The organism is Vibrio pomeroyi (assembly GCA_041879425.1).
Lineage (GTDB): Bacteria > Pseudomonadota > Gammaproteobacteria > Enterobacterales > Vibrionaceae > Vibrio > Vibrio pomeroyi_A.
This window is the reverse complement of the sequence record CP090854.1, coordinates 1,441,787-1,499,457: the sequence shown is the minus strand read 5'-3', so window position 1 is coordinate 1,499,457 and position 57,671 is coordinate 1,441,787. Positions and strand designations below refer to the sequence as shown.

Here is a 57,671-nt window from a genome sequence, read left to right as displayed (position 1 = left end):
CACAACGGATATTCCCATCTCAGTAACATTGTCAGCAATGTGGTCATTTACCTTTTGTGATTATGGGGTTACCCGAACGAAATTTATTGCTTAAACCTTTAAGCATTTAAGCTAAACGTGTGAGAGGGTTATCATGTTTTCTATGGGTAAAGAGAGAGCGAGTAAGGCAATATCGGCGTTATGGAAAGGTTACAAATAAAAAGAATACATAACTCGCTCAAGTAAAAAGCAGCAATAACATTGAACACACCAATTTAGTGAAACCCATACAAAACAAGCCAACCCCGTAAACGGAAGTTGGCTTGTATAACGTAACCTGAACTTTAAATTACAGGTTGTGGTTAAAACTCATATTGGAAATAAACGGTGTTGTAGTTACTGCCGCCTTTGATACGACCAAACTGAGAGGCGTTTTCAAAGATTGCTGAACGATGGTGTAAAGAATAACCAAACCACAAGTTGTTCAGGTCATTCTTGCCAATCAAGTCACCTACATTCACATCGAATGAGAAGTCTAGGTAGTTCAACAAGTGACTTGCGGTGTAGCCTTTACGGTCCATCTCAGAGCCTTCGATATAGGTAATCGAATCTATGTACGACATACCTTCTGCGACACCAAATCGCCACTGTGTCGGCCAGTTGAACGTGTAGTAAGCTTTGATTGCAATGATGTATTCCGTGCTGCTCGATTGAACGTCTGAACTCCAGTGATGCGCAATACCCGGCGTTAGGTAGATATCCAACGGGAAACCAAAGATCTCATCAGTTAAAGGGTGACCATAAAAGAACGATGTGAGTTGGTTGTTGTATTCGTCTTTCTCCGCGTTGAACTTCATGATATCGCCAATGTTCGATGGCGTTGCCCAACCGTGTGCAACACGCAGATAAGGTGCGTTACTTAGCTTAGGTTTAGGCGCTTTCTCTTTATCATTGAAGAAACCAAAACCAAGGTAGAGTTCACCTTGATAACGGTCTTCCACAATCGCAGAATCATAAGCATTGTCATCCAAGCGGGTTACGCTGGTCGAACCCAATAGATAAAGGTTTGAAAATACGTGATAACGCGCTTCTACGCCGACATTTAAGTCAACGCCTGCACCAATGGTTTCATTGGATGCGGAATAGTATTCACTGTTGAAATCGGCACTCTTATAACGCAACGTCGCGCTTGGAGAAAATTCCCAATCGCCAGTTTCATACTTGGCTTTGGCGCGCAGGTTACCGTGGAAGTTGTACTCACTGTCACTCATAAGTTCCGTCTCGAGAGCCCATTGCTCATCAAGTTGGTAAGTCAGTTGAGCACCGAAATCGGCTGTATCACCCTCAATGGCGTTTTGCTCTGAAGCTGGAATATCAATAAAACGCATACGAGAAATTGCGTTAAATGACCATTTTTCATCTTCGGTTTGATACAGGTAAGCACCCATTTCTGTGCCGTCGATAAACACGTAATCGTTCTTAAAGAATAACATCGGTACAAATGTGTTAACCGACTGGTCACCACCAGAGGTGTCGTAAGGAATGCTCGCGGTTCGGAACATTGCTGCAACACCCCACTCTTGCTCTTCCGCAGCCCACGCCACGCTGTTACCTAAAAAAGCGTTACTTAATAAAACCGCCCCATACGAGATGAGCTTCGGTGAAAATTTGTGCTTCATTCTTGTGCAATTACTCTTTGTAATAAATATTGTGTTACTGAATAGACATTTATTGACCATTCCAACCAACTAGTTTTAGGTTTGATTGGAATTGACCGTTACAATGAAGGATATTCTCGGTTAAATGAAAGTATTGTGAAAGTCTCAGAATTACAAAACATTATAGACCACTTACCCAATGATTCCGACCCAGATATCGTTATGGGTGAGGAATGGTTGCCAGAGCGACTGGTTAACACAAAGTTAGATGGTGAGTTGTTGTTTATGGAGTTCGATAATGCCCCTGAAGAGAACCAAGGGGATGACGAAGGCCGTGGCTTTGTAGAGCACGAAATTGCCATGATCCGAGAAAAGCTTGAACAAGTGTTAGACGACCCTTCCGATACTAAAACCAAAGCCGATGCCTTATTGGCGATATTTCTGATGGGTCATGAACTTTCTAGCTCCGAAGTTATCGAAGTCCTTGAGATGACGGAAGATGAGACGACAGAAGGTGAGATAACAGAGCAAGAGACAGCAGAACCTGCAACTCCGGAACTGGACACAGCGGCTGTTGAACCTCACGAGCCTGAAACACCGGAACTCGACACCTCTGCGCTCGAAACAAAAGAACTCAACAACACACCTCCAACGATTTAGGAACCGTATTGAAACGCTCGACGACATCAACTCTTCCCTTATTGCTCGCAGGCCCAATTCTACGAAAAACCACCGCAACTGAGGTGGTACTTTGGGTAGTCACCAGTGCACCACTTTCGGGTACCACTGAATTATTCAATGCAGAGCAAGAAACGCCTTTCTTTACGTCGCCACTGGATGAACAAGAATCGATTCAAGTGGGTACACACGCTTGGGTAACCTTGATTCATTTACAGGGAGAGTTTCCAACCAACGTTCCGTTGCAGTATCAAATAGAGACCGAGCAAGGTTCACTAACTGAACTGGCACCGCATTTGGTTTATAGAGAAAAACGAACCAACGACAATAACGCTCGAATCGAGTTTAAGATATCGACAACGGCTGACTACATCTTGCATGGCTCTTGTCGCAACCCTCATCACCCGAGCAAAGACAGCCTAGTTGCGGCAGATAACAAGATCGCCACCCAAGCTGTTGTTGAGCGACCGGATATGTTGATGATGAGCGGTGACCAAATCTACGCCGATCACGTTGCAGGCCCAACATTGGATGCGATTCAGCAAGTGATTCAACTGCTTGGGTTAGTCGGTGAAAGCTTACCGACTGACTCACTGGACAGCAAAATCAGCAGTAGTGAAGCCCTGTTTAGCAGCGAGTATCACCTCTACCAACGTGATCATTTACTGCCACACCACAACACGTCAGATTCGCTGCTCGATAAGTTATTCCCTAAACGTGGGATCCCTATCTTCAGCTCGACCGATTGTGAGAACCATTTGGTCACGTTGTCTGAATTCATCGCGATGTACTTGCTGGTTTGGTCTCCAACTTTGTGGCAATGCATCAACCGTGAGCGATTAATCGAAAACAACTTCATGCAAGGCGATCGACAATTGACGCCTGCCGAGCAGCAACAGTGGCGTGATGAAAGCATCATCATTGATGACTTCATCGCTGGCCTGCCACAAGTACAGCGTCTGTTCGCACATATCCCGACTTACATGATCTTCGATGACCACGATGTCACGGATGATTGGAACCTTACGGTTGGTTGGGAACACGCGGTCGATCAAAACCAGTTCGCGACACAAGTGATTGGTAACGGCCTTGCGGCTTATTGGATGTGCCAAGGTTGGGGTAACGCACCAGAGAACTTCAACCGCGATTTTATGGAGCAAACCAAACAACTTTTCTCGGAATTAGTGAACCAAAATGTTGACCTGGGAGACTCAAGCGAGCAAACGGTTGAACTGGCAGAAACTACTGAAACGGTCATTGGGCAGCTAGAACCTACACGACATACGCAATACATTGAGATGCTGGATCGTTTCGAAGAGTGGCACTACACCATCAACACGTCGCCAAAAGTGATTGTGTTGGATACACGCACTCGTCGTTGGCGTTCTGAGTCACGCATGAACAAACCATCGGGTTTGATGGACTGGGAAGCGCTGACCGAATTTCAACATCAGTTAATCAATCAAGAGAAAGTGGTGATTGTGTCCGCAGCACCGATGTTCGGGGTTAAGTTCATTGAAACGCTGCAGAAGATGATGACCACCCTAGGCAAACCGCTGGTGATTGATGCCGAGAACTGGATGGCGCACCCAGGCAGTGCTAACACCCTCATCAGTATCTTTACTCACACCAAAACGCCAACCAACTTCGTGGTGCTTTCGGGTGATGTGCATTACTCATTTGCCTACGATATTAAGCTTAGGTATCGCCGAAACAGTCCGAACATCTACCAAATTACTTGTAGTGGCATCAAGAACCAGTTCCCTGCCCCATTGCTAAAATTCTGCGATGTATGTGACCGATTATTGTATAGCCCGCGTTCAGTTCTTAACTATTTCACCAAGCGAAAGCGCCTAAAAATCGAAAAGCGTAGCCCAGACAATCAAACCTTTTATCGCCTTTCAAACCGCAGTGCGATTGGTGAATTGAGGTTAGACACCGATGGGAAACCGCAATCGATCACGACACTCAGTGGCGACGGAAAAGTCACCCGTTTTCCAGAGCCGGACTAAAGAGTGTTCCTTATTGCTCGCGTCTTCGTAATGTCAGTTTTAAGTAAAGATGCTTGCGATCACACTCTGTAGGCCCAATAGTAATAATATTCACCATAACTGGAATGCTCTTATGTTTAACTCACTGACCTCGTTATTTAAACAATTAGTTGAAGGCTCTGATTTAGGTAAAACACCCATTGCCTCACCTAACTTAGCTATCGCCAGCTTGTTATGTGAAGTCGCAGGTGCAGACCACGCGATCAACGAATCAGAGCAAGAAGCTAAGCTTCACTTGCTGCAACGTTTGTTGAACATAACCGAAGAAGAATCAAAAGACTTATTGGCGCAAGCTGAGCCTCAAGTTGAACAATCTGTTTCTCTGTACGATTTCACTTCTCAACTGCGAGAGCTGTCGCAACCAGTTCGCATAGACTTGATTAAAGCTATGTGGGAAGTCGCGCATGCCGATGGAGAGATTGATCCACTTGAAGACTCCGTTATCCGCAAAACTGCTGAACTGCTTTACGTTGACCACAAAGATTTCATCAAAAGCAAATTAAGCGTTTTAGGCGAAGATTAAACTCTGACTAAACGAACAAACGACAAAGCGAAAAGCGACGGCTCAATAGACCGTCGCTTTTTTTATATCAAACAAGACTGGATGAGTTCGCTTTAACTCAGAGAGCTTAAAAACGAGTATAAGTTAGCGAAGTGCTCGTCCATATAGAATCCCTTTCAGTTCCAGAATTTTCCCATCTTTGGTCACGTAAGCACCACGCTGATCCGACACCATTACGCTACGCCTGTTGTTGTGATGCTGAATGAAAAAATTCTTCACATTAAAGGTCTGCTGCCCGTGAGCTTGGTCTTGTTCAATTTGATAGAAATAGTAGTGATTGCCCCAACGTAAGAACACGCCAAAAAACTGCTTGGTTTGGACGACTTGACCGTTGATATCATAGCCAACATAACGCATCTTTGAACGGCCATTCTTCAGATCCAGCGTCAGCACTTCATAACCGACGTTTTCATAGATACCCTCAAACTGATAAGCCCCTCGGGTCATCACACCGGAAATGACACCAAACAGTAAAATAGCGGACAAGGTAACCACGATAGGTAGCCAAAACTTACGCTTCATCGACCGTTCCTTCTGTTGCTTGGTTTATTCCCCGTCTATTAATGGGTTCGATCTCGTAGAGCCCGGCTTGCGCATCGTTACAGTGCGTTAATTCAAAACTTGAGCTGATGTCTTTCCAGCCACTTTGGTTCAATATCACCACTTGTATGGCGCCGCAATCAATCCCCATACGATGCAGGTATATTGCTTCGACTCCCGGTTCAGCAATCGATGTTAAGTCTTCCACCAGCATCGAATCTAAGTTGACGCTATCGTGGTACACCACAATTCCATTGATGGACGTTCTTTCCATGAATAAACCGAGGTAAGAGAGCACGACGACTAACAAAGCACTCACCACAATACCTGCCGTTAGTGGCACTAGATGAGGTTTACCCTTGCGATTAAAATAACTAAGCGATGTGTGATGCTTAGAAGCAGACACCTTAATCACATCGTGATCAGTCATTGAGTCGCCAGTGGTTGGGGTCTCAACTGCATCGACTACGGTTTCTGTCGTATCCTCACTTGAGCTATCTATAAGCTCATCCGCATTAGCTACGTCGTTTTCAGGCGCGACAAAACAGTATCCCTCTTTCTGGACAGTAATCACCTTACAATCAGAGCCAACAGTTCGAAGCGCAGTACGAACATTCTTAACCGCTACATTGAGTGAGCTATTGGTTACCACCCTTCCCGGCCAACAATGTGTCAGAAGAAATTCTCGTCCTATGGTTTGCGCGCGGTTGTCCATCAAGTGCTTCAAAAGCAGACATTCTGATGGTGATAAAGTGATGTGCTGATTAACAGAAAGATTAAGCAATTGGCGGTTATCAAGGTCAATAACCAAGTTATATTCTTGTATTTTATTATTCATAAGGCGAGTTAAAAGTGTTAAATAACTCACCTTAGAATAGCATGAGAATTTACTTTATTTCAAAATCACAGCGCGAGTTTAAAACCTAATTCGCTGATATTTACAGTAGCGAACCCTAGCTTAACGGCATTAAGATCGTTAGCAATTTCGAGTGCGTGTTTTTCATTTCGAGCTAACACAGCAATAGAATATATTGGTCTGATCATAGCGGTTTGATTTGGTTGAGATTCAGCAATCGCTTGGTTCTTTAAATAAGCCGAAGTAATAACGCCTTGAGCACTCCAATCAACCACTTTTTGCAAATCCACACTGATTATTTTATCTGCAATTAATTGGTCTTCTGGCTCTTTCCAAGACAACTCAATCGCATAATTGGTAAACACGACTTCCGTATCCAACCACTTACTACCAATGTCTCTCACTTCTGTTATTTCAGCTAACTCTTTAAATTGCAAAGGAAGGTTACCAATAACACGTCTTACTTCTTCTTCACTGTCTGCTTCCATAACAAATTTAATGATTGGAAATGCTTGGTCGCCAATAAAGCTTTCAGAAACAAACATATCGTGAATTAACCCTGCATCAATCAAATTGGCGAACGCCTTTTTTTGATTAGGCATCGCATCAAATACCGCTTGGGCATCCTCTGTTTTCCACGCTACGGAAACGCCATAAGCCGCAGAATAACTGCTGACGGAGAATAAAAAGCTAAAAAGAACTAAAAACACTCGTGGTACATATTTCATTTGAACAGACTCTCAATTAATGGCGGATAACTTCGTAAAGATTAGGATCGGCAGTCACACCCTCAATATCGAGTGCTGGCAGCTCATTCCTCATCACAGAGATCGCATCTAAGAAGTGCTTTTGGCTCTCCCAATTAGCAACATTCACGTATCGATAGGTAGCATCTGTACTCAACGAACGATGCAACGTGGTTGAGATGTATCCCGGTTGCTCTACAAGTACATCTCTAGCGCTTTCCCAATACGCTAACGTTTCGGCGTCTTTACTCGCTTCAACTGAAAATGTGTTAATCAGTACTACAGGTTGTGCGAACAGTAACGGGCTCACACTCAACAAACTCAATGTAATGGTTCGCTTGATCAAACTCTTGATGCTTTTGTACTTCATGATCTTGTTCTCCATGTTCTTGCTCTCCATAAAAGCCTCCGTGGGTTAGAAGCAAACACGCTAACAGAGATATCGTCACCATCAAGAGCACTAAGAACGATTTAATATTAATTAAATGGCTATCCGATTATTAATATTAAACATTGGACAAACACATCCATAACAAAGCGATGAGAAATATAATAGATTTTTCACACGCTAATAATGGAACTCATGATGTTCAAAAAACTATCAAATAATAGAGAAAAAAATAACCTCACTAATAAAGTCGATTTTCTTCACTGGGGGATGTTTGGTGGGGTAATGCTAACGTTAACTCTCGGTTTTATATCAAGCCGAACTCTGCCTTTCTCTGACAAGTATCCAACGATTTTAATTCATCAGATACTCGGCTCAATTGTCCTTATTCTCATCAATATTTTGATTGCAAGAATGTTAGTTAAGCCAGAACCAGAGCAACGCAAGTTCACCTTGCCTAAAGTGGTTCAATTTGTTCAAGCAGTGACATTAACCTTTATCGCTATATCAGGTTTAAGCATGGCATTGATTAATACACCATTATTCAGCGTGTACTCATGGGCATTTAGCGATAGTGCAACCTCTAGAGAAGTATTTTCTCTGCTGTTTTTGATTCACGCTACTGCGATTAAAGTTTTTATATCGTTGGTAACATTACATATATTAGGGGCATTGAAGCATCACTTTTTTGATAAAGGCGATAAGCTCAAGGTGATGTTAGGGAAATAAATCCCTAAATACGCGAACGATGATGATTTATTTAGTTCTGACAACATTCGACCAGAAGGTTAAAAAAAAGCCACCTTGTTTAGGTGGCTTTTTATAATTCGGAGCAAATATTAATATTAGCTTATTGCTAAAGCATCGTCAGAGCAAGCTTCGCAAGGTTGTAAGCATCGACATAACCCGAGTGCTGACGACCTTCCCACTCAATGTTTTTGGCTTCTTGAGCGGCGCGATGACCAATGCGTTTGTCTTTCAAGCGATTCTGAACACGGTAAAGCGTTGCGATGTTTAAGAACTCGCTAAACGGAGGTTCAATGCCTTTGTCTATACACTCTTTGTGTAAGATCAGGTCATCACGACCCCAGGCTGCATAGATCTTGTTTGGACCGCCAAAATTCTTAATCATCGACTTGATGACAGACTCTAGCGGGCGACCCTGCTTTTCGATCTTGCGAGGTGTAATGCCCGTGAGTTCGGCGCAGAACAGAGAGACTTCGTCTTTCTCTGGCTTAACGTAATATTGTGCGCGCTTCACGATAGTACCGGATGCGAGATCAATCTCAGCAAGACCAACTTCAATGATCTCCCCTGTTGTCCCTACACCGTCTTCGCTCCAACAGCACATTTCCAAATCGAAACACACCACTCGATTGTGATTCATACGTCGCCTAATTCTCTCGTCAAAAATTTCGTGAAATTGTACATGAGCCCAATAAAGAACTCGACCCCAGTTGTATCAAGTGCTCATTTAGCCTGCAATTGTGACTCTATTTCGGCCATTTGACTTACTTTGGTAAAGCATACTGTCCGCTTTTTGCATGATCTCTTCGGAGTCCTCACCACTACGAATGGCAGCACCAATACTGAGGGTACAACTAAGTTGTCGACCTTTGTGTTCACAATGAGAGTGACTCACGGTATTCAAGATGCACTCTAAATAACGATTCAAAGCTTCATGATTCGAGATGCTAGAGATAATGCAGAACTCATCACCACCTAAACGGAACAGGTCGTCCCCTTGTTTCAGGTTCACAGAAATCAACTTGATGACATGAATAAGCAAAGCGTCACCTGCTGGGTGCCCAAATTCATCGTTAATGCCTTTGAACTTGTCGATATCAAACCCAATCAAACTAAAAGGTTGGTCTCGCTCAATCGCCTTATCCAGTTTCTTATTGAAAGCACGTCGGTTATAAATTTCAGTCAGGCTATCGTGGTCAGCTAAGAAGCGAAGCTCCTCTGTCCTTTTATCCAACATTGCATACAGGCGTTCTTTTTCTCTGATTTGCATGTTCACAATATACGCCAACAGCAAAGAGATGGTTGTGCCAACCAAAGCGATTCCGGTTAACACTAGGTAACCGTAGAAAGAGATGCATGAGTCTATCTTGTAGTCGATCTTCCAATCACGGTTAGTCAGTGCGATCGTTTTGGTAATGTGGTGCCCAGATACCGCTTCATAACCTTCGGTTTCAAATAAGATTGGCGAATCCTCCGCCTCGAATCCGGTATCGGTAACACGAATATACACATCCATATCACCTACCGCTGACGCCAAAAGGTTTTCAAAATAATAGGTGGTGCGAACCACGCCAATAACAACACCGAGTAAGTTGTCGCTTTCGCCTTCAAATACTGGGTGGTAAACCAACATGCCGCTCTTTGGGGTGTCTTGATCTAGCCCGTCTTGTATCAGACGCACCTTGTCTGAAATATTCGCTTCTCGGGTCTGTTTAATGTTTTCTAAAACGCGCTTGAATCGCTCACGAGAAGAGTAAAAGCCTAGAACCTTGTCGTTAGCGGCAGTATTGGGATACAAGTCAGTTGCGATAAAAGCCGGCTCACCATCTAAGATGTAGCCATAAGTTTTTGCTTCATGCTTCGGGATGGTAAACAGTTTATAGGATGGATACTTTTCTTTCATCTGAGCCGTGTGTTCAGCAATCTCATCTGGCTCCACTTTTTGCATCCACTGCAAACCGATTAGGCTCTTTGAATCATTAATGGTTTGCTGAGCAAAACGGTCGAATTTATCCCAGTTCTCAGGATCATTCGAATAGAAGAAATTGGCGCCGGAACCTATGTAAGCCACATCATTAGCGATAAACGCTTCCAAGCTCAATGTCTGGTGAGTAGCAAAGCTATTCAGATTCATATTCAGGGCGCGGTTTTGGTTCAGCGCGACTAATATAAAACACAACACAGTAATCAAAAAGCTGACCGAAAATACGACCAAAGGGAGGGTTCGTCTCTTCAACCCTGTTAGAGGGTCGGTAGTGTGCGGCATAGATGTTCCAATTAGGCGTTAATGAGCTAAAAGTATATAACGGAAGGGATTCATGCTCCATTTCTGTTTCGTCTTAAAACTGACATAAAACGGGCATTGTTTACCTCTCGCTTACATCAGCGGCCAATATTCAGGCAAATCTCGACTAAATTTCAAGCTAACACACCAAAAACACACTTGATTGAAAACATTAAATACCACTCTTAAGCCTTGAATATGCTAGTATCCATCCATATTTATAGCTAGAAAGTGACCATTTCGGCCTCGTGCCATTGCGTTCCTTTCCAACCTGTATATTCCTTTGAACCGACGAATATACCGTTAAATCAATTTTAAAGAGAAATCACTATGATCGTTGATTTGAACCTAATCCCACAAACGTTTGATATGCTTCACGCAGGCTTAACTGCATCAAGCGTTTTACTACTGCTTATTGCCGTTTCTCGTAAATCCAAAGTGGTTGAGAAAGTCGTAGAAAAACCAGTAGAGAAGATCGTTGAAGTTGAAAAGCCAGTTGAAAAAATTGTCGAAGTTGAAAAAGTTGTTGAAGTTGAAAAAGTGATCGAAAAAGTAGTCGAAGTTGAGTCTAAGCTGGCTACAGCACCAACAGATTCTGCAATGCAACTTCTGTCTATAATGCAACAAGAAGCTCGCTTGATCGACTTCCTAAAAGAAGACCTAACGTCATTCTCTGACGAAGAAGTTGGCGCAGCGGCTCGTGTTATTCACACTGGCGGCCAAAAAGTATTAGCAGACTATGTAACGCTTTCTCACATCCGCAGTGAAGATGAAGAAACGCGCATCACGGTTGCTGAAGGTTTCAACCCGCAAGAAATCCGCCTAACAGGCAATGTAACCGGTAATGCACCATTCAACGGCACACTAGTTCACAAAGGTTGGAAAGCAACTGATATGAACCTTCCTAAGCTTGCAGAGAACTACGATGCATCTGTGATTGCACCGGCAGAGGTGGAGCTATAATGGAACACCAAAGTCATTCAGCTCAAGAGCATTCACAAGAGCTATCATCTCAAGAGCAACATCAGGCACCTAAGTTCAGTGTTGGTATCGATTTAGGTACTACACACTGCGTTTTGTCTTTCATCGATACAACCAATGAAGACGCTCGCGTTGAGGTAATGCCAATCCCTCAACTGACTGCTCCAGGTACAGTAGAAACTCGCAGCCAACTTGGCTCGTTCCTATACCAGCCACACGAACACGAAATGAATGCGAGCTCTCGCGTTCTTCCTTGGTCTTCTGAGCCAAAAGCCCTAGTGGGTGCGATTGCTCGTAACCTTGGTTCAAAAACCCCTATCCGTTTGGTAGCAAGTGCAAAATCTTGGCTATGTCACGGTGGTGTTAACCGTCGTGATGCATTCCTTCCTGCAGGTAGCCCTGAAGAAGTGGAAAAGGTATCTCCGCTTAAGACTACTGAACTGTACCTTGAGCACCTTAAAGATGCTTGGAACCACGCAAACCCAGAACACAAACTGGCAGACCAAGACGTAACAATCACGGTTCCAGCTTCGTTTGATCCTGCTGCACGCGACCTAACAGCTGAGGCTGCACGTAATGTGGGTTTCACTCACTTAACGCTTTTAGAAGAGCCTCAAGCAGCTCTTTATAGCTGGATCGATAACAGCGATGATAAATGGCGTGACGAAGTTGACGTTGGCGACATCGTACTTGTTGTTGATATCGGTGGTGGTACTACCGACCTTTCGTTAGTTGAAGTCACTCAAGACGACGGCAACCTAAGCCTGAACCGTATCGCAGTAGGTGAACACATCCTACTGGGCGGCGACAACATGGACTTGGCTCTTGCTTACCGCTTGAAGATGAAACTGGCGCAAGACGGCAAAGAGCTGGCACCATGGCAAGTTCAAGCGATGACTCACGCTTGTCGCGATGCTAAAGAAGCGCTTCTTAACGATGCTGAACTGCAATCTGTGCCAATCGTGGTACCAAGCCGTGGTTCTAAACTGCTTGGCGCGACACTGAAGACAGAACTGACTCAGCAAGAAGTTCAACAAACATTGGTTGATGGCTTCTTCCCTAAAGTTGCTGTGACTGAGCACCCTGTACAAAAGACGCGTGGCGCACTGACTCAAATGGGTCTGCCTTACGCTCAAGACGCGGGTATCACTCGTCACATTGCTGCATTCCTTTCTAAGCAAGCGAACGCGCTTTCTGGAAATAGCGAAGCCGCTCAACAAGATTTCAATCCGTTTGCAAACATGCCAGGTATGCCTGGTGCTGAAGCGCCTGCTGCTGACTTCATCAAGCCAACAGCAATCCTGTTTAACGGTGGTGTTCTAAAATCTAACCTACTTGCTGATCGTCTTTCAGACACCATCAACGAGTGGTTAATCAATGCTGATGCAGAATTTGCTAAACAGCTTTCAGGTTTAGACCTAGACCTTGCGGTTGCAAGTGGTGCTTCTTACTACGGCGCTGTGCGTCGTGGTCAAGGCGTTCGTATCCGCGGTGGTATCGCATCTTCTTACTACGTAGGAATCGAGAGCGCGATGCCAGCAATCCCAGGTATGGCTCCTCCTATGGAAGCACTGTGTGTTGCTCCATTTGGTATGGAAGAAGGTTCAAGCGTTCAAGTGCCTAGCCAAGAGTTCGGTCTAGTGATTGGTCAGCCTGTTCACTTCCAATTCTTCGGTTCAACGACACGCCGTGAAGATGAAGCCGGTACTCACCTTGATCACTGGGCACCAGAAGAGCTTGATGAGCTTCCTGAAATCCAAGTGACACTACCTGTTTCTGAAGGCCGCCGCGAAGGTGAAGTGGTTCCGGTTACTTTGGCTTCTCGTGTTACAGAGCTTGGTACTCTATACCTAGAAGCGATTGCCACTGACAATGGTCAGAAATGGCACGTTGAGTTCGACGTTCGTGAAGATTCGAACAACGACTCAAACGAAGAAGCATAATGAATCAACGGCACCTTAGCGGGTGCCGTTACTTTATCAGTACCGTTCCCAACCTAGTCCTGCCTGTATCTCAGGAATGACGTTACGAATAACAACAATAAGACCAAAGCATCAGCAAACTGGTCATCACTCTGGAAGAATAAGGTTTTGTATGGCAACTCCTCGTTTTTTAGTCGGCATTGACTTAGGCACAACCAACACTGTGGTTGCCTACTGTGAAATCAACGACGACCTACAACACGCTCCCGTTTCTCTTTTCGATATCGATCAGCTCATCGGCCCCGGTGAAGTGGTTCGTAAACCCCTACTTCCATCATTTCGTTACCACCCAGCACAAGGTCAAATCTCCCCTTCTGACCTGACGATGCCGTGGGAGCCAAGCCCAGTACAAGGCGACATTAAAAATGTGATCGTCGGTGAATGGGCACGTGAACTGGGTGCTAAGGTTGAAGGCCGCCAAGTATCGAGTGCCAAGAGTTGGTTATCTCACCAAGCGGTTGACCGCAGCTCAGATATTCTCCCTTGGGCAGGGGCTGCCGATGTTGATAAAGTATCGCCGGTTGTTGCGAGTGCGAGCTACCTGAATCACATTCGCCAAGCATGGAACTACCGTAACCCAAGCAACAAACTTGAAGATCAAGACGTTGTTGTAACGGTTCCTGCATCATTCGATGAGACAGCACGTAAGCTGACACTTGAAGCCGCAGAACTTGCTGGCTTGGGTAAGATTCTATTACTCGAAGAGCCTCAAGCGGTTTGTTATGACTGGTATGCTCGTCACCAACAAACGGCGGCGGAAGAGCTTCAGCAGATCCCATTGATCTTAGTGTGTGATGTCGGCGGTGGTACTACCGACTTGAGCTTAATTGAAGCCAAGTTCGATGTAAATAACGATGCGAGTAACGCTGGTCATAACGAGCTAGCACTCGACCGTATCGGTGTTGGCGAACACTTAATGCTGGGTGGTGATAACCTAGATTTAGCCCTCGCTCACCTTGCAGAGCAGCGCTTCAATCAAAACAAGAAGCTGAACGCCTCTAGCCTAACCAAACTGATTCAACAAACTCGCGCTGCAAAAGAGAGCCTGCTTTCCGCTAATGCGCCTGACGATGTAAAGATCACCATGCTGGGTAGTGGCTCGAAGCTGCTAGGCGGCACCAAAAGTATTGGTTTAACCAAACAAGAAGTTCATCAAATCGCTTTGGAAGGCTTCTTCCCTCTTTCTGAATTTACGGAAACACCAGACAAACGTCGCAGCGCCGTGGTTGAATTCGGCCTGCCTTATGTTGCTGATCCTGCAGTCAGCAAGCACGTTGCAGAGTTCCTAACGACACATCAACAAGTGTCTAAAGCTGCACTGGAAAACTCTGACTCTATTGAATTCGATGACACCAAGCCTGCTATCCCTGTCGGTGTGTTGCTTAACGGTGGTGTATTCAACAGTGAGCTGGTGACTGAGCGTATTACTCAGCTACTGGGCAAGTGGAACGGTTCTCCAATTACAGTATTAGATAACCCTCATCCGGATTGGTCAGTGGCGCTAGGTGCGGTTGCTTTTGGTAAAGCACGCCGTGGCGCACAACTTAAAATCGGTGGTGGTGCTGCTCGTTCTTACTTCTTACATCTACAAGAAAAGAACAAGATGGGTAAGGCACTGTGTCTACTGGCCAAAGGTACTGAAGAAGGTCAAGAAATCCGTTTGAACAGCCGTCGTTTCTCATTGACGCTGGGCGAACCGGTTCGTTTTAATCTACTGACTTCAACACACGATCAAATCGCTCATGACACTGCAATCCAAAACGGTGTAATGGTGGATGTGGATGCTGATCTGTTCTCCCCTCTTCCACCTTACATTTCCACCTTGGAAGGTTCGGGCACTGCAGAACTTCAAGCCAACCAAAAAGAGCGCGTTGAAGTGCTACTTGCTTGTCAGTTGACCGAAGTCGGCACACTGAAAATGGAGTGTGTGAGCACAGAAGATGACTCTAAACGTTGGTTGTTAGAGTTTGAAGTAAGAAACAAGCAAGGTGATGAATCCGATAACTCTAAACTTCATCCGAGATTGGATGAGTGTAAGGAGCTGATTTCTCGCCTATACAGCGGCAATAAGAAGAGTGCTGAATCGAAAGAGATCAAAACTCTGTCTAAAGATCTTGAGAAACGACTCGGTAAACGCGATGAATGGGACTTCACGACCCTTCGTCACCTGTTCGATAGCTTCTCATTAGGTCGCAAACGTCGTCGCCGCTCAGAAGCACACGAGAAGAACTGGCTACGTTTAGCGGGTTACTCGCTGCGTCCTGGCTTTGGTGACACAACGGACTCATGGCGTATCGAGCAAATCTGGGGCCTTTACCAACAAAACATCCAGTTTAAGAACCACCAAGGTTGGACTGACTGGTGGGTGTTCTGGCGTCGTGTAGCAGGCGGTTTAAACCAAGAGCAGCAAGAGACTATCTTGGCAGACATTGCTAAGTATCTTCACCCGGGCGCAATGAAGAACCCTAAAACAGCAAAAGATGCACAAGACAATGGTTATGAAGCCATGGTGCGATTAGCCGCATCGCTTGAGCAACTGGAAGTGGAAGACAAGGTACTGCTAGCGACATGGTTCCTAAGCAAAGCGATTAACCATAATCAATTTGAGCAAGCGCACTGGTGGGCTCTAGGTCGATTGGCTTCAAGAACGCCTTTGTATGGCAGCCAACACAGTGTCATTCCTCGCGAGCAAGCAGAACAATGGTTACCGAAGCTGCTTGAGCAAAACTGGCAGAAAGAGCAGATGATAGCCTTTGCTGCTGTGATGATTTGTCGTAAGACCGGCGACCGACAGTTTGATATCTCTGACGATTATCGTAATCAAGTGATTGAGAAACTCAAGCAAAGCAAGGTGCCAGAGTCTTGGTTAACACTCGTCAGTGAAGTCACAGAGCTGTCTGAGAGTGAATCTAAGCGTGTGTTTGGTGATGCTTTACCAAGCGGCTTAAGCCTGATCAATAACTAGGTTTGAAAACGATTAGCTTTCGTTGTTAATGGTAAAGAAGCTAGCAAGAAAAGAAAAAGCCACTTTCGATTCGTTGAAAGTGGCTTTTTTATTGGTGGCTTAAGGCTGATATGTGTCGTTGATAATCAGCTTTCGGGTTAATAGCCTCAGCCGTGTTGCAGTTAATCATTGTTAATGTTTCGTTCCAGTTGGGTTGATAGGAAAATCCGTATTTTCATAAATATCGGACAGTTTTTTCGGTTTCTTCTCTTTGACTCCTTTCTGAGATTGGTTATGAGTTTCGCTTAAAAGCCATTCCTCATGCATTTTTGCTGAATCCAAAAACTCTGGATCCTCCATTGCTTCCTTGCGAAGTTTATTTACACGTTCGAGAGTATCCCAAATCATAATACTTCACCTCCACTAAGGCAGTACTATAAAGATAGCCCAAAGCCATAAAACTTCAACTAAGCCAATGAGATAGCGATCTCAATTTCGTAAATTTCCCTTTTTAAACGAATAGGAATTCGATTCAATTTTCGGGTTCAAACAGTGGGTGTTTCGCAACGATCTTTAAAGATCCACAGGCACAAAAAAAGCGAGCTCGATGCTCGCTTTTTATCTGTTGTTTATGCAACGTAGACTTAATCAAATCATGCTGTAATTAAGCACGGTTACCGATTTTCACAGTACCGTTTGTTGCAAACCACAGGGCTTCTGAACGACGGCGACCTAGTAAAATTGGGCCATCATCGTAGAACAAAAAGTTCTTCCAATGCTTCTTGAAAATCGCCCATTTGGTCTCAAGTACATTGTATTTTTCGTAACAAAAATAAACAGTTACGTCATCTTGCCAATCAATGAAGTTCAAGATCTCTTCTGGCATTTCTGGCTCATCCGCCTCCCAGTGTGCCATCCAGCTGATCTCTTCATTCCAGTTCGATGCTTTGCTCGGCCAGTCTTGCGAGCTTAGTCGTTCTGCGTCTGGGCTTTGAGGGCTTACGTTCTCTTTCCAGAACTGAGATGCTCTTGCCTGTGTCATTGGTTTAATCTTTTCCAAGTCCTCAGCGGGTAGTGGCATCGACTGGTGAGTGAAAATCCATTTTCTTTGGTATTCGTCCAAAGTTGTGTATGACATCAAAATTCCTCAAATTTCTTCTCAGGCTTATGGATTACCATGCCTATATGTTCTTTTTGATGCAGCGGCGATTAGAGATCGCTTGATATTCGCTGCCTTTAAATTCGTTTTTAGCTTGTTTACTTAAATGCGCTTGTTGTTAAATGCACCTATTGGTAAATACGCTTATTTTTTAATACGCATATTGCTAAATGCGCTCGGTGCTAAGTACAACTGCGTCTAAACCTTGCGTCTGTCTTCCCAGTTCGGGTTAACTAACGCGGTCAGTATATGGTCTTCCCATTTACCGTTAATCTGTAGGTAGTCTTTAGCAAAACCTTCACGAACAAATCCAAGATGTTCCAACACACCAGCACTTCGCTCATTGTGAGGCATATAGCCCGCCATTAAGCGATGCATGTTCTGCACGTCAAACATGTAGTCCTTCGCCATGCACAAGCCTCTGCGCATGTAACCGTGGCCCTGAGCGCGCTCTGCGAGTGAATAACCAACGTTACACGCGTAGAACGGGAAACGGGACAAATTACTGAACGAAATCGTCCCTAACATTTCGTTAGAGTCCGCATTAATCAATAAACAGTAGTACCCAAGCCCCATTTTATGAAGCTCATTAAGCTTAATTAGGCGCTGCGCCCAACCCGTTCTATCAAAAAACGCATCTTCGCGAATCGGCTCCCAAGGCTTAAGGTACTCTCGGTTAGTTTGAAAGTACTCGCTGATCATGTTCGCATCGTCTATCTCAGCGGTGCGCAGAATCAGGTTGCCATCGCGCTTATAAATGCGTTCCGGTGTGCTCAAATCTTCCATAATCTTGTTCTTATTCGATCAGTTCTTTCTGATACCGTAATCGCGCAGTTTGTTGGCAATTGAGGTGTGAGAAACATTCAAGCGTTTTGCTAGTTTACGGCTTGATGGGAACGACTGGTAAAGCTTCTCTAGAATCTGAGATTCATAGTCTTTCATGATCTCATCCAGAGAACCATCTAAGCTTAGGTTCGCCATGCCTGCCGTCATGGTTTCTAACTGAGGTAAGTGAAATTGCTCAACCGTTAAGGTATCTGAATCCAGCTCTGTCAGTGCGCGTAGAACCATGTTGTCTAATTGACGAATGTTACCCGGCCATTGGTAGTTACCAAGCTGGTCGATCAACTCTTGAGTTAGCTTTGGTTTTAACATGCCTAGCTGTTGTGCGTATTTCGCAACAAACAGCTCCAACAAAGGTGCGACGTCGTTAGAACGTTCACGCAATGCAGGAATAGACAGAGTCAGTACATTCAAGCGGTAGAACAAGTCTTCACGGAATGAACCCGAATCTGCAAGTTCAGAAAGACGGTGACGCGTTGACGCGATAATACGAACATCAGCGTGCATCTCTTCTTCTTCACCAACACGGCGGAATGAACCGTCCTGTAGGAAACGAAGCAGTTTGATTTGTAGATGCGGACTCATTTCGCCAATCTCATCTAAAAATACCGTGCCGCCATTCGCTTGTTCGAAAATACCTTTATGACCTTGCTCATGGTTGAATGAACCCGGAGCATGACCAAACAATTCGGTTTCTGCTACGTCATCTGGCATCGATGCACAGCTTAGAATCAAGAATGGGAAAGACGAGCGGTTTGAGCGGTTGTGACACGCTTTAGCCAGCATCTCTTTACCCGTACCAGTATCGCCTTCAATTAATAGTGGCTGATCCAGCATCGCCAATTTCTTAGCTTGGCTGATCAAGGCTTTATGGCGATTAGAGACACCAACAAAGTGTTCAAAGCCTAGGTTGTTCTGTTCTGGGATGGCATCTGGTGTGTTCATCTCTTGGTTACAAGAGCGAATCGTCATTACTGCACTCGCCAGTACAGCTTCGTTAACGTCGCCACCAAGATAAATCGGTAGGATCTCAATCGAGAAATCTAAACCATCCAACACCACAACTTCACGATGACGTGTCACATCGCCTTCGATCCAACGAGCAAAGTTAAAACTAGGCACGAATGTCGATAGCGGTTCACCGATCACTTCGTCTTCTTGCTTGTTGAATAGGTTCAATGCAGCGTGGTTTGCCATGTCGACTGAGCCTTTAAGGTCAATCGCAATCACGGGATCAGGCAGGTTAGCCAGCAGAGCAATCAGCTCTGTGTTATGCCTTTCGCTTGGCATAAATTGAATTTTACGTACATCCTTCACACCTGAAATTCGGCGAATTTCAGCCATAAGTTCACTAAAAGCATCAAAATCGATATCAGGGCAGTTTAGGTAAATAATGCCTTTAACATCAATTTCGATTCCTCTTAAATCAATGCTTTTTGAGGCCAAGATATCGAGCAACTCACGCGTTAAGCCGAGTCTGTCTTCACACAATACTTCAAGACGCACAAATAGTCCTATTATAGGTGTCAGGATAAGTTGACAGTAGTGTGAATTAAGGTCTGAGTTCAGTCAAGAAGAAGAGTAAACATATGTTTACTCTTCGCTCGCAAACCACTCAATGTCATACATTTTGTTTCAAAGTGGTATGCATTATTTCAGCGTGATTCGTTTTATTTCAGAAAGGACGGCTTTTCGCATATCGGCCAGTTTTACTTTGCGCTCGTTATGCCAAGGCATTGGGCGAAGCAGTGTCATAGCTTTTAAACCCAGTCGAGCAGTCAGAATACCAACACCTAGGCCCTGCCCTGCTCGTGCTGAGACTTTACCGGCAAGATCCATCGAGACTAAGTCCATACTCGCATCAATTGCCAGTTCACTCGCGCCCGCTGCCGCCATGTTGATTAACACCAACTTGAACAACTTAATGCGAGACCAGTAACCAAGCTCAATACCATACACATCAGCAAGCTTGTCTATCATGGTGAAACTACGCCATGCCACCAGCAACATATCTGCCGCCGCTAAAGGGCTAACCGCAACCAAGGCCGCCGATTCCGTCGAGAACTTAGTCACGATTTGAGTTGCAATCTTATCTTGCTGGCTCACGACTAGCGCATCGTACATATCCAATACTTCAGCATCGCTGTGTGCAGGGTTAATGCTGTTTCGCCATTTATCGTAAGCTGGAGACTCGGCAATAATGCCGCCCTGCTTGGCAATGTTTTCACAGAATGCTTTGCCCTTACCGACACTTTGGCTTTGCAGTAGCTCTTCACTCTGCTCTTGCACGCTAAAGTGATCTTTCAGCGAGCGCAGTTTCCACAATTCTTTGCCTATTGCGCCTAAACCTAACGAAGCAATAGCAGCGATGAAACCCGCCCAACCTAGCGCAAGCCAGTCTGCTGATTGAATCGCGGCAATTACCGAATCAATCGCTTGCCAGCCGACTAAACCAGAGAAAGCAACCAGTAAGCCAGAACCCAACCACTTTCTCTTTTTGCTCGGTCGAATCACTTGTTCTAATTGCTGCTCAGCTTCGCCATCAAGCTCAGCTTCCACTTGCGGTGCTACGGGAACAAATTTTTCTTGTTCTGTGAACAGTTGTTGAGCACCTAAATCAGGGCTAACTTCGCTCTTATCTTGCTCATCAAAAGAGGTCTTCAACGGTTCATTAAAGACCTGCTTTGTTTTTAATTCACTCATTTAAATTGCCTCAATTACTTCAACTTGTCGCCAATGAGATACTCTAAAACCTTGTCGACTCTTAAATGCTGACAAGGCTCATCAGAGTGTTGCTCCATTGGCCTAAAGCTCGTGAAGTCAAACTGGTTAGTTTCCCAATACTGTTTGTTCGGCAGCTTACGTGGCACCTCACCCGGATACATGGTTTGAGGCACGTTATCCAAGGTCACACCCTGCAGCGCAGGCACATTATCTGAACCTGACGAGATGTAGCCGGCACTGGTCGCTTGAATAGACGCGATGCTCATACAGCTCATGTCGATATGTTCAAACGCTGCTTGTTGCCACGCTGGGTGCACCATTTGCTGTAACAGTGACACCAAGTTTGGATGCTGGTCTGGTGTTACATGGTCGGCTTTGGTGGCTGCAAACAAGATCTTGTCGATCTTCGGCGCAAACAAGCGTCTTAAGATGTTACTTCGACCGTACTTAAAGCTCTTCAATAACTGCTCAAGTGCGCCACGCATATCCATGAAAGAGTCGTAGCCTGCATTGAGTGGCTGCAAACAGTCCACCAGCACGATCTGTCTATCGAACGTCGCAAAGTGATTCTTATAGAACGCCTTCACGACCTTCTGTTGATACTCTTCATAACGCGCTTTTAGCACAGCATAGTTACTTGTTTTTGAGAACTTACCTTCCGGTGTAGCACACGGGAAAAACTGCAACACAGGCGCGCCTTCAAGCTCACCAGGTAATACGAATCGACCCGGTTGTACCCAGTGCAGTCCGCGACTTTTACAAGCATGAAGGTACTGAGTGTAGCTATCGGCAATCGCGACCAGTTTCTTTTCGTCGGCTTCAGCTAACAAGTCGATGTCACCGCGCAGCACATTCCACTCTTGCGAATAGGTTTCTCTTTCGCCTTTCAGTGCCGCAAACTGGGACTGACTCCAAGTCTCGAAATCCATATCCAGCAGTGGCAAATCGAGTAACCATTCGCCCGGATAATCAACGATATCAAGATAAAGCGTGCTGTTTTTGCTCAGCAGCTTCTTTGCACCTTTAGCCGGCTTATATTTGATCGCTAATCGAATTTCACTAACATCACGCGTCGGCACTGGCCATTCTGGTGGCTGAGAAGTGAGTGACTCCATCGCTTCATCGTAAGAGAAACGGGGAATCATCATGTTGTGCTGCGGGATACGCTTTGCGCCAATAATCCTCCCATCTCTCGCCGATGAAAGAAGCGGTAAATTTTTGTGAGTAGAGGTATGAAGAAGCTGGTTAACCAACGAGGTAATAAAAGCTGTTTTACCCGCACGAGACAAACCCGTGACCGCTACTCGAATGTGAGAATCCGTTCCTCTGCTAATAAAGTCACTCATTTCTTGAGTTAGGTGTTTCATTTGAACGACTCCGTGATAAATAGGCTAGCTGATTATGATAATAGAGAGGCAAGCCTATGTTCTTTCCCTGTTGGGATAGTTTGTATGCTTTTACTTTTCTTTTGCTTATGTTGGTGAGTATGCAATACCCATTCTTAATGCTAGATGAATAAAAGCCCCTGACTACATTCATAATCAGGGGCTTTGAATTTTTTCGTTGATGTCGGACTAATCATCTTCTATCAGCTTGTAGATAACAAACAGTGTTATCTCAGAAATCAACCACAATACACATGTGATAGTTACGTATTTTTCGTTAAAGATGCTGATTCCGTGCAAGATCAAATCGTAACCAATGAAACTACCAATCACCACTGCCAAGATAATCTGTAGGATCTGAATAAAACGAGGCATTCCTCTCTCCTATGTTCTTATATCAAACGATGTGTTTATCACTATATCATTGATAATAAGACAAAAGTGCAGATAATGCTGCACTTTTGTCTTTAACTTTCTGTCAAAATTTGCAATTCAAACAGTGAAGCCAACATCAATTACGATTTTTTGGCTTCGTTTAATTAAGCTTTTTCAGCTTCAGCAATTTTCACTTTCCACGTGTCAGGACCGATCTGGTGTGCGTTAGCACCCGTTGAATCAACCGCAACCGTTACTGGCATGTCTTCAACTTCAAACTCGTAAATCGCTTCCATACCAAGATCTTCAAACGCTACTACGCGTGCTTTTTTGATTGCTTTCGCGACTAGGTAAGCTGCGCCGCCGACTGCCATCAAGTAAACCGCTTTGTGTTCTTTGATTGACTCAACCGTTGCAGGACCACGCTCAGCTTTACCGATCATGCCCATGATGCCTGTTTCGTTTAGCATCATGTCTGTGAACTTATCCATACGTGTTGACGTTGTTGGACCCGCAGGACCTACCGCTTCATCGCCAACTGCATCAACAGGACCAACGTAGTAGATAAACTTGCCTTTAAAATCAACGCCAGCTGGTAAGCCTTCGCCGCTTTCTAGCATGCCTTGAATACGTTTATGAGCTGCATCACGGCCGGTTAAGATCTTACCTGATAGAAGAACAGTCTCGCCTGTCTTCCACTCTTGTACGTCTTCTTTGGTGACTTCATCAAGGTTAACGCGGCGTGTGTTTGCACCCGCTTCCCAAGTGATGTCTGGCCATTCTTCTAGCTTAGGTGGCGTGAGCTCTGCTGGGCCGCTGCCGTCTAGTGTGAAGTGAACGTGACGCGTTGCTGCACAGTTCGGGATTAAGCAAACTGGCTTAGATGCTGCGTGTGTTGGTGCTGTTTTGATTTTCACATCTACCACAGTCGTTAGGCCGCCAAGACCTTGTGCACCAATACCCAGTTTGTTTACACGGTTGAAGATGTCTAGACGAAGCTCTTCTTCTGCGTTCTCAGGACCTTTCTCGATAAGCTCTTGGATATCGATGTGTTCCATCAAAGATTCTTTCGCAAGTACCGCTGCTTTCTCAGCTGTACCGCCGATACCTATGCCTAGCATGCCCGGAGGACACCAACCTGCACCCATGGTTGGTAGCGTCTTCTCTACCCATTCTGCAATATCGTCAGAAGGGTTCAGCATAACCATCTTAGTTTTGTTCTCAGAACCGCCGCCTTTCGCCGCGATTTGAATTTCAACTTTGTTGCCCGGAACCATATTAATGTGAACAACCGCTGGCGTGTTGTCTTTAGTATTAATACGCTTACCTGCAGGGTCCATTAGGACAGATGCACGCAATGGGTTATCTGGGTTGTTGTAAGCTTGACGAACGCCTTCATCAACCATCTGTTGTACTGTTTGATCCGTTTCCCACCTAACATCCATACCGATGTTCACGAAACAAGTAACAATACCCGTATCCTGACAAATTGGACGATGGCCTTCCGCAGACATACGCGAGTTGATAAGAATTTGAGCGATCGCATCTTTTGCTGCTTGGCTCTCTTCTTTCTCGTACGCTTTTTCTAGGGCTTGGACAAAGTCTAAAGGGTGATAATAAGAAATGTACTGAAGTGCGTCAGCGACACTGCTGATCACATCTTGCTTACGAATAACCGTCATTGCATGCCTCTTTATTGTTCTGGTTCCATGTGGGTTCGCGGTTTGGCTTTTTATGCCGAATCGAATTAGTGGGTTTAGCTTTTTATTGTGTTGAGCTGTATTTAGTTGCTTTAGCAATCGCTTGCATAGCTGTAAACTAAACCACTTGGATTACTCCGTTCTAATCAAGAACCCATTTTATTTTCAATTTATGATACTCTTGCTTCCTCTCACACGCCATGCAGTGATCGAACTCTTTGTCACAAATTAAACAAATGAATAACAACGAATTTCGCTCTATCCAAATCAAGCCGCTTGAATATCAATCAACTTTAGCTAAACAGCTGTTTTCTCATATTGAAAGCCTGCCGTGGGCAATGCTATTACGCTCTGCCTCAGAAAGCCACGTTGATAGTCGATACGACATTTTAGTTGCTCAACCCATCGCCACCTTTGAAACGATCGGTGCAAAAACTACCGTTAATGTTAATGAGACGTGCGAGGTTTCAGAGTCTGATCCTTTCGAACTACTCGACCAATATCAGCAGCAATTATTGCCGGCAACCAAAGACCATCCTGAATTGCCATTTGTTGGCGGCGCATTGGGCTACTTTAGCTATGATTTAGGCCGTAGAGTGGAAACACTTCCGTCTCTGGCAAAGCGTGATATTGACGCTCCCGACATGGCGGTTGGTTTGTATGAATGGGCTATCGTGGTTGATCACAAGCTTAAAACAGCGTGTGTGGTTGGACAGAACATCGAGGCTCACTGGAATTGGTTATCTGAGCAGCAAGACAAACCTCACGCAGCTGAATTTCGTCTAACGACACCGTGGCAATCGAACATGAGCGAACAGAACTACGCGGACAAGTTCGATAGCGTTCAAGAGTACCTACTATCTGGCGACTGTTATCAGATCAACTTGGCTCAGCGCTTCAATGCCAAATACCAAGGCAGCGAATGGTTGGCCTACGAAAAGCTTGAGCAGTATAACTCGGCGCCATTTTCTGGTTTCATCCGTTTAGCCGACAGCGCCATCATCAGTGTCTCTCCCGAGCGTTTCTTAGAACTTAAAGATAACGTTATTGAGACCAAGCCTATTAAAGGCACACGCCCTCGTTCTGATGACCACGTAATTGATGATGCGAACGCACAAGACTTAGCAAGTGCCGATAAAGATCAGGCAGAGAACCTGATGATTGTTGACCTACTTCGTAATGACATCGGCCGAGTCGCAAAACCGGGCACCGTTCATGTACCTAAACTGTTCGATATTGAAAGCTTCCCCGCTGTGCATCACTTAGTGAGCACAATAAGAGCTGACCTGGACTATCAGTACTCAGCAACGGACCTATTAAGAGCTTGCTTCCCTGGCGGTTCGATTACTGGCGCACCTAAAGTTCGCGCCATGCAGATCATTGAAGAACTAGAGCCTCATCGTCGCTCTGCTTATTGCGGCAGTATTGGTTACATCAGCCGAAACGGCAGAATGGACACCAGCATCACCATTCGTACCTTAGTAGCAGAGAACAACATGCTTTATGCTTGGGCTGGCGGTGGTGTGGTGTTTGATAGTGATTGCGCTTCTGAATACCAAGAGACGCTAGATAAGCTCAGCCGTATCTTACCCGTGCTTGAAGAATACTAAGCTAACTAAACGCTAAAAGCATAAAAAGCCGAAGTCATCTAAATGATCACTTCGGCTTTTTACTGTCTCAAATAATATATGGATACCATCAGGCGGCATTGGACGGTGCCATGCCCCACTTCTTAAGCATCTCTTTTAAGTCATTGGCGGTATATGGCTTGCTCAGAATGTCATCCATCCCACATTTGATACAACGCTCTCGCTCTTCTAATGTGGTTCCGGCAGTCAGTGCCACAATCGATTTGGCGTAGCCTTTCTCTCTGAGTTTTTCTGTCGCCTCAAAGCCATCCATAACGGGCATTCTGCAGTCCATAAATACAATATCGTATTCGTTGTCTGAAGCGAGTTCTAATCCCTCTATTCCATTGCTGGCTATCGCGGGCTCAATTTCATGTTTACGCAGCATCTGTTGGATGATGATCTGGTTCATCTTAATATCATCGACCACCAGCACTTTAAGTAGAGACAGTTCGACCTCGGATTCAAAGCCTTTCGATACTTGGTCACTCTCTGTTGGCATATCGACCACTTGAAGCGGAATCGAGATAGTAAAGGTGGTGCCAGTACCCACAACACTGGCCACCCCAATATCCCCATTCATCAAAGCGACTAACTTACGGCAAATCGCTAAACCAAGCCCTGTGCCTTCATAGTTTCGGCTACTTGAATTATCCGCCTGTGTAAAAGGTTCGAAGAGCGTTTTATGGGCCGACTTGGCAATCCCAACCCCAGTATCTTCGACAGAGAAAACGAAATGCTCGTTGTCCCATTCGATATCAACATTGACATGTCCGTCTTCAGTAAACTTAATCGCATTGCCAATCAAATTCACAAACAGCTGAGTGATGCGTTCTAAATCCCCTTGGAAATGAGAAGGCACATTAGGTGCGACAGTAATATTTAATTCAAGCTGCTTCTCGATTGCACGATTGACGAAGATACTTTCAATCGTGTTTCTTAGATCTTGCAACGCAAATTTCTTGGGGATCAGCTCCAACATCCCAGCATTAATTTTACTGTAATCGAGTAGATCATTAATGATGGTTCTTAGGAACTCGCCAGATTGGCTTAAGTTATTCACTATCTCACGCTGAGAACTGTTCAGTTCGGTATCGCTGATCAATTCCGCACTGCCTAATAAACCATTAAGCGGTGTTCTCAATTCGTGGTTAATCATGGCTACGAAATCACGCGTTGCCCTCTCAGACTCTTCCGCGCGTTTACGTGATTCTATATTCCGGTTTATGGCTAATTGGTGAGTAATAGCACTACAGATAAGGTCTGTGACCAATAACAGTTGGCTCTCAATGAAGTCGACATCTTGTTCAGATAGGTTGACCTTTACGATTAGTGCTCCAACGATAACCTTCTCAACTTCAAGCGGCACTGTTAGTAAATCATCTTCCCATTGGATTTCTTCAATTTCTTGGTCGAAATCACCAACCGATGCATCACCATAATCGTAGGTCAGAAGTTGTGGGAGCAGCTTTGAAGGCAATATCAAGCGGCTAGCTTCAATGAGGTAACTGTTGGTCACGTTTGTGGTCAGTTGGGACAGCATTACATCATCTAAATCACTTCGAAGAAAGGCGCGCCCGAAGTCAATCAACAGGTTGTCGATTTGTTCTTGAAATTCAATACGACGTATATTCGCGTTGGAGCGCTTTTCTAATTGACGCAAAGCTAGCTCAAGCTGTTGGTTAGTCTCGAACAGTTCAAGGCTCTTCTGTTCCAACAGTGCTTCAGCCGCTTTCCTCGCCGCGATTTGACGCTTGAGTTTCTTCTCTAGGGCAGATGCCAGATCCATATTACTTTTCTACTTTGAGATTAAACCTAACCACGCTTTGGTCATCATTCTGAGGCGTCATTTCCACCTCAATAGATTCTCCGTGGTATTCAGCGCATCCTTCAATAAGCCCTAAGCAAACATGAGACATACACCTTGCGCTTTTATAATCAAAAACAAGCTGTGCTTCGGTCGTGGTGATAAAACTGAATTCAGGAGGCTCAGCATCTGGATAGAGCTTCTTCACTTCTACGTGAATGTAGCGCTCTACGTGCTGAATAAATTGGAAGGTGGTATTGCTATGAGCAAGGCTCGCTTTATTCGGTAAAGAGGCCAGTAAGTTCTTAAATACTGACTGTCCAAAGACGCGTTGTAAGCTGGCCGCATCAATATCGGTTTTCTTACTCAAGTTGATAATCAACCTGACAAGATCTTTGTGGTCGTAACTACCAACCGATGTATAGATCCCTTCATCTTCCGACATTTCTAAAACTTCTTCCAAAAGCTCTAAACCGAACTTATCTTCAACAAGCTCTAAGAATTCGGTGAATATGATTCCTTTCATTTCATACCTTATCTTTTGTTTCTTTTTAGAATGGTCTACTAAGTCTTTGTTATCAAATTCTTAATCAAAAAAGTAGGGATTCGTAGCTAATTTTATGACATTGATAACGGATATTCATCTAGATGCTCACTTCTAACATAGCAAAAAAAACCACATTATTGAGCGATCTAGCTAACCGATAACCTTTATGCTGCTTGCCCTTGTTACGACTAGGTGGCATCACACCAAAGGTTATGCCTATACTTAAAGGCATAATAATCAATATATTGGCATGATATGAACCGAGATAACTTCCTTCAACAGTTTCAACTTAAGCCAGCCGTTGGCTACCACCCTGAGTCTGTCGAGCGTGTTTCTCACATCAGTGGAGAAGAACTTCGTAAGGCAGCAGTCGTTGTCGGTTTAGTTGAAAGAGAGGATGGTTTACATGTCATTTTTACTAAAAGAGCAGCACATCTTAAGCACCACCCTGGGCAAGTCAGTTTTCCGGGTGGCAAACATGAGCTTTCCGACCCATCGATGCAATTTACTGCACTAAGAGAACTGCACGAAGAGGTGGGGATTCGATCGGATCAGGTTAAAATTGTTGGGCAATTACCCGCCTTGAGTACCATTAGTAAATTTTCTGTTACGCCGATTGTCGCATTAGTTGATCCTGACTATAAACCCATCATCGATGAGAACGAAGTGGCCTCTATTTTTGAGGTTCCTGCCACTTATGTTTTAGACCAAGCAAAATTACACAGCCATATGGTCAACTTTAAACAAATCAAGCATCGCGTTTTTGCCATGCCCTTCCAAGAGCACCTAATTTGGGGCGTTACGGCTCAAATCATCCAATCAATGCAGCAGCATGTAGTGCAACGAATTACATAGCAACTACGTTTTGTTTAATCTCTGTTAACAAATCGCAAGCTTTGTATGGAACAGAATTATTAATGCAATTTTACGCAAACGTTTACCTGCTATAGATCTATACAACTCGCCCTTTCGCATAAAAAAAACTAATACCAAGCATAAACATAAATCACCTGTGGCACGCTATTTTCGTGATCAAAAATCCGTTTTTCGCATATCATGTGACACGCCGTTTCATTACATGATTTAGATCTATTTTTTGCAGACGAAAATTCTGCAGAATTAGCCCCGACTTATTTCCTGTTCCCAAAAAATGAGTAATTTAACATGAACACAACAACTTCTTCGGCAAATGCCGTTAAAGATTCAAGCAAGTTTAACTATAAAGATTTTACCTGGTGTTTATCACTATTCGGTACAGCAGTTGGTGCTGGCGTACTATTTCTTCCAATCAAAGCTGGTGCGGGTGGTTTTTGGCCATTAGTTATCCTAGCTCTAATCGCAGCACCAATGACTTGGTTCGCACACAAATCTCTAGCTCGTTTCGTACTGTCAGCTAAAAACCCTGAAGCAGATATTACAGACACAGTTGAAGAACACTTCGGTAAGACTGGCGCAAACATTATTACTTTCGCTTACTTCTTCGCTATCTACCCAATCGTTCTTATCTACGGTGTTGGTATCACAAACACAGTTGATTCTTTCCTAGTAAACCAAATGGGTATGGAATCTATTCCACGTCCTCTTCTTTCTGGTGCACTTATCCTTGCTATGACAGCGGGTGTTGTATTCGGTAAAGAGCTGATGCTTAAAGCAACGTCAGCGATGGTTTACCCACTAGTATTCATCCTACTAGCACTATCTTTCTACCTAGTTCCTGACTGGAACACTTCAATGATGGAAGTTAGCCCAGAATGGTCAACAATGCCTTCTATTATCTGGCTTGCAATTCCAATCATCGTGTTCTCTTTCAACCACAGCCCAATCATTTCACAGTTCTCTAAAGAGCAACGCCGCGTATACGGTGAAAACGCAGTTAAGAAAACTGACGCTATCACTGGCGGCGCAGCAATGATGCTGATGGGTTTTGTAATGTTCTTCGTATTCTCTGTAGTTCTTTCTCTATCTCCAGAGCAACTAGCAACAGCACAAGCACAGAACATCTCTGTTCTTTCTTACCTAGCAAACGTACATGAGTCTCCACTTATCTCTTACATGGGTCCTCTAGTAGCGTTCGCAGCGATTACTTCAAGCTACTTCGGTCACTTCCTAGGTGCTCACGAAGGTCTTGTTGGTCTAATCAAGTCTCGCTCTGGTTCTTCAGTAAGCACTATCGAAAAAGCATCTCTAGCGTTCATCGTTGTTACAACTTGGATTGTTGCGGTAGTTAACCCAAGCATCCTAGGTATGATTGAAACAATGGGTGCTCCAATGATTGCAGCTATCCTGTTCCTAATGCCTGTATTCGCGATGCAAAAAGTACCAGCAATGGCTAAGTACAAAACTTCAGCACCTGTACAAATCTTTACAGCTTTATGTGGTCTAGCGGCTATTAGTTCTGTAATCTACGGCGCTCTTTAATCTTAAGCACTTTTTATAAGATGACTTTCATCTTATATCGCGAGATTAGACACAAAATATAATGATAATAAATGAGCCTCCCTACTCCCCTTGGGAGGCTCTCTTTTTGAGGTAATCGCTATGATTAGTGTATTTGATATCTATAAAATCGGTGTTGGTCCATCGAGCTCACACACAGTTGGACCAATGAAAGCGGGTAAAGAATTTATTGATGACTTACGTTCAATGGGAAAATTGCGCGACATCACTAAAATCACCGTGGACGTATATGGATCACTATCACTGACAGGGAAAGGTCACCACACAGATATCGCAATCATCATGGGTCTTGCTGGCAATACTCCTGAGCGTGTTGATATCGATTCTATTGCTGGCTTCATTGCTCGCGTAGAAGAAACTGAACGCCTTCCTGTTGGCATGCACTGTCATACAGTATCGTTCCCACGCGATGGCGGTATGAACTTCCATACTAGCAACCTTTCTCTACACGAGAACGGCATGAGCATTCACGCTTGGGTTGACGACGAAGTAGCATACTCAAAAACTTACTACTCAATTGGTGGCGGTTTCATCGTTGACGAAGAGAACTTCGGCAAAGAAGAAGAAAACCCAATCAAAGCACCTTACGAATTTACAACAGCTGAAGAGCTGGTTAATCAGTGTAAAGAAAGTGGTCTTTCTATCAGTACACTGGTTATGAAAAACCAAGCGGCTTTCCACTCAGACGAAGAGTCTCGTACTTACTTCGCAAACATCTGGAAAACGATGCGTGAGTGTATGGATCGCGGTATGAATACTGAAGGTATCCTGCCTGGTCCACTACGTGTACCTCGTCGTGCTGCAGCACTTCGTCAACAGCTGATCACTTCAGAGAAAACAACGAACGATCCAATGACGGTTGTTGACTGGGTGAACATGTTTGCTTTCGCAGTAAACGAAGAAAACGCTGCGGGTGGTCGTGTAGTAACGGCACCAACAAACGGCGCATGTGGCATCATCCCTGCAGTATTGGCTTACTACGATAAGTTCATCCAAACAGTGACAGAGAAAGACTACACTCGTTACTTCGCAGCTTCTGGCGCGATCGGTGGTCTTTACAAGCGTAACGCTTCTATCTCTGGTGCTGAAGTTGGCTGTCAGGGTGAAGTTGGTGTGGCATGTTCTATGGCTGCTGCTGGTCTTGCTGAGCTTATGGGTGGTAGCCCTGAGCAAGTATGTATGGCTGCGGAAATTGGCATGGAACACAACCTAGGTCTTACATGTGACCCAGTTGCAGGCCAAGTACAAGTACCATGTATCGAGCGTAACGGTATTGCTGCAGTGAAAGCAATCAACTCTGCTCGTATGGCACTTCGTCGTTCTTCTGCTCCTACTGTTTCTCTAGATAAAGTTATCGAAACGATGCTAGAAACAGGTAAAGACATGAACGCTAAATACCGTGAGACTTCTCAAGGTGGTTTGGCTGTTAAGGTTGTTTGTTAATCATTCTGAATTAATAAACCGAGAATAAAAAAGGAACGCCGATGCGTTCCTTTTTTTGTATCTGAAGCTTTTGAAGCTAAAGCTTGGTGACTAGGGCGTGTTGATCTTTCGAGCTGATTTTTGCAGCGAGTTGCTGGGTATTTATACAAGGCAGAGGCTTTGATGTGTAGCTAGCCTACATGAGAAGCCGATAACATAGTAGAAATGACCAGCAAACGCTGCCCGAAGGGTTCGGCTAAAAGCGTTTTACTCTTTGTTGAGGGGGACTTGCTTAGAGTGACTAGGCTACTTCCCCCTCGCCGCGATTAAAACGCTTTTATCTCGAACAAAATTTAACCACGAAAGGTCAACACGCCCTAATTATTCAACCGACCAAATTGTTTTGTTAAATCACTTGCGAGATAAGCAAGAAGCAACCAAACAACAATGAGAAAAGCATCATCGGCTTGCCACCTTCTGCGCTGTATCTGTCTTCCGCTATTTTCATAAAGCGCTGCTTATGAACCATAACCAAAGGAACGAACACAGCCAAGAACACTAGGATAATACCTGCGTAGTTCAACACTTGTAGGAACTTGTCTGCTGCAAGCAATGAACCTGCTAATGGCAAGATGAAGCTAATACAGTAAGTCACCGCTGTGTTTTGGTTGAACATGTCTTTGTTCTGGTTGAACAGTGCCATCGCTACACCAAAGAAAGAAGTCAGCAAGGCTAGACCTGTGAAGGTAGAAAGCACGTTACCTACCCAAGGAGATTGAGCTTCAAACGCCGCCATCAAATCAGAAACATTCTTAAAGCTACGGAATTGCTCTTCACTCAGGTTACCTACCACCGCAAACAACCAGCATAAGTAACATACTAGAGGAATCAGAGAACCAACAATCACCATGTTGCGCAGCTGTTTGTCTGTCGCTTCGTGGTTGTAAGACACCAAGGTAGGAATCACGACCATAAAGCCAAAGCTGGTGAACAGAATTGCGCTGGTTTTGATCAGGTCAACGTGGTTGTGGCTGGTTACCTGCATCAAATTCTCTTGCGTCATGCTTGGCGCCAAAAACGCCATGGTTGCAAACAAGCTTGCTAGCATCACGAAGAACAATGCACGGTTCAGTTTATCAATCACACCTGTACCACTTGCAACAACAGCGCCGGCAAGCAAGGTAAACGTGATTTGGCTAGACGTTGCGGTAATGTCTACACCGAAGTTAGACAGTAACTTACTCAGCAAGTCGCCCGCACCCAAAATGTAAGCCATTAATAGGCAAATCAATAACGCATAAAGCAGGCCGTTGGTAAGCAACTGGCCTTGTTTGCCCAAGGTCTTTCGAGCAATAGAGTTCAACCCTAGACCGCCACCGGCTTTGATGGTCGCTTCTAGAAGTAATAGAGCTGCATAAGTGGTACCGAAACAGATCAGAACCATCAGCAATGTGCCGTAAAGCAATCCGAATTGAGCTAATACCATTGGGATCGCGAGCATACCAGCACCGAGAGCGGTACCAGCGATAATTAGGGAGCTACCCATCATTTTAATATTCATTATTTTTAACTTATTTGTTTAGTTTTTATAGGTGTGAGTCTTCGTGCATCAAGTGAATGACAAAGGAATTCAGATAGAAATAAAGTTATAAAACGAATAACAATAGGAGCGATAAGCGGTAAAGAAGCGTGCAGAGACGTTGTCGAACAGGGCGTTCAAAGGGGAGCTTGTCTTAAAAGAGGTAAAACGAGAAGCGTGAGTAAGCGTTAACTGATGTGGTGAACCTTCCGTAGGTTCAATAATCGGCGATGTAATCTTGAATTTCATGTATGTGTCCAATAATTGATTCACATTCCATAGTATTTGAAGCAGCGTATCCGTTGCTGCCCTACCTCTAGCATTAGAGGTCGTTTCATCTTATCGAATGAGATTCGAAACACAACGCTATAGCCACACTTTTTGCTATTAAATTGAACAAAACAGCCATTTGGATACTAATTAACCACCAAACCACATAAAACAATAATCATTACTGATAAAAACCAGAACGATAAATTCACCAACACCATTAACCACAATGTCTGTACAAAGAACGCTCAAAAGATATGACAGCCGCAAAAGTAGCGTTTTTACCGAAACAATTCGCTGTCAATGCCCAAACAAAAAACCAAAAGTAAACGCGAGCTCATTTGAACCTCAAATACAGAATCAATTACAACACCAACTCGCTACATCACAGAAACATAACCACAACCGGAGTGTGGTCACACAATTCACTATACCCCATAGGTAGTAGGGTCTCTTAGACGTAAAGTATGCGCGTCATTATAATTAATAAAAACAAACACCTTATGCGCTCAACAATCACTTTTAAAATCCTAGTGGCCCTCGCCATCGTATTCACTTTTTTGCTCGCGATATCGACCTATTTTCAATATTCACAGCAAAAACAGCTGGTAAATTCCGTACTAAGTGAACAGCTTCATGATAAAGCGAGTAACTATTTCGATAGTCTCAATATGATGATGCTGACTGGTACCATGGCACAGAAAGAAACCTTGCGTCAGAAAGCATTGGCACAGGAAGGTATTGAAGACGTTCGTGTATTACGCGCCGATGCTGTGAGCAAACTCTACGGCCCCGGTAATGACAACCAAACACCCGTTGATGATATTGATAAGCGCGCGCTAGCCGGTGAAACCGTCATCGAGCCATTCTCAGCTGATTGGGGTAAAGGCTTAGTGATTGCCCTGCCAATGAAGTCGAGCGAAAATTATCGTGGCACTAATTGTGTGGCATGCCACATGGCGCCAGAAGGTGAAGTGTTGGGTGCTATTCGCTTGGAGTACAACCTTAGCCACGTTAATTCGTTGATTAACACTCAAACCATGGCTGCGATTGGCATTATGGCGGTGATCTCCTTTGCGGGTTTTGTCCTGACGATGGGGCTGATTCGTAAGATCATTGTTCGCCCTCTTCAACAGACTTCTCGTTTTATGACGCAAGTTAGCAACGACAAAAACCTATCGACTCGCTTACTAGCACAAAGCAAAGATGAGATCGGTACGCTCGCCAACTCCATCAACTCTTTTATGGGCACGGTTTCTGACAGTTTAGAGAAGGTACAAGATACTTCGCACAAACTGAATGCGTCGGCCAACCAACTGACCAGCGTTGCACAAATTACCGAACAAGCGGCGAGCGATCAACAACATGAAACGGCAGAGGTACAAAACAATGTTGAAGGGATTCAAGCTCAACAGGTTAATGTGGAACAAGCGACGTTAACCGCATCCGACCTCATCAATCACACCGCCGATGTGGCATTCAAAAGTGCTACCCAAGCACATGATGCAAGCAGTGAAATCAAGAGCCTAGTGACCAGCATTGAAGAAGTGAAGCACAAGATACAAACACTCAATGAGCAAACCGGAGAAGTCTCTTCAATATTGAGTGTGATTCGTGGCATTGCCGATCAAACTAACCTTCTGGCACTCAATGCAGCCATTGAAGCCGCGCGTGCCGGTGAACAAGGTCGTGGTTTTGCCGTCGTTGCTGATGAAGTCCGTCATCTCGCATCAAGAACGGCAGAAGCAACAGGCAGTATCGAATCGATTATCCATCAGTTCCAGCAAGGCAGCGAAGAGTCATTAAACTCGGCAGACCATGTTTGCGAACAAGCACATCAAAGCTCAAACGATATCGATGCTCTGTCTGTTGAAATGAATAGTGTTGTAGAAGAGATGAAGCAAGTGTTGGCACATGCACAGAACATTCAACAGCAAACCCAATCCACCACACAGGCTACTAAAGATGTTCAGCAGAAAGTCGAAACCATCACTTCTCACGCGAATAACACATCGCAATCTGCGGCTGAAACCCGTGACATCAGTGATGACTTGGAAGAGCTGTCTGATCATCTTGAATCACTGATCAATCAATTCACCTTGTCTCAGTCAAAGCCGAATTCAAAACCGAGCTCAAAGACCAACATCAAATCTTAAGTCGATTGAATTACTTTACTCTCGACCCACAAAAAAGCGCTCCTTCATGAGCGCTTTGTCTTCTTTAGCTGTCTTTGCTGAGAGTTCGAGATTGGACTCAAACCAAACAATGACTAGTGCGTAATTGAAACCGCCGTTAAGTCTTTATGCTTATGATACATCGCATGTTTGAAGATGAGGTTCGCACTCACAGTATCCATTCCAGAGACTTCTACATAAGCCCCTTTCTTACGGAACTTGAATACCACTTTATCGAGCGCTTCAACTGAAGTGTTATCGAGAAAAGACGCATCGCTAATATCGATTGTCACCAGCGACGTTGCATTGTCGTAATCAAACAAATCGACAAACGCATCAGAAGAGGCAAAGAACACATGACCTTTCACTCGGTGAATAGTGTGCAGCTTATTAGTGACCACTTCATCAGAAATGAAGACCATCGATTTGCTGGCATGTGCATAAAATAACGCAGACAGAACCACGCCCACCGCAACACCTATCGCTAGGTTATGGGTAAACACCACCACAACCACCGTCGCTAACATCGTCACATTGGTAGGTAGCGTATGGTCTTTAAGTTCAACAATAGAACGCCAAGAGAAAGTGCCAATTGAAACCATAATCATCACAGACACTAACGCCGCCATTGGTATCAATCTCAACCAGTCAGATGCAAACACCACCATCAGCAGCAAAACCACACCGGCGATCATGCTTGATAGTCGGGTTAACCCACCAGATTTGATGTTGATGATCGATTGGCCAATCATGGCACAGCCAGCCATACCGCCAAACAGTGAAGCCACAATATTGGCTGCGCCCTGCCCTTTACACTCATTGTTCTTGTTACTTTCCGTATCAGTCAAGTCATCGACAATCGTTGCTGTCATCAAAGACTCCAGAATACCAACAACAGAAAGAGCAATAGAATACGGCAGTATGATTTCGAATGTCTCAAGCGTGAATGGGATGTTCGGGATTAAAAACACAGGCATTGAATCTGGGAGCTTACCCATATCACCAATCGTTCTAACGTCTAGACCGAGCATCAAGCTGATGATTGTAAGCACAACAATCGCGACCAGAGGTGAAGGTATTGCACGTCCATACTTAGGAAGATAAGGAAGCAGATAAATAATGGCTAAGCCGAGAACAACTAATAGATAAACACTCGAAGGCACGTTAATTAACTCTGGGAGCTGAGCCATAAAGATAAGAATAGCGAGTGCGTTAACAAAACCAGTGATCACCGATTTCGAAACAAAGTTCATCAAGTTACCCAGCTTTAAATAACCCGCTGCGATTTGAATAAAACCAGCTAAAAATGAAGCGGCGAGTAGGTATTCGAGTCCGTAGTCTTTCACTAGCGTGACCATAAGCAGCGCCATTGCGCCTGTTGCCCCAGATATCATTCCCGGACGGCTGCCAACTAAGGCGGTGACCACACAAATACAGAATGAAGCATACAAGCCAACCTTAGGGTCGACGCCTGCAATAATAGAAAATGCGATGGCTTCAGGGATCAATGCGAGTGCAACCACAATCCCAGATAATGAATCTCCTTTAACGTTAGATAACCAGTGTTTTTTTAAATAATTAAGCATGTAATTCTCTTTTACTTGTACAGCCAGTCCTGCCTTGTTCAGACATAATTTGATCGACTGTTTTTCATGAATGAGCGAGCGCTCGAAAAGTGCGGGTGTAGAGAGAATGCAGGGGTTAAGGCGGCGTAATTAACACGTGAATATTAAACTCCTCTAGTGGGTCGTTCATTGAATTTCTACATAAGCTGATAGCCAGCTCAATGATGGGGAAATCGGCTTCGCCGTTTAATTGATTCAGTTCAAAGAGATTGAATTAAACAAAGTGGGCTAAAGCCGCGTCAATATAGAGCGAGTCTGAGCTCAATCACACAGCCATTATCGAAAACAAAGATTGCGATTACGCATCAATTCATCAGTGCGGCTCAATGTAGATTCGTACGCATTGATTCGCCGTTGATAAGCTCTTGATTCGTTGTTTGTTCTCTTACTTTAGTACTCTGGATATTGATATCTAGTCCCTGTTTTCAGAAATAGAACCTTGTGAGATTGAACAAAAAACCAACCCTCAATGATTTTTCTCGCTTTGATTCGAAATATTTCTTTCCACAAGCAAGAATAAAGGTTGAAGCTCTCTGTATGACAGGTAATATGTTCCATTGATTTAAAAAGTTTATACAACCCAATGTTTCGACTGTTTTTTGTTCAGAATTTAGCGAACTATAAACAATCGGTTGCAAACATTGCGTTGAATTTGTCCCTCAATGGAGAATGAAACCAACATGACTTACGCGCCTGTAACAGACGTACTTGGCGGCAAGCTAGCGGTAGACAGTGAAGTAACTGTTCGCGGCTGGATCCGTTCACGTCGTGATTCCAAAGCTGGAATCTCTTTCCTTGCCATTTATGACGGCTCTTGTTTCGACCCGATTCAGGCCGTGGTCCCTAATAATCTTAATAATTACGAAAACGAAGTACTAAAGCTAACAACTGGCTGCTCTGTTGAAGTAACTGGCAAGATTGTTGAGTCTCCTGCAAGAGGTCAAGATTTCGAACTAGCAGCAACTGACGTTAAAGTTGTTGGCTGGGTTGAAGATGCTGACACTTACCCAATGGCTAAGACACGTCACTCTATCGAATACCTTCGTGAAGTTGCTCACCTACGTCCACGTACTAACGTGATCGGCGCAGTAGCACGTGTACGTAACTGTCTATCGCAAGCGATTCACCGTTTCTACCACGAGCAAGGTTTCTTCTGGACTTCGGCTCCACTTATTACTGCTTCTGATGCTGAAGGCGCAGGTGAAATGTTCCGCGTATCTACGCTAGACATGGAAAACCTACCTCGCACTGACGAAGGCAAAGTTGATTTCAACGAAGATTTCTTCGGTAAAGAAACTTTCCTAACAGTATCTGGCCAACTTAATGCTGAAGCTTACGCTTGTGCACTAAGCAAAGTTTACACTTTCGGTCCTACGTTCCGTGCTGAAAACTCAAACACAAGCCGCCACCTAGCTGAGTTCTGGATGGTTGAGCCTGAAGTTGCGTTTGCAGACCTTAACGATGTAGCGAAACTAGCTGAAGACATGCTTAAGTACGTTTTCGCAGCTGTTCTTGAAGAGCGCCGCGACGACCTTGAGTTCTTCGCTTCTCGCATCGACAAGCAAGCAATCACTCGTCTAGAGCAATTCGTAGACGCTGATTTCGCACAAGTTGACTACACTGACGCAATCCAAATCCTACTAGACTCTGGTAAGAAATTTGAGTTTGACGTTGAGTGGGGCATCGACATGTCTTCTGAGCATGAGCGTTACCTAGCTGAAGAGCACTTTAAAGCTCCTGTTATCGTTAAGAACTACCCGAAAGACATCAAAGCTTTCTACATGCGCTTAAACGACGACGGCAAAACAGTTGCAGCTATGGACGTACTTGCACCAGGCATCGGTGAAATCATCGGTGGTGCACAACGTGAAGAGCGTCTAGACATTCTAGACGAGCGCATGGTTGCTATGGGTATCGACCCTGAGCACATGAGCTGGTACCGCGACCTACGTAAATACGGCACAGTGCCACACGCTGGTTTCGGTCTTGGCTTCGAGCGTCTAGTATCTTACGTAACTGGTATGGGCAACGTTCGTGACGTTATCCCGTTCCCACGTACACCACGCTCTGCAAACTTCTAATTCGATACTTAATCGAAATTAAAAGTTAAGAACAAATAAAAACCTCCGCACTTGCGGAGGTTTTTTCATATTCGGGATAAATTAAACGATTAAGGCTAACGGTATAACGCTGACAAAAACTAGCTATTCAGTGCTTAGTCGATATAGCGAAGATTAATCAACATCTTGAGCGCTAGCGTACTTTATCGCGAGACCGCAGATTGCCATCATAACGAATGGGATTGCTGCAGTGGTGTATTCCGCCCAAGCCATATCAGCGAAAGCTTTAGCCAGCAGTACGTGGCCGAGGATAAGCAGAAGAGCACACACAATAGCAACGATGATTAGCTTAACTTCGTTTCCTATGGTCATTTTTAACATAACGGTATCTCCAATATTTAGTCTACCGTTATTGAATCACAACTCACCGCTCTAAAAGGCGTACAGTTACGCCACAAACAGCCCGTACAGTTGCAATCATTTTCTGTTTTATGAGCAACTTAAGGTTTTAAGAGTGCGTAAGTTGATGTGCAAGCTTACCTAGTAAGATCAGGGCTTGTTCTTTCTCTTCGGTAAGTTCGTAAGAGAAGTTCAACCGAATCGCGTTGTCTACCCTGCCCTGTTCACTAAACAAGTCTCCTGATGCAACACTGATACCTTGGGCAATCGCTAACTGATGGAATTGCTGACTGTCGAATTTTTCAGAGAAACGAACCCAAACGAAGTAACCACCAGCAGGCTCTTCAATCTCAATGGAATGTGGGAAGTACTGTTTGAGCACGCCAATAAAGCGTTCCTTTCTGAGCAACAGATTTTTACGCAGTTTACGAAGGTGATTATCATAGCTTTCATGAGTGAGAAAGTGTGCAACCCCAAGCTGGACAGGCGCACTGCTTGATAGCGTAGAAAGAAGCTGAAGCTTTTGAATGGCATCGTTGAAACGTGTGTTCACCACCCAACCAACACGATAGCCGGGGCAAAGGCTTTTTGAATAAGATCCACAAAGTAATACAGAGTCGGTTTTATCAAAGGCCTTTAATGGCTTAGGTTTATGTCCTTCGTAATAAAGATCACCATACACGTCATCTTCAATAATGCAGGTATTGTATTGCTCGGCAATTTCAACAACGCGGCGCTTTGCTTCTTCCGTAAGGCTGGTTCCAGTCGGGTTTTGAAAGGTCGTCATTAACCAACACGCTTTCACGTCTTGTGTTTTTAAGGCATTTTCAAACTGGTCGATGTTCAATCCATTAATTGGGCAAACATCCACTTCAATAGGATTAAGCCCTAACCTCTCAACAGCCTGCAAAGCTCCATAGAACGCAGGTGACTCAATCACCACATTGTCACCTGACTTAGTGACCGTTTGTAGACTCAAGTTGAGCGCTTCCATCGCACCTGACGTAATCACAATGTCTTGATGATTAACCGTAATTCCTTGTTGTAGATAACGCTGTGCTATCTGCCTTCTTAAAGATTCGCTTCCCGGTGGCAGATTGTTAATCACACTGGCACCCGTCATCTTCCTACCAGCACTGGCTAGATTACGAGTCAAAGTCGGTAAAGGGAACAAGTCTGGATCTGGAAATGCCGAGCCAAAAGGAATCACACCCTCTGCAGAGCTAGATTTCAAGAAGTCGAATAAGCGATCGTTGATGGCTTTTTTTTCAGGCGCTGAAGGTAGATCATAATCCACACCATCTACTCTTGGCGCCACGAAGTACCCCGACTGAGGTTTAGCGATGATCCAACCTTCGCTTTCAAGCAGTTGGTAGGCTTGTAAGACAGTACTATTGCTGACGTTGTAATTGCGACAACTCATGCGTACCGAAGGGATCTTCTCTCCTGAACGCCATGTGTTATTAGCGATCTGAGTTCGAATATCCTTTGCAAGCTCTTCATAACGCGCCATCTAATTGTACTACCTAGAGAAATTTGTTGGCCGGAGATTTTATCACTAACGCCATCAACTATTGCTGCTATCCATATGATTGCACCTAATTTCTATAATTGTGTGAATTGGTTCACAGATAACTTTGTAAGCTTTGCTAAGTTTGTACCCAAGGCAGGAGCTAAGTTGGCTTTCTGCCTCAATAATTTGATGTAATCCAAAAACATGCGAGATAACAATGAAAAAAATAGAAGCAGACCAATTAAGTTATAAAGGAGAGTCAAACGGTGTTCATAGTTGGACAACACCGAGCGGCCAACCATACTACTGGCATCCAGACTGGCTACACATTGCGGAAGACGCAACGGGCTCACATCCAAAACAGAAACTCGATGTAGACCAAGACCAAGCACCAACGGAAAAACACGCGGTGTCTGCTATTCTGAAACACATCAACCAATGGGCTGCAGACAAACTAGCGTCTCACCCTGAGATTGAAACAGGCTCTATTGAAGCTGAAATCAATCTGAAAAAGTAATTTGATTTAGAGTCGGTCGCGAACTCAATCACTCGCGACTTAAGTCAAATATACCGACTGAATAGCCTCGAACCTCGACCGAGGCTATTCAAGTATCTTCATAAAAATGCTGCAATAACCCTCACCTAGCTAACAAATATCTAACACAAACCAGTTTCTTGTATCAATCCACGAAAGCTATCGATAGAATTTTCGGTCTTATTCACGTCAATTATGCTAATCATTCATAACTCTAAAGTCGTGAATCAATGAATACGTAAATCTAATAAGAATGAGAACAAAGGCTTATCGATGGATACTTCAAATTACAATCAATCGCTAACGACTAAGTTATACGTCATTGCTGGCGTGCTGTTTGGCACCTACGGCAGTAGGGTGTGCCCTATGCTCGAGAGCTTAACGACGTTAGAGATTTTCACACAAGTCAGTATTGTGTTTGTCTTATTATGGCTCGTGCGTTATTACTTATTGGCGCAGCATTCCTTAGTCAAACAAGGCCGATTCGCCCAGCTAGATACCCTGCTATTTTTTGCTGCAAGTATCCCTTTCGCGCTCTATTACAACTTAAGCTATGAATTCACGATAGATAGCAATTTGAAAGTGCTATTTGGCATGAGCCTATTCGGTTTCTTTACCGGAACCATTCTTCAATTGAACGCCAAGATCAGCCAAATAGATAAAATGGAGACGACAGGGCAATTTGACTTCCAACTAGTTGGTGAAAGGAGTTCGCTGGTTAAGCAAATGATTGGTTTAGTCATCGTACTTCTGGTAACACTGACGACTATGTTGACGATGATTGCCGTCAAGGACATCTTTTGGCTAGAACATAACCCTGACCGCTTATTGGATGGCACCGGCAAGATCAGCGTGATCAAAGAGTTTACTTATTTGGCTGTGGTACTGGGTGGATACGCAATCACCATCATGACACTGTGGAGCAAACTGATTAAACGTATTCTCCTTAGCCAAGAGTGCGCATTGAACAAGGTAACCAATGGCGAGCAAGGCGTTCGCTTACCGATATTCGGCTACAACGAGCTTGGTTCAATGGCATCAATGACCAATACCATGCTTGATAGCCTCGAAAACGCGCAAAACGAAATCAAAACAACACGTGACGTTGCTATTGTGAGCCTATCTGCGCTGGCAGAATCTCGAGACAATGAAACGGGTGCCCATATCCTAAGAACTCAAGAGTACGTAAAGGTACTCGCGCAAGAGCTCAGCAAGTCAGAAACTCACTCAAGCTTGTTAACACCCAACTACATCGAGCTGCTCTACAAATCTGCTCCACTACACGATGTAGGCAAAGTAGGCGTTCCTGATAGCGTGTTATTGAAACCGGGCAAATTGACGGACGAAGAGTTTGAGATAATGAAAGGTCACCCTGCTATTGGCGCCGAAGCGTTATCTATTGCAGAAAGACAATTAGGAAGCAGCTCTTTCTTAAGAGTCGCGAAAGAGATTTCCCTGACTCACCACGAAAAATGGAATGGCAGTGGCTATCCAAATCAACTGTCTGGTGAAGATATTCCACTATCGGGTCGTTTAATGGCATTAGCCGATGTTTATGATGCACTCATCTCGAAGCGCGTCTACAAACCAGCCTTTACTCATGAGCAAGCTAAACAGATCATTTTAGAGGGCAATGGGACGCATTTTGACCCGCAAGTTGTCGACGCATTTCTGGCGGTTGAACAAGCGTTTGTTTCGATAGCGGCAACCTATAAAGATGGCAAAAATATCGCTAGCGAACTCGAGCGAGAAAGCCTTGTTGCTCAGCCCGCATAATCCTTTCAAAAACCACTAACTTCTTGCACCCTATAGGTTAATCCGTAGGGTGTTTTGTTATCAAATACCCTCTTTAGTCAATAAATCTGATTGAAATGGATTTTTTTTGGTCTTTCTGTTCACTTCGTATTGTCTTAAAAATTCCATACAGGTATAACTACCCATAGATACTATCCCCTCTCAATTGACATGGATGAAGATTATGTTTGAAAAAGTGTTAGCTGCTCCCGCCGATCCTATCCTCGGCCTTACTGAAGAGTTTAAAAAAGACTCTCGTGCAGAGAAAATCAACCTTGGTGTTGGCATCTACAAAAATGAAGATGGTCAAACGCCAGTACTTAAAACAGTAAAGAAAGCAGAAGCTGCACTTCTTGAAAACGAAAAAACCAAATCTTACCTAACGATTGAAGGTACTGCTGAATACGGTCTAGCGGTTCAGAAACTGCTTTTCGGTTCAGATGCAGAGATCGTAACGTCTCAACGCGCTAAAACAGCACAGGCTCCAGGTGGTACAGGTGCACTTCGCGTAGCGGGTGAATTCATCAAGCGCCAACTGGGTGACGTAAAAATCTGGATCAGTAACCCAACTTGGGCTAACCACAACGGCGTTTTCGCTGCTGCAGGTATCGAAACTGCTCAATACAGCTACTACAACGCTGAAACAAAAGACAAAGACTTCGCAGGCATGGTTGCTGACCTAGAGAAAGCTTCTGCAGGCGACATCGTTCTTCTTCACGGCTGCTGTCATAACCCAACAGGTATCGACCCAACAGCTGAAGAGTGGGAAGTACTGGCTAAACTTGTTGCTGAGAAGAAACTGCTTCCTCTATTCGACTTTGCTTACCAAGGTTTTGCAAAAGGCGTTGAAGAAGATGCTGCTGGCCTACGTGTTTTTGCTAAGTACAACAAAGAGATCCTAGTCGCGAGCTCATTCTCTAAGAACTTCGGCTTGTACAACGAGCGTGTTGGTGCATTCACACTGGTTGCTGAATCTGCAGACGTAGCAACAACAGCATTCTCTCAAGTTAAAAGCATCATTCGCTCTATCTACTCTAACCCACCAGCGCACGGTAGTGCTGTAGTAACTCACATCCTTGGCGATGCTGATCTACGTGCTGAATGGGAAGCAGAAGTAGCGGAAATGCGTGACCGTATCCAAGAGATGCGTGAGCTATTCGTAACAACACTGAAATCTGAAGGTGTTGATGCAGATTTCACATTCATCGAGCGTCAAAACGGCATGTTCTCGTTCTCTGGTCTAAGCAAAGAACAAGTAACTCGCCTGAAAGATGAATTCGCTATCTACATTGTTGGTTCTGGCCGTATCAGTGTTGCTGGTATGACTAAGTCAAACATGGGTCCTCTATGTAAAGGTCTTGCTGCGGTTCTTTAATCGTAAAGCTCTACCTGTATTTGCAGACCAGAAACCTGCACGTGCAGACCAATAGATATGCAAAAGCCAGCGATTAAGCTGGCTTAATTATATGGTCCGCCTCACTCTCAAGCCCTTAAGCTTAGAGTAGGCTCTCAGAATGAGGTGAACCATATGTCTTCTATTCATATTTTAGGTATCGACCTAGGTAAACATTGCTTCCATGCTATCGCACATAACCGTTGTGGCGTGGAGGTGCTGCGTCGTAAATTTAATCGCACTCAACTCTTAATCTTTCTTAGTAAAATAGAACCAACAACCATTGCTTTCGAAGCTTGTGGCGGTGCTCATTGGCTTGCTCGAAAGTGTAGTGAGTTTGGACATCAACCCCGACTTATTCCTCCTCAGTATGTTAAACCTTATGTCAAAGGCAATAAAAACGATTTCATCGATGCTTCAGCGATCGCAGAGGCTGCGGGTCGACCGACCATGAGGTTTGTAGCTGTAAAAAGTGAAGAGGCTCAAGTCATCGCAGCGATTCATCGAGTCAGAGATAGTTATATCAAGGAGAGAACCGCCACTATGTCGCGGATCGGCGCGATCTTACTTGAGTTCGGCCTTAGCTTTCCCAAAGGGCATGCAAAGATGAAGTCTCTGTTTCAATGGTTAGCAGAACAAACCGTCTCATTACCAAAAAGCTTGCTATGTGAATTGATATCTATTCACGAACATTACAAGTACCTTAATGAACAAATCAAAACTCAAGATAACAAGCTTCAAACTATTGTTAATAATAACGAAAGTGCTCAATTATTAAAAACTATCCCTGGAATTGGTGATCTTACCTCCACATTGTGTATTGCCGATGTAAGCTCTCCGAGTAACTTTACCAATGGCCGTGAGATGGCGGCTTGGTTGGGGCTTGTGCCAAGGCAATTCTCAACGGGAGGAAAGACCAAGCTACTTGGTATGAGTAAACGAGGGAATAAACACCTCAGAACTCTGTTTATCCATGGGGCAAGGGCTGTACTCTCTAGACTAGAGACGACAGGGAAAGTGTTTGGAGAGTGGCTTGTGAATCTACGAGCCACCAAACCATTTAATGTAGTGGTAGTCGCATTAGCCAACAAGCTTGGGCGGTGTTATACCACCGCCAAGCTTTTAAGGCTGTTTAGCTATAACCAAGTTTGCAACGCCAATGAACGTGATGACAAAAACGGTCAATCGGCCAGATTAAGAACCTGACACAAAAAATAGCAATTAATGCTTTGGGCTTTTTAAGGATAATCTGGCGCGGATATCATCGTGGAGCTGGGAAGCTAGTGCTCCCAACAAGGACTCCGAATACATTAGCGCAAACCAACTCCGTTATTACTTAATTGTAGTTGCAATAACGGGGCGGACCATACATTTTTGTATCTGCCTATAACGTGTTAGGCTTAACTAGGTTAGTACTCTAGGAAAAACTCAACACCCAATTCGTTGGTTCTCTCACTTCCACCTTTACTGCCTTCACCATCTCGGTGCTGATAAGAGCCACCAATCGCAAATTTGTTGGTCACGAGATAACGCAAACCTAGGTGGTAAATCTCTTCGTCGAACAAATCACTGCGGTTCACCTGCACGCTGCCATTGGCAATCCAGCGCTTTGCAAAACCATAGTTAAGCTCTGCTTTTACACCTTGAACAAATTCAGTATCAGATTCTAAGGTTTCATTGCTGCCGTTAAGCTCAACCTCACCTTTGGTAACACCCAACAAATAAGAAGCCACTATATCCAAGTCTTTCTTAATGCTGTAACGATACCCAGCCCCTGCCATTAAGGTATCAATTCGAGTCGTGCTTTCATCAGGGTGAATAAAGCGTGCGCTGTAGTCTCCCAGCAACAACCAATCATCCGTCATCGCGTAACTGACGCCTAATCCATACGACGAGGCATTGTTATTACTGCCTGCATCTTCATTTAAACTGCCCGAATGCGCCGTGGCATAAATATGGTCGTAATCCAAAATATCCACCGCGTTAGTGTCCGCCCACAAACTTGGAGAAAACATAAAAACCGCAGATACAAAACTAAGCTTCCACTTCGACATTCCTATCATCCTTAAACTGTCACTCCATTAATTGAAAGGTTAGTCTATCCATAAGACTTTAAAAAGGTTTTGGCTCACAGATTGATTTGTGACGGCAAAATAATATCAAATGTTGTACCATGAAATCATACAAACCAATGGATGATCATTATGGATGCTGAGTTATTAGAGATTCAAAACTTTCTGGCGCAATACCCCCCTTTCACAGAACTCCCTGAGGAGATGTTGGCGAAAGTGACCAGTAGCGTGGAAATTTCTTATTACCGCCAAGATACCCCGATCATTCACTTTGGTGATCAAATTCATGACTTATACATCGTTCGAAGTGGCGAAGTCGAAGTCTACCGTCGTAAAGGCGAACTCTATAACCGCCTTGATGAAGGCCACTTATTCGGTCAAATGGGCCTACTGACCAACAACAAGGTGCGTTTCCCAGTTAAAGCGACCGAAGACACCCTGCTCTACTGCATTCCTGAGCCTATCTTCCAAGAGCTCTACGACAACTACGACTCCTTTGCCGATTTCGTAGAAGTAGAAGATAACGCGCGACTACGCCAAGCCAACTCAGACAGTAACGACGCGAACGACCTAACGACATCCAAAGTAAAAACGCTGCTGACCAGCGAAGCGCCAATGATCGAAAAAACGCGCACTATTCAGCAAGCTGCAACCATGATGGCACAAGATAATGTGTCCTCTTTGCTTATCATCGACCCAGATATCGTTGAAGATGATGAAGATGACTCAACACCAGTGATCGGCATCATCACTGACCGAGATTTATGTACGCGTGTACTCGCCGAAGGTCTAGACCCATCGGACGAGGTATCCAGTGTGATGACGCCAGAGGTTATCTCACTCGACCACAATGCCTACGTATACGAAGCCATGATGACCATGCTTCGCTACAACGTGCATCACTTGCCGGTGCTTAAAGATAAGAAGCCTATCGGTATTATCGAAGCGACTGATATTGTCCGTTACGAGTCTCAAAACTCACTATTGCTTGTGAGCAGTATCTTCCAGCAACAGAGTATTGAAGACCTGAAGGTGCTTTCTGAACAAGTAAAAGACAGCTTTGTGCGCTTGGTTAACGAAGATGCCAACGCCCACATGGTGGGTACTGCAATGTCGGTAATTGGTCGTAGCTTTAAGCAACGTATTATCGAACTGGGTGAAGAGAAATTAGGTAAGGCTCCTATTCCTTATTGTTTCCTCGCACTCGGCTCGATGGGGCGTGATGAGCAGTTGCTCGTTACTGACCAAGATAACGCAATTATTCTTGACGATACCTACGACGAGAAAAAGCACGGTAAGTACTTTGAAGAGCTCTCAAAATTCATTTGTGACGGCTTAGACCAATGTGGCTATGTGTACTGTACAGGTGACATCATGGCGACTAACCCAACATGGCGTATGACTCGTAGAGAATGGGAAGAGTGCTTTGCCGATTGGATTGATGACCCGAACCCGAAAGCACTGTTGAATGCTTCAATCTTCTTCGACCTGGATGGCGTTTATGGCCGCCTGAAGTGGGCTGAGCAATTAAACAGCTTTATCGTTCGACGCGCACGTAAAAACAACCGCTTCTTAGCCTGTCTTGCACGTAACGCACTCAACCGTACGCCGCCACTTGGTTTCTTTAAAGACTTCGTGATGGAGAAAGATGGCCGTCATAACAACTCCATCAACCTTAAGCGCCGTGGTACTGCGCCATTAGCAGATTTGATTCGTGTTCATTCATTGGCAGTGGGCTCTCGTTCTAAGAACTCATTCGAACGTTTAGATGACATTATCGACGCAGGTATTCTGCCAAAAGGTCGAGCTCAAGATTTGAAAGATGCGATGGAGTTTATCTCTCTGGTTCGTATTCGCCACCAAGCACACGATGTTGATAATAATGTCGAGCCTGATAACAACATCGAACCAGAGAACCTGTCTGACTTCGAGCGACGTAACCTTAAGGATGCATTCCAAATATTAAGTAATGCGCAAAACTTCCTTAAGTTCCGTTATCAAGCCAGCAATAAGTTTAAGTAGGGCCTATGAACAAACTATTCAGATCACCTGCGGTCGATTGGCCATTTAAGTTTGCTCAGAAGCTAGAAAGAGCGAGAGATGAGCGCTTAAAGCACTTTTATAGCCAGCCTCTTCCCGCGCCTGATACGCCAATTTCAGAAGTGATGTTCTTAGCGGTCGACTTTGAGACAACAGGCTTAAATCCAAACAAAGATGGCATCATCACCATTGGCCTTGTCCCGTTTACGCTCAATCGTATTTACTTGCGACAAGCCAGGCACTGGACACTGCGGCCAAAGCAGAAGTTGGAAGAAGATTCTGTGGTAATTCATGGCATCACTCACAACGACATCATTGATGCGCCAGATCTTAGCGAAGTGTTGGATGAGATATTAGAAGCGATGGGGGGACATATCCCAGTGGTTCATTATCGCCGTATCGAACGGGACTTCTTGGATAATGCATTGAAAGTGAGATTAGGTGAAGGGATCGAATTTCCAGTCCTCGACACGCTCGAGATTGAATCTCAAATCCAGAACAAGCTAGCCGGTGGCCTGTGGAACAAGCTCAAAGGTAAGAAACCAGCCTCAGTAAGACTTGGCCAAAGTCGTCGTCGATACCACCTACCCGACTACACACCGCATCATGCATTAACTGACGCGATTGCGACTGCTGAGCTACTCCAAGCGCAGATTGCTCATCACTTTGATGCTGAGATGCCTTTGAAGAGTTTCTGGTTATAGCCACACTGAAAGTGAAAATTTGTCACTATTAAAAAACCCGCTATGTGCAATTAGCGGGCTTTCTTAATTTCACTACTGGCTTTATACCGCAGTAGGCCCAACCAAGCGCATTTCCCAGTCTTCGATTTTTCCTGTTTCAAGGCGACGTGCAACAAGCGCTCCCCATGATTCAACCAATGGCAGTTCAGCCATCTGACTTAGCTCTTCTTTATCTAAACTACCTGTGAAAACAGCCCCCATGATACGAGCGAGCGACCAATCTGGGTATGGCCTTTCACACAGAATAATCTCGTCACCTGCGCCAATATCGCCCTCTTCCAATACACGGAAATACCAGCCTGTTCGAAGCGTGTCTTGCAGTCTTCTCGCCATATCGTTCTGCTCGAATCGCACATTGAGTTTCCAACAAGGCATACGCCCTTGTGAGACTTCCAATAATGTTGATCCGATACGAACCTTATCTTTCAAACAAATAGATTGTTCCGTGATGCCACTTGAGCTTAGGTTCTCACCAAATGCACCTGAAGATTGAAAGATACCTTTGTCACCTAACTCTTTCTGCCAAACTGAATAGTGCTCGCTTGGGTAGATATGAAGGGCTTTTTGAATGCCGCCATGGAAACGCGGATCACCTTGTTCATCGTTGGTAAAACCAAGCTCTGTCGCGTATTGGCGCTCTGATAAAACTTGCTTATCAATAGCACTTTTTGCTCCGTGTGCGAAGGCGACAATTTTTCCTACCAATACACTATTTACTACGCCTAACTTCTTCATATCCCTTCCTTCTTACTGAAAACATACTTGCTGAACTGCGTGAAATAAAACGACACTGCTACTCAACTTCATTCTCTTTGCCGAGCATGATAGCCTAGGGTCGCCCGTCTAGGTAGGGATATAAGGACACTTAATCATGCTAACCCGCCAAATTGATTCTCGTACCGGAGTTGTCACCTCCAATAGGATGATGGTCGCTAATCCAAATTCGCCCGCGCTCGTTAAGACTATCGACATGCCGAAAGGTTACATCGATGCGATGCACCAGCACACATGGCATCAAGTGATCTTTCCACTCAAAGGTTTGCTACAAACCCAAACAGAACACTATCAACACCTTGTGCCACACACTTCAGCTTTGTTTGTACCTGCCGGTATTTCACATGAATCTATCGCATTGAGCCATACCACGTTTGTTGGTATTTACCTTAACCCAGCCTTTGGAATGGAGTATGAGCCAGCGGTTCGAACCATTGCACTGACTTCCTTTCTAAACGAGCTATTGCAAGAAATTCGCAGGCAATGTGAGGGATTAACGAGTGATGAAGAAGTGTCTCGCCTACTGTCCGTATTGCACGACCAGATCATGAAAGACAATGTTCAGACCTTTCAATTGTTGCTACCCGAAGACAGACGCTTGAAGCTTATATTTGAAGCGCTAACAGAGACACCAACGTTGGATTTGTCGCTAAAGGAATGGGGAGAGAAAGTCGGAGCATCAGAACGAACCTTGTCGCGTTTATTCTCAAAGGAATTCAACACGTCATTCCAACGTTGGCGACAACAAATCCGACTGATTTACTCATTGTCTTTACTCGATGAAGAGCTCTCAATCCAGAGTATTGCTGACCAAGTCGGCTATCAAAATGACTCGTCTTACATCAAAGCCTTTAAGGCGACGTTTGATGTCACACCACAGCAGTTTCGCTTTAATGGCCGCAAAAGGTAGTGCGAGCCGACTATTTGTCCACCCGCGATAGAGCTTGATAATAACGACGCTTCTGACGATACATATCTTCATCCGCTTGAGAGAATAACTCATCGATAGCTGTCGACTCTGTTGACGCGACTCCAATCGAAAATCGAACTGGAATACTCACGCCTACTTGCGTTTCAACGGTCTGGTCAAATTGATCTGCATAGAGTCGTTCAGCCAGTTTCTGGGGCTCTTGTATTTGTTGTTCAGCCGGCGTCAAAATAAGAATGGCAAACTCATCACCGCCCAGTCGATACAAGTTGCTGGCACCACATAACCGGTTGCGAATGACATCTGTACAACCTTTTATCAGCTCATCACCCACCGCATGGCCATACTGATCGTTGGCGGCCTTTAATCCATTAATATCAATGATAAGCAGAGACAAGTTGTCTTTGTTCTCAATTGCGCGCTGTTTATAGAAGTTCAAATCTTCATCGAAAGCTTTGCGGTTGTAACAGCCTGTCGACATGTTGATACGATTCATGTTTTCGAGTTCTATCCAGCCAGCTAACTGCTTTTGATATAAGTCGAAAATCAGCAAGTCTTCCTCACTCAACAAAGTAAAATTCTGAGAATAAAAGTAGCCAATCGTTGTCTCTTGCAAGTCTTTTAAAACCCTGCAGCTGTTAGTCATGTCGCTATCAGTAATGCTGGCATCATCAATATCACCACAAGAAACTGAGTTAAAGCTGAACTCAATTGGGCAATCCGGGAGTAGCGATTCCAGTTGTTGATTCACGTGTTCTGGAATCAATCGGTAATCAACACTTTGCCTCATGGAAGCGAACTTAACGATCTTCAGAATACGGTTTTTCTGTGCCTCTTCACGGGCCAGTGAATGCGTTAATCTACTTGTCTTCTCTTCAACCGTTTGCTCTAGCTGTGTGTTAAAGCTTTCAAGCTTGAGGTTATTCTCTTTGATCAGCTGGTAAGCGGATCTCAACTGATCATTACGTACCGTCAGTTCACTCAGCTGACGCTGTATACGAGACCACATTTTTTCCAACAAACGGCTGAATGTAGTGAACTCGGTAAAACGATGTGCATCTGCATTGTGCATGGGTGGCTGGTTATTTGAATAAGACTCTACCGAGCCAGTCAGTAGGTTAAGCTGTCTTGAAAAGGCGCGATTCAACAACAGCGCAAAGACGATCGCGACAGCTAGTGTCACAAATAGGATTCGAACAAACACCACTTGAGATTGCTGCATCTCTTGTAAACGAGCACTGTCCGACACGTGATGTTTCAGCGCCAATGTTAACGCTTCTGAAAACAGCTTATTGTCGTTAGTGATTAACTTAGTGTCGGTTTCCACGTGTTGCTCACTAGCGGACGCCAAGTAATCAAACTCGACAGACTCTTTGTCGTATAGGAAAGGCGCTATTTTGGACTCTAATCGGTCGTACCCCATTAACACGACAAGATAGCCTTGCGGTGTATAGCTGGAACCCTCTATCAAACGATACGGGAGAATTGGGGCAACAAAAACAAGACCTGAATCCGCATTATCGGCGATCTCTGGCTCTATAAACTCAGTATGGAACAACTTACCTTGCTTATACGCAGCCTGAGGCCGCTTTAGGTCCTCAAGTAACTGACTTTGTTCAAAGTGATAAAGGCTGCCTTTACTGTCATAAATAGGCTTCCAGTTGCTATCCAGAATATAGGTCGCTGAAACATTATCTGCTAACGCGTTAAAGCTATCCATCTTGTCCCAAACCACACTTGAGAAGAAGATATTCCCACCCGCTTTAATCAATGAGCGATCTTGCGCATACCACTGTGTGAGACTGGCCGTAAGGTTGATTTGCTCCTGCACTGTTTGCTGAATACCTGCCGTTGAATTGGCAAGCTTAATCTCTTTTTGTTCAAGAGAGCTTTCATTCTGCTTATTCAGTATCAGTTGACCCGCGAGGTAAACTGGTAATAACGAACAAGCCAGCAACACCAAACCCATAGTGTATTTCAAAGAGAGTTTCATTCGCCTGACCTCATGTTCGCTGAGTAGTACTCCACAAAGTCATCGTAAAATTTGTGCAGCTCCTGCTTCGGCATGCCCGACTTATATCGCTCATAGGCTCTTGCGGAGGCTTCCCAGACAATCGCCATATTGTAGTCACTCGACATCATTTGTGATGATTGAAATTCATCGTACATGTTAGAGAAAGTGGTGTTTCCTTCTTCAACACGACGTTGGTTCGCTTCTCTAAATGGGGAGATCATTGCGTTTGAATGTGCTAAATAGGTAAAACTGTTTGACTGTAAGTACTGAACCACCTCTTTTAGTGCTTCTCTTTTCTCTGGGTTATTCATCCCTTTCTTGGTGATTGCAAAAATCTTCGCGCCACTGAACGAAGACATCGCTTTGTCACGGTAGGTAGGCAAAGAGTTGACGTGTAAGTGCTCGCCGTACGCTTGGTCTAGTTCGCTGAAAGCCCAATCCCCATCAATCAAAAACTCGACCTCGCCGTCAATGAAACGCTGTCTTGCACATATCTCATTGCACGATGGTTCAATTGTTTTTGTATCCTCAAGTTTATCGATGAATTCAAAGATTGAGACTAAACCCTCTCCATTGATATTCCTTGATGAAAGCATGTCTTGTGAAAACAGTTGGAAGAACGCCAGATAGAAGTACATGTTCGGATTTGGGAAAAGAACACTGGCACGCTTCGACTCAGAAGACTGTTGAATCAACTCTTCCCAGCTGATGGCATGATCTTGTGGCTTGTTCGAATACAGAACCAACTGGTTACCGATTCCTACCGGTAGCGCCTTAAGCTCACCATTAATCATTACGGCATCAAGAGCCTTATTCTCATAGCGCGAGGGATCGACCCATGCAGAAGGTAACGTTGCCAGTTCAATATATTCAGTCAGCCCTAAGAAATCCGAAGGCACCCAAATAACATCAGGAAAGGTATTGTCTCGAGGGTCAGCCACAAGTAGTTCAGAGCGGATACTGTTGATGTCGAATGGACGTATTTCAACACGGTGCTCTGTCATCGACTCGATGTGTTCTTTAACGTAATCCGCCGTTTCGTAATTGATACCGGCCCATATTTCGAGCGTAGAAGCGTAAGTAAGCACAGGGAACAAAGCCGCTAATATACTCAAAAATCTCACACCTAATTCCTCTTGGCGAAAAGTATCATCTATTGAAGTGACACCAGAAACCATCAAGAGTGGAGACGGTATTGGCTGTTGGAGTTCATCGTTACTTTGGGGCAAGACGTTATATAGTAAAAGGTCAATAATAAACAGAAAAACCACGCTTTCTATAGGTTATTTTTAGTGATGCAAAGTTGCTCTCCCCCGATAACAACTAAGCACTTTGTCATTCGCTTTACTCTAAACAACCAAGAGCAACATATCATACCCTTTATGTACTCTCAGGCAAAAAAAAATGCCGCAAAAGCGGCATTCATCTCGTTTGGGACATTCGACACGATACAAAGAAAATAAGCGATGTATCAATCAAAGCCTTGTCATTGATTAAGCGTATTTCTCTTCGAAATCTTTCATGAAGCTTACAAGAGCTTGAACACCTTCTAGAGACATCGCGTTGTAAAGCGACGCTCTCATGCCGCCCACAGCTCTGTGACCTTTCAATGACTTAAGACCCGCTGCATCAGCCAACTCTAAGAATTTACCGTCTAGCTCTGGTTTCACTAGTTGGAATGGTACGTTCATTCTTGAGCGGTTTGCTGTGTGAACGTCGTTCTTGTAGAAAGCAGAGTCATCAATTGCGTTGTAAAGTAGCGCTGCTTTTTCTTGGTTAACACGCTCCATCGCTTCTACACCACCTTGAGCTTTTAACCATTTGAAAACTAAGCCAGATAAGTACCAAGCATAGGTTGGTGGCGTGTTGAACATTGAGTCTTTTTCAGCAAGTACTTTGTAATTCAGAATGCTTGGCAATACTTCGTTCGCAAGCTCCAGAAGATCATCACGTACAATTGCAATACAGATACCCGCTGGGCCAATGTTCTTTTGAGCGCCCGCGTAGATAACGCCATACTGAGACACATCAATCTTGCGAGACAGAATGTTAGATGACATATCCGCTACGATTGGTTTGTCCGTTTGAGGAAGCTCGCTAATTTCAATACCATCGATGGTTTCGTTCGGACAGAAATGTACGTACGCCGCTTCTGGGTCGATTTTCCAATCTTTAGCTGGAACAACAGCCGCTTTGCCGTCAATTGACGTCTTAGCATTGAATACGTCGATTTCACAGTACTTGCTTGCTTCAGTTACTGCACTTTCAGCCCAGTAACCAGCATCAATGTAAGTCGCCTTTGTCGCATCACCTAGAAGGTTTAGAGGAACAGCAGCGAATTGAGCACGAGCGCCCCCCTGACAGAAAAGCACTTTGTAGTTGTCTGGGATGTTCAGAAGATCACGTAGGTCTTGCTCAGACTCATCGGCAACTTGAATAAATTCTTTGCTGCGATGGCTGATTTCCATAACGGAAGTGCCTAAACCATTCCAATCAATGAAGTCAGCTTGTGCTTGTTTCATTACCGGTTTAGGCAGTGCCGCTGGGCCAGCACTAAAGTTGAATACGTTATCTAATGTAAGTTCCATGGGGATCATTGCTCCTGCTAAATAATAACTATGCAAGTAATACCATGTTTTACCCAACATAAAAACAACAAAAGAGGTCTTAAGACCTCTTTTGTTTTGTACCGTATAAAATGCTTAAAGTTAATCAGCTAAATCACCCTATCAGTATTAACCTTTGCTCTGTTTATTGAACAAAAGCAGGCATAAGTAGCGCGATTAATGGAATTTCTTGTCCATTTTCAAACACTAGGTTTCCATTTTCTAAGTCAGCACTGATTTCATAACCACTTTCGGTTTCTTTGATCATTTCCATCACGATCAATTCATCGATGCCTTCGCGAATGAATGGGTATTCTTCAACCAACTCATTTGAGAAACTAGAATGAACATTACCAGTCAGTGCAGGCACAATCATTGACGGATTACTGCTGATGTTTTCTGTACCTTCTGGCACGCTCACCAACCATTTAGATTCAAACTGACCCTTACCCAATTCTAACGACATGTTGTTCATTGAAAGGTCGAAGCCTTTAGCAAACAATACGTCGATGAATGGAATGATTTCAGCAACGTCTTCTTGAGTCATAACCGGATTAGATTGGTAGATCTCAAAGATCTTCTCAAACGATTGGCTGTCCAGTTTCGACACTTCAAAATCGACGTTTAGGTTGTTCAACTGGCCTTCATTGGTCTCTATATTTGCGATATCCAGCTTAAGGTTGCTGCGCAGGCGCTTAGTTGCTTCATC

The 57,671-nt window shown here is 44.4% G+C and carries 48 protein-coding genes (1 of these 48 cut by a window edge); 20 read left to right on the top strand and 28 right to left on the bottom strand.

The genetic code is table 11. The annotated features are described in order from the left end of the window. Positions 1–341 precede the first annotated feature (341 nt). Positions 342–1,658: a MipA/OmpV family protein gene (locus L0992_06760; protein XGB68380.1), complete on the bottom strand. Its 1,317-nt coding sequence runs from the start codon at positions 1,656–1,658 to the stop codon at positions 342–344. 135 nt (positions 1,659–1,793) lie between these two features. On the opposite strand from L0992_06760, the gene L0992_06755 reads away from it, so the two are divergent. From L0992_06755 to L0992_06745, 3 genes are all read left to right on the top strand, one after another. After that, positions 1,794–2,297, top strand: a complete 504-nt coding sequence (locus L0992_06755) for a hypothetical protein (GenBank protein XGB68379.1) — start codon at positions 1,794–1,796, stop codon at positions 2,295–2,297. A gap of 8 nt (positions 2,298–2,305) precedes the next feature. After that, positions 2,306–4,327, top strand: a complete 2,022-nt coding sequence (locus L0992_06750; GenBank protein ID XGB68378.1) for an alkaline phosphatase family protein — start codon at positions 2,306–2,308, stop codon at positions 4,325–4,327. 112 nt (positions 4,328–4,439) lie between these two features. Then, entirely contained in the window at positions 4,440–4,889 is a 450-nt protein-coding gene (locus L0992_06745; GenBank protein ID XGB68377.1) for a TerB family tellurite resistance protein, read from the top strand. A gap of 123 nt (positions 4,890–5,012) precedes the next feature. On the opposite strand, the gene L0992_06740 is transcribed toward L0992_06745, so the two are convergent. The 4 genes from L0992_06740 to L0992_06725 all read right to left on the bottom strand — a co-directional run bounded on the left by L0992_06740 (position 5,013) and on the right by L0992_06725 (position 7,425). Next, positions 5,013–5,450 carry a hypothetical protein gene (locus L0992_06740; protein ID XGB68376.1) on the bottom strand — a complete coding sequence of 146 codons (438 nt, stop codon included), beginning with the start codon at positions 5,448–5,450 and terminating at the stop codon, positions 5,013–5,015. Continuing rightward, positions 5,440–6,306 carry a winged helix-turn-helix domain-containing protein gene (locus L0992_06735; GenBank protein ID XGB68375.1) on the bottom strand — a complete coding sequence of 289 codons (867 nt, stop codon included), beginning with the start codon at positions 6,304–6,306 and terminating at the stop codon, positions 5,440–5,442. Before L0992_06735 ends, L0992_06740 begins: the two co-directional genes overlap by 11 nt. A 65-nt stretch (positions 6,307–6,371) precedes the next feature. Beyond that, on the bottom strand, positions 6,372–7,052 hold the full coding sequence (locus L0992_06730; GenBank protein ID XGB68374.1) for a hypothetical protein: 681 nt from the start codon (positions 7,050–7,052) through the stop codon (positions 6,372–6,374). Between the two features lie 16 nt (positions 7,053–7,068). Next, positions 7,069–7,425, bottom strand: coding sequence for an antibiotic biosynthesis monooxygenase (locus L0992_06725; GenBank protein XGB68699.1), 357 nt, complete (start codon positions 7,423–7,425; stop codon positions 7,069–7,071). A gap of 231 nt (positions 7,426–7,656) precedes the next feature. Here L0992_06725 and L0992_06720 point away from each other — a divergent pair, with 231 nt between their 5' ends. Continuing rightward, the gene (locus L0992_06720; protein XGB68373.1) at positions 7,657–8,187 is read left to right on the top strand and encodes a cytochrome b/b6 domain-containing protein; all 531 of its coding nucleotides are present in this window, start codon (positions 7,657–7,659) and stop codon (positions 8,185–8,187) included. Positions 8,188–8,314: 127 nt separating this feature from the next. Here L0992_06720 and L0992_06715 read toward each other — a convergent pair whose 3' ends face one another. Together L0992_06715 and L0992_06710 are read right to left on the bottom strand one after the other, a co-directional pair. Continuing rightward, entirely contained in the window at positions 8,315–8,845 is a 531-nt protein-coding gene (locus L0992_06715; GenBank protein ID XGB68372.1) for an exonuclease domain-containing protein, read from the bottom strand. Between the two features lie 87 nt (positions 8,846–8,932). Next, entirely contained in the window at positions 8,933–10,471 is a 1,539-nt protein-coding gene (locus L0992_06710) for a sensor domain-containing diguanylate cyclase (GenBank protein XGB68371.1), read from the bottom strand. A gap of 348 nt (positions 10,472–10,819) precedes the next feature. Here L0992_06710 and L0992_06705 point away from each other — a divergent pair, with 348 nt between their 5' ends. The 3 genes from L0992_06705 (at position 10,820) to L0992_06695 (ending at position 16,417) form a co-directional block, all read left to right on the top strand. Further along, complete coding sequence (locus L0992_06705; protein XGB68370.1) at positions 10,820–11,452, top strand: DUF2760 domain-containing protein; 633 nt, start codon at positions 10,820–10,822, stop codon at positions 11,450–11,452. Beyond that, on the top strand, positions 11,452–13,413 hold the full coding sequence (locus tag L0992_06700; GenBank protein ID XGB68369.1) for an Hsp70 family protein: 1,962 nt from the start codon (positions 11,452–11,454) through the stop codon (positions 13,411–13,413). The genes L0992_06705 and L0992_06700 overlap by 1 nt, the downstream gene beginning before the upstream one ends. Positions 13,414–13,564: 151 nt before the next feature. Then, the gene (locus L0992_06695) at positions 13,565–16,417 is read left to right on the top strand and encodes a hsp70 family protein (protein XGB68368.1); all 2,853 of its coding nucleotides are present in this window, start codon (positions 13,565–13,567) and stop codon (positions 16,415–16,417) included. A gap of 171 nt (positions 16,418–16,588) precedes the next feature. Here L0992_06695 and L0992_06690 read toward each other — a convergent pair whose 3' ends face one another. The 8 genes from L0992_06690 to L0992_06655 form a co-directional block, all read right to left on the bottom strand. Continuing rightward, positions 16,589–16,804 carry a hypothetical protein gene (locus L0992_06690; GenBank protein ID XGB68367.1) on the bottom strand — a complete coding sequence of 72 codons (216 nt, stop codon included), beginning with the start codon at positions 16,802–16,804 and terminating at the stop codon, positions 16,589–16,591. Positions 16,805–17,060: 256 nt separating this feature from the next. Next, entirely contained in the window at positions 17,061–17,534 is a 474-nt protein-coding gene (locus tag L0992_06685; protein XGB68366.1) for a DUF2947 domain-containing protein, read from the bottom strand. A 219-nt stretch (positions 17,535–17,753) separates the two neighbouring features. Beyond that, positions 17,754–18,341, bottom strand: coding sequence for a ribosomal protein S5-alanine N-acetyltransferase (gene rimJ / locus L0992_06680; protein XGB68365.1), 588 nt, complete (start codon positions 18,339–18,341; stop codon positions 17,754–17,756). A gap of 18 nt (positions 18,342–18,359) precedes the next feature. Continuing rightward, positions 18,360–19,904 carry a transcriptional regulator TyrR gene (gene tyrR / locus L0992_06675; GenBank protein ID XGB68364.1) on the bottom strand — a complete coding sequence of 515 codons (1,545 nt, stop codon included), beginning with the start codon at positions 19,902–19,904 and terminating at the stop codon, positions 18,360–18,362. Between the two features lie 144 nt (positions 19,905–20,048). After that, positions 20,049–21,101: a YcjF family protein gene (locus tag L0992_06670; GenBank protein XGB68363.1), complete on the bottom strand. Its 1,053-nt coding sequence runs from the start codon at positions 21,099–21,101 to the stop codon at positions 20,049–20,051. A 14-nt stretch (positions 21,102–21,115) separates the two neighbouring features. After that, entirely contained in the window at positions 21,116–22,489 is a 1,374-nt protein-coding gene (locus tag L0992_06665) for a YcjX family protein (GenBank protein ID XGB68362.1), read from the bottom strand. A 207-nt stretch (positions 22,490–22,696) separates the two neighbouring features. After that, complete coding sequence (locus L0992_06660; protein XGB68361.1) at positions 22,697–22,882, bottom strand: hypothetical protein; 186 nt, start codon at positions 22,880–22,882, stop codon at positions 22,697–22,699. Between the two features lie 164 nt (positions 22,883–23,046). Then, a complete protein-coding gene (locus L0992_06655; GenBank protein ID XGB68360.1) occupies positions 23,047–24,564 on the bottom strand; it encodes a fumarate hydratase in 1,518 nt (505 codons plus the stop codon). A gap of 254 nt (positions 24,565–24,818) precedes the next feature. On the opposite strand from L0992_06655, the gene pabB reads away from it, so the two are divergent. Continuing rightward, complete coding sequence (pabB, locus tag L0992_06650; protein ID XGB68359.1) at positions 24,819–26,192, top strand: aminodeoxychorismate synthase component I; 1,374 nt, start codon at positions 24,819–24,821, stop codon at positions 26,190–26,192. An 88-nt stretch (positions 26,193–26,280) separates the two neighbouring features. Here pabB and L0992_06645 read toward each other — a convergent pair whose 3' ends face one another. Together L0992_06645 and L0992_06640 are read right to left on the bottom strand one after the other, a co-directional pair. After that, on the bottom strand, positions 26,281–27,999 hold the full coding sequence (locus tag L0992_06645; protein XGB68358.1) for an ATP-binding protein: 1,719 nt from the start codon (positions 27,997–27,999) through the stop codon (positions 26,281–26,283). A 1-nt stretch (position 28,000) separates the two neighbouring features. Next, entirely contained in the window at positions 28,001–28,543 is a 543-nt protein-coding gene (locus L0992_06640; protein ID XGB68357.1) for a heme NO-binding domain-containing protein, read from the bottom strand. Between the two features lie 276 nt (positions 28,544–28,819). Here L0992_06640 and L0992_06635 point away from each other — a divergent pair, with 276 nt between their 5' ends. The 3 genes from L0992_06635 to L0992_06625 all read left to right on the top strand — a co-directional run bounded on the left by L0992_06635 (position 28,820) and on the right by L0992_06625 (position 32,464). Then, entirely contained in the window at positions 28,820–29,419 is a 600-nt protein-coding gene (locus L0992_06635; protein ID XGB68356.1) for a CoA pyrophosphatase, read from the top strand. Positions 29,420–29,728: 309 nt separating this feature from the next. Then, complete coding sequence (locus tag L0992_06630; GenBank protein XGB68355.1) at positions 29,729–30,982, top strand: septum formation protein; 1,254 nt, start codon at positions 29,729–29,731, stop codon at positions 30,980–30,982. Positions 30,983–31,102: 120 nt separating this feature from the next. Continuing rightward, positions 31,103–32,464, top strand: a complete 1,362-nt coding sequence (locus L0992_06625; GenBank protein XGB68354.1) for an L-serine ammonia-lyase — start codon at positions 31,103–31,105, stop codon at positions 32,462–32,464. Between the two features lie 385 nt (positions 32,465–32,849). Here the strand turns inward: L0992_06625 and L0992_06620 are convergent, their stop codons facing one another. Both L0992_06620 and L0992_06615 read right to left on the bottom strand, forming a co-directional pair. After that, positions 32,850–33,992: a tyrosine transporter gene (locus L0992_06620; GenBank protein ID XGB68698.1), complete on the bottom strand. Its 1,143-nt coding sequence runs from the start codon at positions 33,990–33,992 to the stop codon at positions 32,850–32,852. Positions 33,993–34,073: 81 nt separating this feature from the next. After that, on the bottom strand, positions 34,074–34,271 hold the full coding sequence (locus tag L0992_06615) for a hypothetical protein (protein ID XGB68353.1): 198 nt from the start codon (positions 34,269–34,271) through the stop codon (positions 34,074–34,076). Between the two features lie 524 nt (positions 34,272–34,795). Here L0992_06615 and L0992_06610 point away from each other — a divergent pair. Continuing rightward, positions 34,796–36,448, top strand: coding sequence for a methyl-accepting chemotaxis protein (locus L0992_06610; GenBank protein ID XGB68352.1), 1,653 nt, complete (start codon positions 34,796–34,798; stop codon positions 36,446–36,448). A gap of 113 nt (positions 36,449–36,561) precedes the next feature. On the opposite strand, the gene L0992_06605 is transcribed toward L0992_06610, so the two are convergent. Beyond that, positions 36,562–38,052: a SulP family inorganic anion transporter gene (locus L0992_06605; GenBank protein ID XGB68351.1), complete on the bottom strand. Its 1,491-nt coding sequence runs from the start codon at positions 38,050–38,052 to the stop codon at positions 36,562–36,564. Between the two features lie 719 nt (positions 38,053–38,771). On the opposite strand from L0992_06605, the gene asnS reads away from it, so the two are divergent. Next, complete coding sequence (gene asnS / locus L0992_06600; protein ID XGB68350.1) at positions 38,772–40,172, top strand: asparagine--tRNA ligase; 1,401 nt, start codon at positions 38,772–38,774, stop codon at positions 40,170–40,172. Positions 40,173–40,325: 153 nt separating this feature from the next. Here the strand turns inward: asnS and L0992_06595 are convergent, their stop codons facing one another. Together L0992_06595 and L0992_06590 are read right to left on the bottom strand one after the other, a co-directional pair. Further along, on the bottom strand, positions 40,326–40,532 hold the full coding sequence (locus L0992_06595) for a hypothetical protein (protein ID XGB68349.1): 207 nt from the start codon (positions 40,530–40,532) through the stop codon (positions 40,326–40,328). A 127-nt stretch (positions 40,533–40,659) separates the two neighbouring features. Beyond that, the gene (locus L0992_06590; protein ID XGB68348.1) at positions 40,660–42,063 is read right to left on the bottom strand and encodes a PLP-dependent aminotransferase family protein; all 1,404 of its coding nucleotides are present in this window, start codon (positions 42,061–42,063) and stop codon (positions 40,660–40,662) included. Between the two features lie 217 nt (positions 42,064–42,280). Between L0992_06590 and L0992_06585 the strand changes: the two genes are divergently transcribed. The 4 genes from L0992_06585 (at position 42,281) to L0992_06570 (ending at position 46,991) form a co-directional block, all read left to right on the top strand. Then, positions 42,281–42,580, top strand: a complete 300-nt coding sequence (locus tag L0992_06585) for a hypothetical protein (GenBank protein XGB68347.1) — start codon at positions 42,281–42,283, stop codon at positions 42,578–42,580. Between the two features lie 291 nt (positions 42,581–42,871). Continuing rightward, complete coding sequence (locus tag L0992_06580; GenBank protein XGB68346.1) at positions 42,872–44,374, top strand: HD domain-containing protein; 1,503 nt, start codon at positions 42,872–42,874, stop codon at positions 44,372–44,374. 202 nt (positions 44,375–44,576) lie between these two features. Continuing rightward, positions 44,577–45,767, top strand: a complete 1,191-nt coding sequence (locus L0992_06575) for an aspartate/tyrosine/aromatic aminotransferase (GenBank protein XGB68345.1) — start codon at positions 44,577–44,579, stop codon at positions 45,765–45,767. A gap of 153 nt (positions 45,768–45,920) precedes the next feature. Continuing rightward, positions 45,921–46,991, top strand: a complete 1,071-nt coding sequence (locus L0992_06570) for an IS110 family transposase (GenBank protein XGB68344.1) — start codon at positions 45,921–45,923, stop codon at positions 46,989–46,991. 203 nt (positions 46,992–47,194) lie between these two features. On the opposite strand, the gene L0992_06565 is transcribed toward L0992_06570, so the two are convergent. Next, complete coding sequence (locus L0992_06565; GenBank protein ID XGB68343.1) at positions 47,195–47,839, bottom strand: hypothetical protein; 645 nt, start codon at positions 47,837–47,839, stop codon at positions 47,195–47,197. Between the two features lie 150 nt (positions 47,840–47,989). On the opposite strand from L0992_06565, the gene L0992_06560 reads away from it, so the two are divergent. Next, entirely contained in the window at positions 47,990–49,879 is a 1,890-nt protein-coding gene (locus tag L0992_06560; GenBank protein ID XGB68342.1) for a DUF294 nucleotidyltransferase-like domain-containing protein, read from the top strand. 5 nt (positions 49,880–49,884) lie between these two features. Further along, complete coding sequence (locus L0992_06555; protein ID XGB68341.1) at positions 49,885–50,601, top strand: 3'-5' exonuclease; 717 nt, start codon at positions 49,885–49,887, stop codon at positions 50,599–50,601. A gap of 81 nt (positions 50,602–50,682) precedes the next feature. Here L0992_06555 and L0992_06550 read toward each other — a convergent pair whose 3' ends face one another. After that, positions 50,683–51,375 (bottom strand): MOSC domain-containing protein, encoded by a 693-nt coding sequence (locus tag L0992_06550; protein XGB68340.1) that lies wholly within the window; start codon positions 51,373–51,375, stop codon positions 50,683–50,685. A 136-nt stretch (positions 51,376–51,511) separates the two neighbouring features. Between L0992_06550 and L0992_06545 the strand changes: the two genes are divergently transcribed. Further along, entirely contained in the window at positions 51,512–52,324 is an 813-nt protein-coding gene (locus L0992_06545; protein XGB68339.1) for a helix-turn-helix transcriptional regulator, read from the top strand. 10 nt (positions 52,325–52,334) lie between these two features. On the opposite strand, the gene L0992_06540 is transcribed toward L0992_06545, so the two are convergent. The 4 genes from L0992_06540 to L0992_06525 form a co-directional block, all read right to left on the bottom strand. Next, positions 52,335–54,311, bottom strand: a complete 1,977-nt coding sequence (locus L0992_06540; protein XGB68697.1) for a GGDEF domain-containing protein — start codon at positions 54,309–54,311, stop codon at positions 52,335–52,337. A gap of 20 nt (positions 54,312–54,331) precedes the next feature. Then, positions 54,332–55,480 carry an extracellular solute-binding protein gene (locus L0992_06535; protein XGB68338.1) on the bottom strand — a complete coding sequence of 383 codons (1,149 nt, stop codon included), beginning with the start codon at positions 55,478–55,480 and terminating at the stop codon, positions 54,332–54,334. Positions 55,481–55,849: 369 nt separating this feature from the next. Further along, a complete protein-coding gene (gene serC, locus L0992_06530; GenBank protein XGB68337.1) occupies positions 55,850–56,944 on the bottom strand; it encodes a 3-phosphoserine/phosphohydroxythreonine transaminase in 1,095 nt (364 codons plus the stop codon). Between the two features lie 163 nt (positions 56,945–57,107). Next, positions 57,108–57,671, bottom strand: the final stretch of a protein-coding gene (locus tag L0992_06525; protein XGB68336.1) for a YdgA family protein. Its footprint extends 699 nt past the window's final position; only the last 564 of its 1,263 coding nucleotides appear in the window; its start codon lies off the right edge, out of view — the gene reads right to left on this strand; it ends in the stop codon at positions 57,108–57,110.

Bases quoted from the DNA above. Each gene is read 5' to 3' on its own strand.
- L0992_06760 (XGB68380.1), bottom strand. From the start codon at position 1,658: ATGAAGCACAAATTTTCACCGAAGCTCATCTCGTATGGGGCGGTTTTA.
- L0992_06745 (XGB68377.1), top strand. From the start codon at position 4,440: ATGTTTAACTCACTGACCTCGTTATTTAAACAATTAGTTGAAGGCTCT.
- L0992_06740 (XGB68376.1), bottom strand. From the start codon at position 5,450: ATGAAGCGTAAGTTTTGGCTACCTATCGTGGTTACCTTGTCCGCTATT.
- L0992_06735 (XGB68375.1), bottom strand. From the start codon at position 6,306: ATGAATAATAAAATACAAGAATATAACTTGGTTATTGACCTTGATAAC.
- L0992_06730 (XGB68374.1), bottom strand. From the start codon at position 7,052: ATGAAATATGTACCACGAGTGTTTTTAGTTCTTTTTAGCTTTTTATTC.
- L0992_06720 (XGB68373.1), top strand. From the start codon at position 7,657: ATGTTCAAAAAACTATCAAATAATAGAGAAAAAAATAACCTCACTAAT.
- L0992_06715 (XGB68372.1), bottom strand. From the start codon at position 8,845: ATGAATCACAATCGAGTGGTGTGTTTCGATTTGGAAATGTGCTGTTGG.
- L0992_06710 (XGB68371.1), bottom strand. From the start codon at position 10,471: ATGCCGCACACTACCGACCCTCTAACAGGGTTGAAGAGACGAACCCTC.
- L0992_06705 (XGB68370.1), top strand. From the start codon at position 10,820: ATGATCGTTGATTTGAACCTAATCCCACAAACGTTTGATATGCTTCAC.
- L0992_06700 (XGB68369.1), top strand. From the start codon at position 11,452: ATGGAACACCAAAGTCATTCAGCTCAAGAGCATTCACAAGAGCTATCA.
- L0992_06695 (XGB68368.1), top strand. From the start codon at position 13,565: ATGGCAACTCCTCGTTTTTTAGTCGGCATTGACTTAGGCACAACCAAC.
- L0992_06690 (XGB68367.1), bottom strand. From the start codon at position 16,804: ATGATTTGGGATACTCTCGAACGTGTAAATAAACTTCGCAAGGAAGCA.
- L0992_06685 (XGB68366.1), bottom strand. From the start codon at position 17,534: ATGTCATACACAACTTTGGACGAATACCAAAGAAAATGGATTTTCACT.
- rimJ (XGB68365.1), bottom strand. From the start codon at position 18,341: ATGGAAGATTTGAGCACACCGGAACGCATTTATAAGCGCGATGGCAAC.
- L0992_06670 (XGB68363.1), bottom strand. From the start codon at position 21,101: ATGAGTGAATTAAAAACAAAGCAGGTCTTTAATGAACCGTTGAAGACC.
- L0992_06665 (XGB68362.1), bottom strand. From the start codon at position 22,489: ATGAAACACCTAACTCAAGAAATGAGTGACTTTATTAGCAGAGGAACG.
- L0992_06660 (XGB68361.1), bottom strand. From the start codon at position 22,882: ATGCCTCGTTTTATTCAGATCCTACAGATTATCTTGGCAGTGGTGATT.
- L0992_06655 (XGB68360.1), bottom strand. From the start codon at position 24,564: ATGACGGTTATTCGTAAGCAAGATGTGATCAGCAGTGTCGCTGACGCA.
- pabB (XGB68359.1), top strand. From the start codon at position 24,819: ATGAATAACAACGAATTTCGCTCTATCCAAATCAAGCCGCTTGAATAT.
- L0992_06645 (XGB68358.1), bottom strand. From the start codon at position 27,999: ATGGATCTGGCATCTGCCCTAGAGAAGAAACTCAAGCGTCAAATCGCG.
- L0992_06640 (XGB68357.1), bottom strand. From the start codon at position 28,543: ATGAAAGGAATCATATTCACCGAATTCTTAGAGCTTGTTGAAGATAAG.
- L0992_06635 (XGB68356.1), top strand. From the start codon at position 28,820: ATGAACCGAGATAACTTCCTTCAACAGTTTCAACTTAAGCCAGCCGTT.
- L0992_06630 (XGB68355.1), top strand. From the start codon at position 29,729: ATGAACACAACAACTTCTTCGGCAAATGCCGTTAAAGATTCAAGCAAG.
- L0992_06625 (XGB68354.1), top strand. From the start codon at position 31,103: ATGATTAGTGTATTTGATATCTATAAAATCGGTGTTGGTCCATCGAGC.
- L0992_06620 (XGB68698.1), bottom strand. From the start codon at position 33,992: ATGATGGGTAGCTCCCTAATTATCGCTGGTACCGCTCTCGGTGCTGGT.
- L0992_06615 (XGB68353.1), bottom strand. From the start codon at position 34,271: ATGAAATTCAAGATTACATCGCCGATTATTGAACCTACGGAAGGTTCA.
- L0992_06610 (XGB68352.1), top strand. From the start codon at position 34,796: ATGCGCTCAACAATCACTTTTAAAATCCTAGTGGCCCTCGCCATCGTA.
- L0992_06605 (XGB68351.1), bottom strand. From the start codon at position 38,052: ATGCTTAATTATTTAAAAAAACACTGGTTATCTAACGTTAAAGGAGAT.
- asnS (XGB68350.1), top strand. From the start codon at position 38,772: ATGACTTACGCGCCTGTAACAGACGTACTTGGCGGCAAGCTAGCGGTA.
- L0992_06595 (XGB68349.1), bottom strand. From the start codon at position 40,532: ATGTTAAAAATGACCATAGGAAACGAAGTTAAGCTAATCATCGTTGCT.
- L0992_06590 (XGB68348.1), bottom strand. From the start codon at position 42,063: ATGGCGCGTTATGAAGAGCTTGCAAAGGATATTCGAACTCAGATCGCT.
- L0992_06585 (XGB68347.1), top strand. From the start codon at position 42,281: ATGAAAAAAATAGAAGCAGACCAATTAAGTTATAAAGGAGAGTCAAAC.
- L0992_06580 (XGB68346.1), top strand. From the start codon at position 42,872: ATGGATACTTCAAATTACAATCAATCGCTAACGACTAAGTTATACGTC.
- L0992_06575 (XGB68345.1), top strand. From the start codon at position 44,577: ATGTTTGAAAAAGTGTTAGCTGCTCCCGCCGATCCTATCCTCGGCCTT.
- L0992_06570 (XGB68344.1), top strand. From the start codon at position 45,921: ATGTCTTCTATTCATATTTTAGGTATCGACCTAGGTAAACATTGCTTC.
- L0992_06565 (XGB68343.1), bottom strand. From the start codon at position 47,839: ATGTCGAAGTGGAAGCTTAGTTTTGTATCTGCGGTTTTTATGTTTTCT.
- L0992_06560 (XGB68342.1), top strand. From the start codon at position 47,990: ATGGATGCTGAGTTATTAGAGATTCAAAACTTTCTGGCGCAATACCCC.
- L0992_06555 (XGB68341.1), top strand. From the start codon at position 49,885: ATGAACAAACTATTCAGATCACCTGCGGTCGATTGGCCATTTAAGTTT.
- L0992_06550 (XGB68340.1), bottom strand. From the start codon at position 51,375: ATGAAGAAGTTAGGCGTAGTAAATAGTGTATTGGTAGGAAAAATTGTC.
- L0992_06545 (XGB68339.1), top strand. From the start codon at position 51,512: ATGCTAACCCGCCAAATTGATTCTCGTACCGGAGTTGTCACCTCCAAT.
- L0992_06540 (XGB68697.1), bottom strand. From the start codon at position 54,311: ATGGGTTTGGTGTTGCTGGCTTGTTCGTTATTACCAGTTTACCTCGCG.
- serC (XGB68337.1), bottom strand. From the start codon at position 56,944: ATGGAACTTACATTAGATAACGTATTCAACTTTAGTGCTGGCCCAGCG.